This is a genomic window from Streptomyces sp. NPDC058240, assembly GCF_042882135.1.
GTDB lineage: Bacteria > Actinomycetota > Actinomycetes > Streptomycetales > Streptomycetaceae > Streptomyces.
Genome location: NZ_JBHVWT010000046.1, coordinates 1 through 43,178 on the forward strand (window position 1 = coordinate 1; position 43,178 = coordinate 43,178).

29 protein-coding genes and 13 pseudogenes are annotated in these 43,178 nt (G+C 65.7%); 20 read left to right on the plus strand and 22 right to left on the minus strand.

The features are described 5' to 3' along the window. Nucleotides 1-182: 182 nt before the first annotated feature. Nucleotides 183-1,416, minus strand: a pseudogene (locus ACFVX4_RS35280) (IS3 family transposase). Nucleotides 1,417-1,880: 464 nt separating this feature from the next. On the opposite strand from ACFVX4_RS35280, the pseudogene ACFVX4_RS35285 reads away from it, so the two are divergent. Further along, nucleotides 1,881-2,966 (plus strand): annotated as a pseudogene (locus ACFVX4_RS35285) (IS5 family transposase); the annotation flags it as partial. A gap of 42 nt (nucleotides 2,967-3,008) precedes the next feature. On the opposite strand, the gene uppS reads toward ACFVX4_RS35285, so the two are convergent. After that, the gene (uppS, locus tag ACFVX4_RS35290; protein ID WP_389985602.1) at nucleotides 3,009-3,785 is read right to left on the minus strand and encodes a polyprenyl diphosphate synthase; all 777 of its coding nucleotides are present in this window, start codon (nucleotides 3,783-3,785) and stop codon (nucleotides 3,009-3,011) included. A 230-nt stretch (nucleotides 3,786-4,015) separates the two neighbouring features. On the opposite strand from uppS, the gene ACFVX4_RS35295 reads away from it, so the two are divergent. Continuing rightward, nucleotides 4,016-5,053, plus strand: a complete 1,038-nt coding sequence (locus ACFVX4_RS35295) for a methyltransferase domain-containing protein (protein ID WP_389985605.1) — start codon at nucleotides 4,016-4,018, stop codon at nucleotides 5,051-5,053. A gap of 165 nt (nucleotides 5,054-5,218) precedes the next feature. Here the strand turns inward: ACFVX4_RS35295 and ACFVX4_RS35300 are convergent, their stop codons facing one another. After that, nucleotides 5,219-5,368 (minus strand): hypothetical protein, encoded by a 150-nt coding sequence (locus tag ACFVX4_RS35300; protein ID WP_389985607.1) that lies wholly within the window; start codon nucleotides 5,366-5,368, stop codon nucleotides 5,219-5,221. Further along, nucleotides 5,365-5,661 (minus strand): hypothetical protein, encoded by a 297-nt coding sequence (locus ACFVX4_RS35305; RefSeq protein ID WP_389985610.1) that lies wholly within the window; start codon nucleotides 5,659-5,661, stop codon nucleotides 5,365-5,367. The genes ACFVX4_RS35300 and ACFVX4_RS35305 overlap by 4 nt, the downstream gene beginning before the upstream one ends. Nucleotides 5,662-6,050: 389 nt before the next feature. Here ACFVX4_RS35305 and ACFVX4_RS35310 point away from each other — a divergent pair. Both ACFVX4_RS35310 and ACFVX4_RS35315 read left to right on the plus strand, forming a co-directional pair. Continuing rightward, nucleotides 6,051-6,278: pseudogene (locus tag ACFVX4_RS35310) on the plus strand (transposase); the annotation flags it as partial. 99 nt (nucleotides 6,279-6,377) lie between these two features. Beyond that, a complete protein-coding gene (locus ACFVX4_RS35315) occupies nucleotides 6,378-6,782 on the plus strand; it encodes a hypothetical protein (protein ID WP_389985613.1) in 405 nt (134 codons plus the stop codon). 9 nt (nucleotides 6,783-6,791) lie between these two features. On the opposite strand, the gene istB is transcribed toward ACFVX4_RS35315, so the two are convergent. The 10 genes and pseudogenes from istB to ACFVX4_RS35365 all read right to left on the minus strand — a co-directional run bounded on the left by istB (nucleotide 6,792) and on the right by ACFVX4_RS35365 (nucleotide 15,259). Next, a complete protein-coding gene (gene istB / locus ACFVX4_RS35320) occupies nucleotides 6,792-7,562 on the minus strand; it encodes an IS21-like element helper ATPase IstB (RefSeq protein WP_389985616.1) in 771 nt (256 codons plus the stop codon). Beyond that, entirely contained in the window at nucleotides 7,559-8,974 is a 1,416-nt protein-coding gene (istA, locus tag ACFVX4_RS35325; protein ID WP_389985619.1) for an IS21 family transposase, read from the minus strand. Before istA ends, istB begins: the two co-directional genes overlap by 4 nt. 114 nt (nucleotides 8,975-9,088) lie before the next feature. Next, nucleotides 9,089-9,436 (minus strand): annotated as a pseudogene (locus ACFVX4_RS35330) (IS21 family transposase); the annotation flags it as partial. Between the two features lie 43 nt (nucleotides 9,437-9,479). Beyond that, nucleotides 9,480-9,878 (minus strand): hypothetical protein, encoded by a 399-nt coding sequence (locus tag ACFVX4_RS35335; protein WP_389985622.1) that lies wholly within the window; start codon nucleotides 9,876-9,878, stop codon nucleotides 9,480-9,482. Nucleotides 9,879-9,997: 119 nt separating this feature from the next. After that, nucleotides 9,998-10,165 carry a hypothetical protein gene (locus tag ACFVX4_RS35340; protein WP_389985625.1) on the minus strand — a complete coding sequence of 56 codons (168 nt, stop codon included), beginning with the start codon at nucleotides 10,163-10,165 and terminating at the stop codon, nucleotides 9,998-10,000. A gap of 329 nt (nucleotides 10,166-10,494) precedes the next feature. Then, nucleotides 10,495-11,199 (minus strand): hypothetical protein, encoded by a 705-nt coding sequence (locus ACFVX4_RS35345; RefSeq protein WP_389985628.1) that lies wholly within the window; start codon nucleotides 11,197-11,199, stop codon nucleotides 10,495-10,497. Beyond that, nucleotides 11,196-11,627 (minus strand): hypothetical protein, encoded by a 432-nt coding sequence (locus ACFVX4_RS35350; RefSeq protein WP_389985631.1) that lies wholly within the window; start codon nucleotides 11,625-11,627, stop codon nucleotides 11,196-11,198. The genes ACFVX4_RS35345 and ACFVX4_RS35350 overlap by 4 nt, the downstream gene beginning before the upstream one ends. Further along, nucleotides 11,627-14,110, minus strand: a complete 2,484-nt coding sequence (locus tag ACFVX4_RS35355) for a glycoside hydrolase domain-containing protein (protein ID WP_389985634.1) — start codon at nucleotides 14,108-14,110, stop codon at nucleotides 11,627-11,629. The genes ACFVX4_RS35350 and ACFVX4_RS35355 overlap by 1 nt, the downstream gene beginning before the upstream one ends. Before the next feature lie 43 nt (nucleotides 14,111-14,153). Next, nucleotides 14,154-14,474: a hypothetical protein gene (locus ACFVX4_RS35360; protein WP_389985637.1), complete on the minus strand. Its 321-nt coding sequence runs from the start codon at nucleotides 14,472-14,474 to the stop codon at nucleotides 14,154-14,156. A 224-nt stretch (nucleotides 14,475-14,698) separates the two neighbouring features. After that, a complete protein-coding gene (locus ACFVX4_RS35365) occupies nucleotides 14,699-15,259 on the minus strand; it encodes a hypothetical protein (protein ID WP_389985640.1) in 561 nt (186 codons plus the stop codon). A gap of 668 nt (nucleotides 15,260-15,927) precedes the next feature. Here ACFVX4_RS35365 and ACFVX4_RS35370 point away from each other — a divergent pair. After that, nucleotides 15,928-16,420: pseudogene (locus ACFVX4_RS35370) on the plus strand (IS5 family transposase); the annotation flags it as partial. Nucleotides 16,421-16,520: 100 nt separating this feature from the next. Continuing rightward, a complete protein-coding gene (locus ACFVX4_RS35375; RefSeq protein ID WP_389985643.1) occupies nucleotides 16,521-16,778 on the plus strand; it encodes a hypothetical protein in 258 nt (85 codons plus the stop codon). 111 nt (nucleotides 16,779-16,889) lie between these two features. Here ACFVX4_RS35375 and ACFVX4_RS35380 read toward each other — a convergent pair whose 3' ends face one another. Next, complete coding sequence (locus tag ACFVX4_RS35380; RefSeq protein WP_389985645.1) at nucleotides 16,890-17,711, minus strand: IS5 family transposase; 822 nt, start codon at nucleotides 17,709-17,711, stop codon at nucleotides 16,890-16,892. 340 nt (nucleotides 17,712-18,051) lie between these two features. Between ACFVX4_RS35380 and ACFVX4_RS35385 the strand changes: the two are divergent. Then, a pseudogene (locus ACFVX4_RS35385) lies at nucleotides 18,052-18,549 on the plus strand (transposase family protein); the annotation flags it as partial. A gap of 84 nt (nucleotides 18,550-18,633) precedes the next feature. Here ACFVX4_RS35385 and ltrA read toward each other — a convergent pair. Then, a complete protein-coding gene (gene ltrA, locus ACFVX4_RS35390) occupies nucleotides 18,634-19,893 on the minus strand; it encodes a group II intron reverse transcriptase/maturase (RefSeq protein WP_389985648.1) in 1,260 nt (419 codons plus the stop codon). Between the two features lie 580 nt (nucleotides 19,894-20,473). Between ltrA and ACFVX4_RS35395 the strand changes: the two are divergent. From ACFVX4_RS35395 to ACFVX4_RS35420, 6 genes and pseudogenes are all read left to right on the plus strand, one after another. Beyond that, nucleotides 20,474-20,905, plus strand: a pseudogene (locus tag ACFVX4_RS35395) (transposase family protein); the annotation flags it as partial. A gap of 112 nt (nucleotides 20,906-21,017) precedes the next feature. Beyond that, nucleotides 21,018-21,869, plus strand: a pseudogene (locus ACFVX4_RS35400) (ISAzo13 family transposase); the annotation flags it as partial. After that, nucleotides 21,866-22,735 (plus strand): annotated as a pseudogene (locus tag ACFVX4_RS35405) (transposase); the annotation flags it as partial. The pseudogenes ACFVX4_RS35400 and ACFVX4_RS35405, both read left to right, overlap by 4 nt. Nucleotides 22,736-22,886: 151 nt before the next feature. Further along, nucleotides 22,887-23,090 (plus strand): annotated as a pseudogene (locus ACFVX4_RS35410) (hypothetical protein); the annotation flags it as partial. A 60-nt stretch (nucleotides 23,091-23,150) separates the two neighbouring features. Beyond that, nucleotides 23,151-23,888 (plus strand): class I SAM-dependent methyltransferase, encoded by a 738-nt coding sequence (locus tag ACFVX4_RS35415; RefSeq protein WP_389985651.1) that lies wholly within the window; start codon nucleotides 23,151-23,153, stop codon nucleotides 23,886-23,888. A gap of 148 nt (nucleotides 23,889-24,036) precedes the next feature. Next, nucleotides 24,037-25,158 (plus strand): IS630 family transposase, encoded by a 1,122-nt coding sequence (locus ACFVX4_RS35420; RefSeq protein ID WP_389985654.1) that lies wholly within the window; start codon nucleotides 24,037-24,039, stop codon nucleotides 25,156-25,158. A gap of 32 nt (nucleotides 25,159-25,190) precedes the next feature. On the opposite strand, the gene ACFVX4_RS35425 is transcribed toward ACFVX4_RS35420, so the two are convergent. After that, a complete protein-coding gene (locus ACFVX4_RS35425; protein WP_385706036.1) occupies nucleotides 25,191-25,952 on the minus strand; it encodes a class I SAM-dependent methyltransferase in 762 nt (253 codons plus the stop codon). A gap of 323 nt (nucleotides 25,953-26,275) precedes the next feature. Next, nucleotides 26,276-26,449, minus strand: a pseudogene (locus tag ACFVX4_RS35430) (transporter); the annotation flags it as partial. Nucleotides 26,450-26,921: 472 nt separating this feature from the next. Here ACFVX4_RS35430 and ACFVX4_RS35435 point away from each other — a divergent pair. The 5 genes from ACFVX4_RS35435 (at nucleotide 26,922) to ACFVX4_RS35455 (ending at nucleotide 37,471) form a co-directional block, all read left to right on the plus strand. Further along, a complete protein-coding gene (locus ACFVX4_RS35435) occupies nucleotides 26,922-28,310 on the plus strand; it encodes a DUF2397 family protein (protein WP_389985657.1) in 1,389 nt (462 codons plus the stop codon). Continuing rightward, nucleotides 28,310-29,647, plus strand: a complete 1,338-nt coding sequence (locus tag ACFVX4_RS35440) for a DUF2398 family protein (RefSeq protein ID WP_389985660.1) — start codon at nucleotides 28,310-28,312, stop codon at nucleotides 29,645-29,647. Before ACFVX4_RS35435 ends, ACFVX4_RS35440 begins: the two co-directional genes overlap by 1 nt. Then, on the plus strand, nucleotides 29,640-35,030 hold the full coding sequence (locus tag ACFVX4_RS35445) for an SbcC/MukB-like Walker B domain-containing protein (protein WP_389985663.1): 5,391 nt from the start codon (nucleotides 29,640-29,642) through the stop codon (nucleotides 35,028-35,030). The genes ACFVX4_RS35440 and ACFVX4_RS35445 overlap by 8 nt, the downstream gene beginning before the upstream one ends. Further along, nucleotides 35,030-36,349, plus strand: a complete 1,320-nt coding sequence (locus tag ACFVX4_RS35450) for a TIGR02679 domain-containing protein (protein ID WP_389985666.1) — start codon at nucleotides 35,030-35,032, stop codon at nucleotides 36,347-36,349. The genes ACFVX4_RS35445 and ACFVX4_RS35450 overlap by 1 nt, the downstream gene beginning before the upstream one ends. Nucleotides 36,350-36,631: 282 nt before the next feature. Then, nucleotides 36,632-37,471, plus strand: a complete 840-nt coding sequence (locus ACFVX4_RS35455) for a hypothetical protein (protein WP_389985668.1) — start codon at nucleotides 36,632-36,634, stop codon at nucleotides 37,469-37,471. Here the strand turns inward: ACFVX4_RS35455 and ACFVX4_RS35460 are convergent. The 3 genes and pseudogenes from ACFVX4_RS35460 to ACFVX4_RS35470 all read right to left on the minus strand — a co-directional run bounded on the left by ACFVX4_RS35460 (nucleotide 37,459) and on the right by ACFVX4_RS35470 (nucleotide 38,575). Next, entirely contained in the window at nucleotides 37,459-37,722 is a 264-nt protein-coding gene (locus ACFVX4_RS35460; protein ID WP_389985671.1) for a hypothetical protein, read from the minus strand. The two genes, ACFVX4_RS35455 and ACFVX4_RS35460, sit on opposite strands and share 13 nt — an antisense overlap. Before the next feature lie 23 nt (nucleotides 37,723-37,745). Beyond that, a pseudogene (locus tag ACFVX4_RS35465) lies at nucleotides 37,746-38,111 on the minus strand (transposase); the annotation flags it as partial. A gap of 227 nt (nucleotides 38,112-38,338) precedes the next feature. Further along, nucleotides 38,339-38,575 carry a hypothetical protein gene (locus tag ACFVX4_RS35470; protein ID WP_389985674.1) on the minus strand — a complete coding sequence of 79 codons (237 nt, stop codon included), beginning with the start codon at nucleotides 38,573-38,575 and terminating at the stop codon, nucleotides 38,339-38,341. A 1,352-nt stretch (nucleotides 38,576-39,927) separates the two neighbouring features. On the opposite strand from ACFVX4_RS35470, the gene ACFVX4_RS35475 reads away from it, so the two are divergent. Both ACFVX4_RS35475 and ACFVX4_RS35480 read left to right on the plus strand, forming a co-directional pair. Next, entirely contained in the window at nucleotides 39,928-40,758 is an 831-nt protein-coding gene (locus ACFVX4_RS35475; protein ID WP_389985677.1) for an HNH endonuclease, read from the plus strand. Between the two features lie 74 nt (nucleotides 40,759-40,832). Beyond that, nucleotides 40,833-41,003, plus strand: a complete 171-nt coding sequence (locus ACFVX4_RS35480; RefSeq protein ID WP_389985680.1) for a hypothetical protein — start codon at nucleotides 40,833-40,835, stop codon at nucleotides 41,001-41,003. 1,462 nt (nucleotides 41,004-42,465) lie between these two features. Here the strand turns inward: ACFVX4_RS35480 and ACFVX4_RS35485 are convergent. Continuing rightward, a pseudogene (locus ACFVX4_RS35485) lies at nucleotides 42,466-43,178 on the minus strand (hypothetical protein); the annotation flags it as partial.

Below are 43,178 nucleotides of genomic sequence, written 5' to 3' on the forward strand. Positions count from 1 at the left end.
CTCAACGCCTTCGACATCACCTTCGACGGCCGGCTCTCCGCAGCACGCCAGTAACTCCAACAACCTGAGTTACACCGCTCGTTTGACAGACCCGAAAAGCCCAGTTCAGAGCCCCTTTTATGGCTCGCGGTACAGCGTACTGGCGCCCAGAGTGTCAAGCCCCGGGTTTGGTGGAGAGTGGGTTAGCTGGTTTTCAGGGTGAGTTCGGGGTTGGTCCGTTGGGTGTGGCGGGCTTCGAATTCGGCGGGTGGGACGTGGCCGAGCTCGCCGTGGAGGCGTCTTCGGTTGAACCAGTCGACGTACTCGGCGACGGCGATCTCGACATCGTTGATGCCGGTCCAAGGGCCTTTGTTGCGGATCAGCTCGGCCTTGAAGAGGCTGTTGAACGCCTCGGCGAGGGCATTGTCGTAGGAGTCGCCCTTGGATCCGACCGAGGCGACTGCGTCGGCCTCGTCCAGGCGCTCGGTGTAGCGGATGGCACGGTATGGACTCCGCGGTCGGAGTGATGGATCAGCCCGGCCAGGTCGGTGCCCTCTCGTCGGCGGCGCCAGACGGCCATATCCAGGGCGTCCAGAACGAGTTCGGTGTAGAGGCTGGTGGCGACCTGCCAGCCGACGACGGTGCGGGAGAACACGTCGATGACAAAGGCGGCGTAGACCCAGCCGGAGAAGGTGCGGATATAGGTGATGTCCGCGACCCACAGCTGGTTCGGTGCGGTGGCGGTGAACTCCCGGTTGACCAGGTCTTTCGGGCGGGCGGTCTCGGGTGCCGGCCGGGTGGTGCGCGGGCCTTTCGCTCTGCTGACGCCGCGCAGTGCGGCCTCGCGCATCAGGCGTTCCACCGTGCAGCGGGCCACCTGCCGGCCGGCTCTGCGCAGGGCGGCGTGGATCTTCCGGGCGCCGTAGACGCCGTAGTTCGCCGCGTGGATCACGCGGATCTCCTCGGTGAGATGCGCGTCGCGCAGGCTGCGGGCGGAGGGCGAGCGGGTGGCGGCGGCGTAGTAGGTGCTCGGCGCGATCTCGGCGTCCGTCCCCTTCAGGGCGTCGCAGATCGGCTGGACGCCGAACTCCTCCTTGTGCCGGTCGACGTAGGCGACCCTCAGCGCAGTGGACGGTCCAGCTCCGCCGCGAAGAAAGCCGAGGCGGACTTCAGGATCGCGTTCGCCCGACGCAGTTCCTTCACCTCCCGCTCGAGCTCGGCGATCTGGGCGGTCTCCGCACTGGTGGGCCCCTCGCGCAGGCCAGCGTCGGTCTCGGCGCGCTTGACCCAGGTCCGCAGGGCCTCGGGGTGGATGTCGAGCTGTTCGGCGATGCGCTTCACCGCGCCCGCCCGGCCGGCGGGGTCCTTGCGGGCCTCGACGGCCAGCCGTGTCGCACGCTCACGCACTTCGTCGGAGTATTTCCGGGGTGCAGCCATGACGGGGATCCTTCCGGGTCTTCGGTGTCTCCATCAAACCCGGGGCGATTCAGTCATCCGCAGACCGGCAGAGTCGTCTGGTAATGGAACGACGGTTCGGAGTTCCCGGTCGGGTGATCCGGCGGTGGCTGCCGCATGAAGACAGGGCCTCCTGCGCAACGTGGAAGTTGTCGACACCCACGAGGCAAAGGGAGACCCTGTTGCCGCAGTTGTACGCCGTCGGGCCTGCTGAGAACAACTCGCTGCCCCTACCGTGCGATTGCCTCGCACACCGGTACGGAAACGCGGCCGATCACCGTGCCCGTATCCCGTCCTACCCGTCGGACATGACCGACACGGAGTGGGCCGAGGTACGTGACCTGCTGCCGGTGCCGGCCTGGATGGGCCACAGGGGCGGCCGTCCGGAGGGGTACTGCCACCGGGAGATACTCGATGCGATCCGCTAAGCCGTCGACAACGGCGGCAAGTGGGCGGCCCTGCCCGTGCACTACCCGCCCTACAAGCGGGTCCACGCGTTCTTCACCCGCTGGCGCGATCATGGTCTGATCGCCGAGTTCCACGACAGGCTCAGGGACCGGGTTCGTGTCGGCGAGGGCCGTGATCCGCGGCCGACCGCCGCGGTCATCGACTCGCAGGCGGTCAAGGCCGCGGCCACCGTCCATTCTCCGACCAGGGGTTTCGACGGCGGGAAACTGATCAACGGGCGCCGCCGGCACCTCACCGTGGACACGCTCGGCCTGGTCCTGATAGTCGCGGTCACACCGGCGAACGCGGGCGAACGTGTCACAGCGGCCACCATGCTGCCCCGCCTCACGGAGCGTTACCACCGGATCCGCAGGCTCTGGGCCGACTCCGGCTACACCGGTGACCTCGTCTCCTGGGCGAAGAGGGATCTCGACGTGAGCGTGGACATCGTCAGACGCACCGATGACCTGTCCGGTTTCCAGGTCGTGCCCCGCAGATGGGTGGTCGAGAGGACGTTTTCCTGGCTGATGCGGTCCCGGCGTCTGGTCCGTGACTACGAGAGGCGCCCCGACAGCAGCAAGGCCAGGATCCTGTGGTCCATGAGCAAGCGTCTCGCCCGCCGCCGCACGCGCGAGAACACCACCGGAGCCATTACCACACGGCGTTCCAACACCAGCCTCGCCCTCGCGAGTTCCTTCTCGAGCTGGTCCACCCGCTCCCGAGCGGCATCCCGGCGCTTCTCCAGCAACCCCAGCGGCGACGGCATCACGACCTCCATCCGGCCTCGACGAAACAGACCTCCACACCCTGCCGCAGGCCACCAGAAACCATGCCCGACCAGCAGAAAGTCAGAGACGACGTTCGGATTGCGGATGACTTCTCACTCCACCGCACACGGCCTCTGCGGACACAAGGCCACCGTTCTGACCCGCCTTGGCGAGCAAAGCATGAGCCTGCTGATGCTGATGCTGATGGAGAAGTCGCGGCACACGAAACCAGAGAACGTCCGCTGCTACTTCAAGCCGTCCCCGGAGGCGATTGCCGAGCTCACGAGCCTGCTTGCTACAGGCGACAGCAGCAGGTGAACGTCAACTCCCGGTCGGCCCGGGTGAGGCTGCGTGCCTTTCTCACGCGCCATAGCGGCGCTGCCGGGCCGAGTAACTGCGCAGGGCGCGCAGGAAGTCGATCTCCCGGAAGGCGGGCCAGTAGGCCTCACAGAAGTACAGCTCCGAGTAGGCGCTCTGCCACAGGAGGAAGTTCGACATGCGCTGTTCCCCGCTGGTGCGGATGACGAGATCTGGGTCAGGTTGTCCCGCCGTGTAGAGGTGACGAGTGATGTCGTCCATCGTTAGGCGTGCTGCGAGGTCTTCGAGGGTGGTTCCGGCTGCTGCCTGTTCGTGTAGCAGTTCGCGCATGGCATCGATGACTTCCTGCCTTCCGCCGTAGCCGATGGCGAGGGTCACTTGTGATCCAGTGGCACAGCCGCGGGTCGCCTCCACCGCTTCTTTGAGAGCGTGGGCCGTGGAGTCAGGCAGGGCGTCGAGGGTTCCTGCGATGCGCACCTGCCAACGGGCGTCAGGGCGAGCGAGATGAGCTGCCACCACCTGCTCGATCACCTGCATGAGAAAGGACACCTCGGTGTCGCCGCGGCGCTGCAGGTTCTCCGTGGAGCAGACGAAGACCGTCACATGCTTGATGCCGGCCGCCTCGCACCAGGACAACACGTTCTCGACGTGCTCGGCACCGTACCGATGGCCGAGGCTCGGGTTGGCCATGCCCATCTGACGGGCCCACCGGCGGTTTCCATCCATGATCAGGCCGATGTGTTCAGGCAGCGGCCCCGCCGCGGTCTGCCGGCGCAGCCGACGGGCGTACAGGGCGTAGAAGAGACTGGCGGGGCGCATGGTGAGGCCTTTCGTATGGTGTCCAGGGCAGGGGCGGGAGTTCTTGGCGCGCTGCAGGGGCTGGCTTGTCACCGTGTCTGCCCTCGCCCCGAGGGGCCGGGCCGGGGACTCGTGTAGCCGCTGTCGCCGACGTCCGCCGTTCATCGCTACGGCATACTACGCGGCGCGTACTACGTGCTGTGTAGCACTATGGGGACGCATCCCGGAGGCCGTCCACAGCTGGAGAAGCCATGCGTACCAACGACGCCCAGATGCTTGTGCTGTGTGCACTGACCGACGGGCCGCTGCACGGGTACGCGATCAACGCGGCCATCGAGCGGGTCTCCGGGCATCGTCTGGGGCCCGGGAGCCTCTATGGAGCGTTGGCCCGTCTGGAGGCGAAGCAGTTGGTGAAGTCCCTGGAGGGAAAGGGCCGCCAACGCCCGGTCTGCCTCACGCCCGCTGGGCGGGAGTTGCTTGAGCGGGAGGCGCACTCCATGGCCCGCCTGTCCGGGCGCATATTCGAGAGCGCTGTTCCTGATGAGATCAGCTTCCTCGACCGACTGGCAGCGACGGACCTGGCTCGTTCCTACAAGAGCGTCATGCTCGACGCACTGGATGCACAGCCCGGCCAGACCGCACTTGATCTGGGTTGCGGACCAGGCACAGATCTCAGCGCCCTCGCCAAGGCGGTCAGCCCGTCCGGCAGGGTGATCGGCGTCGACTCTCGCCGGGAGATGGTCGCTCAAGCACGCAGGCGTACAGAAGATCTGCCTTCGGTCGAAGTACAGTTGGGCGACATTCACACGCTTCCGCTTGAGGACGGCAGCATCGACCGTGCCCGGACCGATCGCATGCTTCAGCACGCGGCGGACCCAGCCCAGGCACTTGTAGAGGCCCGACGTGTGCTGCGCCCAGGCGGCAGACTCGTCATGGGCGAACCAGACTGGGATTCGCTGACCATCGACTACCCTGACATCGAAGTCGCGCGTGCTTATACCCGCTACGTGACGGACAACGTCGTGCGCAATGGAGTCATCGGCCGTCAACTGGCCCGGCTTGCACTGGATGCGGGACTCGCGGTGCTGGCCGTCGTCCCGGTCACATCAGTCTTCCGTGACGTCCAGGCTGCAGACCAGGTCCTCGGCCTTCAGCGCAACACAGACCGCGCCGTGTCCGCGGGCGCCCTGCCCGCACGGGCATCGCAGAGGTGGCTCGACCATCTCGCCACGGGGCCGTTCTTCGCCGCAGTGACGCTGTACGTCGTCGCGGCGGAAGCCACTTCGTAGTCGTGGATGCTGGCCGCCTCTGCTGCGGACTGGCCATTCCCGCACTGGGCGTGGTCGTGCTGCCCATCTGCACCGGTGTTCGTAGGCGGGGCAGGCACCTGCGGGCATACCCACGGTCCGGTCCCCAGAAAGTTCTGGAAACCGGACTGGTCCCACGTCCCACCATCACATGTCGTCGGTCGCGCGCACGGCCGAGACGGCGCCGCGACCGGTGCCGTCGCGGCCACCTGGGCAGACAAGGCCGACGGCCTTACAGGCGTCCTGGATCGAGGTCTCGAATAGGTAGTAGGTCGACAGCAGCTTGCCGTGGCTCATGAACAGGTAGCGGATCTCCTCACCGGTGCGCTCGTCGGTGAAGGGTCGCTCGGGGCGTGTCTGCGCAGGTCAATGAGCTTTTGCAGGGCTTCGGCGGCGTCCTCGTGCAGCGGGACGACCCGCTCTCTGTAGGTCTTGGGGCCGGAGAGCCGCAGTCGTGGGGTGTCGTCGGGGTAGCGGTCGAGGCAGTCGACCGGGAGGCGCTGACTCTCGGTGCGACGGGCCCTGGACCAGCGGGCCACCAGCAGGGCGGCGCGTTGGAACGGGCAGGCGCTCGCGTCGATGACCGGCATCAGCTTATCGAGTTCATGGTCGGGGATGAAGAGGCACTTTCTGAGGAGATTTGGGTGCGCCCCCGGCGCCGATGAGGGTGTAGCCAGGCACGTCTGGGTACTGCCAGATCGCGGTGTCCCGGAAGAACTGGGAGAGCCCAGAGATCCGCTGGATCCGGGAAATCAAGCCGAGCGGTTTGCCGGTCCTCCCCGTCAGCGCCTCGGCGATGTGGCCGATCCATCCGAGGCAGTGATCTCGTGTGACGTCAGCGAAGGTGGTCATCTTAGCCTCGCGCTTTCATGAAGCGGGCTGTCCGACGGGTGGTCAGGAAAGCGAAAAGTGCCTCTGACCAGCAAGAATGAGGATTGTCGAGGTCCTTGTTCCTGCCACCGTCGGAGGCACTTCCCAGGTGAAGAAGCGTATCGGGTCCTATCCGCGCGTCCGCATTGAGGGCGGCGGTCATGCGGTGGTGTCCCAGGCTGGGGCCGTGCTGCTGGTCGAGACAGTTCGCAAGGCCGGGTTGGACCAGGCGATATCGACGGCGCTGACGCCGTGGCGACGTCCGCGGGCGGTGCACGATCCGGGCAAGGTCCTGCTGGACGTGGCCCTCGCGGTCGCGCTCGGTGGGGACTGCCTGGTGTCGGCGTACTCGCGTATGTGCAGAGGTAGGTACGGATGAACGTGCAGAGCAAGTAGCCGCCGACTGGCCCTCATTGCCGTGCGAGATGATGGGGCGGTGGATCTTCGATACTTCAATCAGACCGGCTGGACCGCCATCTTCAATGGCACCGAAACTGAGATCGGCCGCATGGTGCGGGTGGAGGCATGGGACCCGGCGACCGGGACGGCCCTTGTCGTCGACCCCGAGCGGGGCGCCATGCGTCCGGTCACGGACTACGAGGACTTCTCCCACCTTGAGAAGGCCGACCAGGTCGTAGCCGCAGTGCCCGGTGGCGGGTGGCGGGCCCACTGGAAAGACGAGGGCCCGGGGGAAGCCCCGCTGACGGAACAGGTGCTCGCTTGGCTGATCACCTCGCAGGGCCGGGCAACGGCCATCACGATGGACGCTCACGGGCATGTTGACGATGCCGACAGCGCCGACGCTTTCATCCCGCCGGGCGAGGAACTGGGGCAGGACTGAGCCCCCGGATCAGGCGACTTCAGTCTCGCGCTCGATGGCCTTGAGTCGGTTCTTCAGCCGGTAGCTGGGGCCGTTGATGGCGACGACTTCGCAGTGGTGCAGGAGGCGGTCGAGGATGGCGGTGGCGAGGACTTCGTCGCCGAAGACCTGGCCCCATTCGCTGAAGGTCTTGTTCGAGGTGAGGATGATGGAGCCCTTTTCGTAGCGCTTGGAGATGACCTGGAAGACCAGGTTCGCCTCGGCGCGTTCGAGGGGCTGGTAGCCGACTTCATCGACCACGAGAACGCTCGGCCGCAGGTAGGAGCCCAGTTTGCTGGTCAGACGCCCTGCCGCCTCGGCTGCTTTGAGGTTGCGGACCATGTCGTCGAGGCTGGTGAAGTAGATCGAGTATCCGGCCCGGCAGGCCGCGACCGCCAATGCGATCGCAATGTGGGTCTTGCCGACTCCGGGTGGCCCGAGCAGGGCAGCGTTGGCCTTCGCTTCGACGAAGGACAGCGTGGCCAGGTCTTTGACCTTGCGCGGGTCGAGCTCGGGCTGGAACGAGAAGTCGTACTCATCCAGCGTTTTGTGGTGCGGCAGCCGGGAGAGCCGCAGGCCCTGGCGGAAGCGGCGGTCGTCGCGAACGGCGAGTTCCTCGGAGAGGACCAGGTCGAGGAAGTCGAGGTAGCCCATCTTGGCCTCGTCCGCCCGCCGGGTGTACTCGTTGATGGTTTCCGCCAGGTGGGGCAGGCCGAGCTTGGTCGCCGTGGTGCGGATGCGGTTGCCGGTCAGCTCGCTCAAGACGATTCCTTCGTCGCTCGGTTGGTGGTGAAGGGGCGGGTCCCGGTCAGTTCGTCATAGACCGACAACGGTCGGCGGCCGACCTCGATGCGGGTCGCCGCAGCCCGGTTGAGGAGGGCTTGCAGCGGTCCGGTCTCCTCGCCCAGCGGGCGTTCGTGACGCGGCCGGGGCAAGACGTCGCCGGTGGTGGTCCGGCGCCCTTTGCCGGTGGGCAGGCCGTCCCAGTGCTGTTCCTCGACGACGCGGACCCCGCGTCCCACTGCCCGCGGGTGCGTGGCCAACAGCGTCTCACCGCTGGAGTCGGCGACGGTGGAGTGCAGCATGACCTGTGACTTCGTGACCCTGATCTCCACCAGCTGACGGGGGCGGACCTTGCGGGCCGGGACCGAGTAGAGGTTCCCGCCGAAGGCGACCAGGCAGTCCTTGCCGACCGGCCGCAGATGGCGCTCGGCGACCAAAAACGGCGTTGGCGGCAGCGGCTTGAGAGCTGCATGGTCCCGGGCAGCACGATGTCCGATCACCTCGCGGTGCGTCTTGTGGATCTGAGCCCGCCGCTGCGGCACCCAGGCGGCAAACGCGGCATCCATTTCCTCGACGGAGGAGAAGGCCCGGCCGGAGAGAACGTGGTCGCGGACGATCAGCACTTGGCGTTCGACGCGGCCCTTGCCTTGGGGCCGATAGGCGGCCAGCACATCGATGTCGAAGTCGTAGTGGCCGGCGAATCCGACCGCCTCCGGATGCAGTGGAACCGCCTCACCGGGGGCGACGTGACGGCGCACGACCGTTTTGGTGCGGTCGTAGACGATCGTCATCGGCACCCCGTTGAAGTGCGCGAATGCCCGGCGGTGGCAGTCGAAGAACGTCTGCAGGTCCAGGCTGGTGGTGAAGCAGCAGAACGGATCACGCGAGTACGACAGCACCATGTGGAAGGAGTAGACCTTCGGAATTCCCAGGTGGGCGAGGACCTTGCCCTCATCGCCCCAGTCCACCTGAGCCTGAGCACCCGGGATCACCTCGAACCTGCGGTGCATCCCCGCCAGCTCCCGTGGCGTGATGCCCAGTTCCTCCGCGATCCTCGGGCGGGCCTCCTGCACGTAGAGCTTGACCCGCTGGTAGTTCCCGGTGAATCCGTACTCCGTGGCCAGCCGCTCATGAATCACCGCGGCCTTCATCAGGATCTCCGCCCGCAGCATCGCGTCGATCAGCGGAGCGACCTCGTCGACCACCCGCTTGCGCGGCTGACCACTCGCCGTCCGGCGCGGCGGCGCAGACGAGTCAGCCGAGAGGTACTTGCTGACCGTTCGCCAGTTCAACCCGGTCTCCTTGGCGACTTCCGACAGACTCATCGCCCCGGACTCCACCAGGCCGCGGAAACGCCGGAGCTCCAGCCAACGCTGCGGGTCCAAGACCATGGCCCACCCCTCTCTGCAACCTTGGACAACAGGCAGCAGCGTGCCGGGGGCCGGCACTCAGCGCATCAAGAACTCTGTACGTTCATCCGTACGCGGCTATGCGCGTTCACGTGTACGCCGACACCTGCGGTTCCCGGCCCGGTAGGACTCCTTCGCCGCGGCGACGGCCCGGCGCGTGGTGCGGTCGGTGCCGGTGAAGCCCATCGCCGCGATCTTCTTGTGAACAGCGTCGGCGCCGACCCTACCGCGGGAACGTTCGACCAGTTCCTCGACCTTCGGCAGGAAGTCGTCGATCAGCTTCGACCGCACCGCCCGCTCGGTCGGGTCGACCCCCTGCCCGCGCAGCTGCACGTATCGGCGCACGGTGTGGTGGTCGCAACCGGCCAGCTCGGCCGCCTTCCGGTAACTCCCGGTGAGGTCGTAGGCCTCAAGAATCTCCATGATCTCCTCATCGCTCTTCACCCCGCCCACTGTGCGTTATGGGCTGGGTGGGTCTGCGGGGAGATCAGCTGTCCGCCACCGGGGAGATTTCATGTCCACCAGCGGGGAGGCCAACTGACCGCCAGCGGGGAGTCTGCCGTGTCCCCTGACAGGGGTCGGTCGCGGCTTCGCGCAGCCAGCGGGCCACGGTTTCCGGCTGGTGGAAGGTGAAGAGCTCCCGGGGGCGCGGCTCGGGGTCGTCCCCGTTCCGGAACACCACCCGGACGCCGTCGGTGGCGTATGTGTAGGGCACCCGCCGCTCCGCGGACGCCGTAGACGGGGTGCCGACTTCACGGGTCCGGGCCATCGCCGCGCGCAGGTCCTCGCTGCGGGACCGCACCTCGACGGTGCCCACCGGCTGGCCGTCGACGCGAAGGACGTAGTCCGGTCCTGCCGTCCGGTCCGGTTGCGACGTGCACCGCACGGCGACCCCCCGTACTGGTGGTTCGTGCGGCGTCTCCGAATCACCTCGTACGGTCCATCCCGCCTCGGTCAGCAGGTCCGCGACGTGCCACTCCGCTTCCAGGAGGGCCGAACCTGCTTTCAGGGACGCGCGAGGGACCGTTTCGGGCGGTCGTGCGCGTCGGCCTCAGCACCCGCGCCGTACAGCAGTAGGAGGGGCTCCAGCGGCAGCAGAAAGCCGAAGTTCGCGGAAGCGGCGGCCAACTCCGCCAGGGCTTCCTCGATAGCCACCTGGTGCACTCGGCCCACGTTCCCTTCACTCCTCGTCAGCGTCGCCGGCGACCGTGGCACGGCGTCGAACAAGCACCCCAAATCTGTCGCCTCAGGTCGGGCCTTGGGCGCGACCTGAGGCGACAGAGGTTCCCCCGAGATGCGGAAGATGGCGACAGGGAGTCAGATTGTTCTCATGAGAGGAACATCGACAAATGGCAGTTTCCTGCCCGCTCCTGGGCGCCAACAGGACCAAAGCCCACTCCTGGACCAGGTTCCAGAAGCCACCCCAAATACGGTGTAGCACAGGCGCGAGTGTTGGCTGCGGCTTCCGGCCCCCACCACACAGGACTTGCTATCAGTTGTGTTCAGCGTGTGTTCCTCGCCTTTCGAGAGCGGGAGATCCGGGAGCTGGTGAAAGCGTCGATGCTGCCCGCGCCCTTTCCAGGTTGGCTGTTCCAGCTACTGATGCGGTCAGCCAGCGCTTCAAGGCGCCGATCGCCTGGTGGGGTAGCAATGTGGAAGTGGGACTGCTTGAGCGGGTCGAGCTCCCCGCCCCACGCTACGACCTCGCCCACGTCTGCGAGGATGTCCTCTACCACCGTCACCGCCAGCTCGCTCATGCCATTGGCGGCCGTACCGCCCAGCGGGTAGAGCATCGGTTGAATCGCCACGGCTGTACCAGAGAGGTAGTTCGACTCGAATGCCGCTCCCACCTCGCGGTCGGTGGTGTGTCCGGTCAACTCTTCGGGCCGGAGCATGTCGATCTCGTAGGCGTAGCGGCGCACCACGTAGAGCAGCACGGTCGCGGCCGGACCCTCCGCGAGCTTCACGGTGAGCCTTTGTGTGCCCTGGACCCGGTGCTCGGTGGCCTCGGCCAGGATGGCCCAGCCGTTCGCGGAAGTCCGTCCGGACCATTCTTTGTCTTCCGGTAGCTCTATCTGCCTGGCCTTCGGAAGTGGCTTCGGTCGGGCCGCCGCCCGCGCGGGGCTCACGGCGGTAGCGAGAGCAAAACCGGCAGCGGTAGCCGCGCCCGCTCCGAGCAGACTCCTACGGCTGGTTATACCGCTCACGAGGAGACCAACTCCTTTCTGTGGAGGATCGCAGAAGCGATCCGGAAGAGGGCAAGAAAAAGAGCGCTGATGGCGAGGACAGCGAGAATGAGGATCGCTGGGTTCACCCATGTCGGCACGAGACTGACATGCTCGTTGCACGCGTCGGACAACGGGAAGTACGACGTGCCATCCGCACCTGTACGGTCCCGCCACGCCTGGTCGTAGGTGGTGTGGAGGGTGAGCTCACAGGTTTCCTGAACGTCCAGACCACCCGAGAAGACGCCGAAGCCCCACACCATGACCGCGAGACTCCCGGAGATCAGAGCGGCACCGAGGAGTGCGACAGGCTGCTTGTGCCACGGTGGAGGCCGCTTCGCGCCACGGCGCAGCATCAGCAGCCCCGCCGGGATAGCCAGGACAAGACCTGTGAAGACGAGGTTGAACATCAGGACTCGGCGCCGACTCTTGCGACGATTGCGTCGGTGAACCCCTGACAGAAGTTCTGCAGCTTGTCGAATCCGCCGATTTCGTTCGACACCGCTATTGGGCTCTTCGCGCCCGCGGCTACGATCAGCACGCCGCGCGCGGTATCGAACTTCGGGTGCTGAACCGTCAGATCGTTGTACGCCTGGTCCTTGCAGTCTGCTGCGGTGGAAAAACGCTTGTTGAAATACTGCGTGAACCGGGTGAGATGGCCGCCACCATTGCCGTAATGCTCCCGCACGATCTGGTTGATCGGGGTTCCGGCAGCGCATGCGCGGGCGATCAGGTAGCCATCGGCATCCTCAATCAGGTCGGTGAATCCGAAGGAAGAAGGCACACCCGGTTTGGCGAGTTTCGCGTCGCAGTACGCCTTGCCGGACGCGTACTTTTCCTCGTCATTACACCAGTTGGCGTAGAAAGTCATCCAGTCGCCGCCCCATCCAGCAATGTCCCCGCTGTTCACGGACTTGGGGTTCGTGGGCTGGGTGATGATCAGGTGCCCGTTAGCGGTGGCCATCAGGTGCTCGGCGCCGAGCTCGTAGCCGGAGTTGGGGTCGGTAAACGCTTTCTTCACCGTGTGGCCCTTGCTCTTGGCATAGGCAACCCAGTCCTTATCGTAGGAACCGATCAAGATTTCCCAGTCAAAGCCGCCGTACTTTGCGTGGCGAGCGAACTCCATCACCAACTGGGACGGGCTGCTACTGGTGGAGTGAGAAGCAATATAGTCCTGAGCGGTGCCATATAGCTGGTCAATGTAGACCATGAAGTCCGCCGCAGGCGACGCAGCGGCGGTCAGGGAGGACACGCCGGGATCGCTGTCCGGGCGCCACACGTCGTGGTCCAGGTCGATCTTCCCTCCCTCTCCACCGATCTCAATGCCGCTGATTTCCTTGATCTGGTTCAACGACCAGTTCGCTGGCAGGGGGAAGCCGAGGTTCCCGGAGAAGCCCCAAGACATACCGGAGACGAACGAGTACCGGGCGTAGGTCTTCTCGGTGGCGTTGATGCACACATTCCGCGACCCATATACGCCGTGGATGTACTTCTTGCCCCGGTCCGCGAGGCCGGCTACCACGCCGTTGAAGTACTTCACGATGTAGGGGTTCATCTGGTCCTGGGTGGCGTCGTAGTCCACCGCGAAGTAGATGACCGATCCACGCGGAATAGCGAACTTGGTCGCCTGCTCATGCGCTATCAGAGCGTGCTGGAAACCGGTGGTGTAGTTGTACTCAGTCACGTCCCGGCCGTGAACCTGCATGATCGGGAAGAACCTCAGGCCAGCAGCGAGAATGGTATCGAGCTCGCCGGGCTTGATTTCCTTCTCAAAGTTGGGGTCCGGGCTGTACAGGTACCGGCCGACGATCTCGCAGCCGTTGTTCTTGAGCCACTTGGCTCGGTCGGCGTTGATGACGAACCGAGTGTCAGCGCCGGTCACCGCACGGTCGGGGTTGCCCATGGACACGAGGAGTTGGCACCAGGTGTCGTAGTCACCCTTGCCGGTCTTTTGAGGGAGATACGAGAACTCCTGGAACAGCTTCACGTAGTTGGTGATGTCCGAACTGAAGGTGGAGGTAAAGGAGGTACGCTTCCCTTCACCGACAGGCACCGGTTCGTTGAACACGCACGCGGCGGTGAACAGGTTCACCATGATGCCGGTCGCACCCTCGGCGAGCGTGTGGTTCTTCAAGGCGGCTTGGGTGCCGGGCCCGAATTGGCCGTTCGGAGAGGCGATGCCCATCTCGTACTGGAGGGCGATCACCAAAGACTTCTGTACATCGCGCGAGTACAGGCCATCGCACGGGCCGATGTAGTAGGCCGACTTCTCCCAGTAACGGCCGTTGAGCCATTGCTGAATCCCACGGATCTTCTCCGTGCCGCCGGCAATCACGACATAGGCGTCCATGGTGAGCAGGGCCTTGAACACCTTGGCCTGCATCGATCTGTTCCAAGCGTCCTGGCCAGTTTGCCAGATGCCCATGTTCTGCTTCATCGATTCAAGCGCGTCGGCGTTGAAGGTGTCCCCGGATTCACCCCAGTAGCCCTTGCAGAACAGGCCATAGCGGATGATGTCGCGAATGTTCTTGTTCTGGTCCGCGTCCGAGATGCTCTTGTACGCCTCAAGCTTGCTCATGGTCGTCTCCCCGAATGAGGCGACCACGGGACTGATTCCCAGCTCGTGCTGCAGACCCATGATAAACGAGTACATGGTCGACCAGCCGGTCTGCCCATTCTCTGGGCACTTCACGTACCCTGACACCCCGGCATAGGTCGCATTGACCCACTTCTGGCCCTCAAGGACCTTCGCATCAGCCACGAACACCCACCCCCTCTTAAACGTTATTCGAACGTATATTCGCATGCCATCACGGTCGGCACAGATGAGTAGCCCGACAATCCAGCGATCGTAATTGCTGTAACCCACACCGAGCGGAACGAAGTTGGTCACACCGGACTACTGTGGCTGAACATCGGATTCCTGATTCGGACCCTTACGATTCCACCTGTTCGAACGCCACAATCTGTGCCATAGGATCGGTTGGCACCGGGGCTCCGCCTTTGTCGATAAGGAGCCCTGCTTCCCGTGCCGAATCCCCCGGCTGAATGCTCGGGAATTCACGCTTCATCGTCACGGCATATCCGCTCGGTCCCGTCACGCGAACCGTGATGGAAAAGAACATCGACCTTCGCGATGGATTGGGGATGCGGATTGCGGTATAGGTGCCGAGTTTGTTCGGAGTCAACAGGACCTCGATGTCACCGAACTTGTAGGTCTTTGTGTCTCCTTCCTTCTTCGGTGCGGCCGCAGGCATTGTGGCTACAGGCCCAGGAGCATCGGGCGAGGATTCGGCGTCGGTCGGCGTCTGTTCAGCCCTCGACTCTGCGGTGGGGCTGACTGACTCGACGGGAGGCGCGGTGACGTCCAGGGCCGTCGGCGAATCGATGCCCCCCTGCGTCCCGCTACATCCCGAGAGAGCCAGAGCCCCCACCGCGACAACGGCGACGGCTACTGGAAGACGGCGTGTTCGGGTCATGGTTAGTTACAGGCCCCGATGGTCTGGGTGTTGTCCACAACCACCTTGCCGCTCGAGTCCTTCATGTAGGAGTAGACCGTTCCGCAGTACCCGCGCTTCTGGTAGAGCGGACCGGCGTAGGAGCTATAGGTGCCGAAGTCCTGGACCGTAGGATCCGCGGTGTAATTGGAACTCAGGCGCACGCCGATGGACCGGCTAGCGCCGGTGTCATTGAAGAAGAGGGCACAGATCGGCTTGTCGTAGTACCCGGAGCCTGATGAAGTACCGTTGGTCCAGGTGTAAGTACTTCCGTAGGCACCGTAGCGCCAAGCACCGGTAGAGATGGTGTAGCCGGAGCCACACGCATTGGCGGCGGCGGCTGCGGAGACGGGGTCGGCCTCGATGAGACGTCTCGTCTCTGCCGATGCCTCTCTATCCACTTTGATGCCCTTGATTTCTACGGTCGCGATAGGCGCGTTCCCCTTGGGGGCGGGACGCTCAGCTGCCGATGCAGTCGGCACGGCCGTCATGAGGCCCAACATCACGGTGGTAGCAATTCCCACACTTATCGCGGCAGTCTTCATTCGGGGTCCTTTCGTGGCATGAACATGCCAGTTCTAGTAAATGCGGGCACGTCGGCCCGTTAATCAAGGAGGGAACACAATGCAAATAGATGCGCTACAGCAGTCCCTGAATTAGGGGAATTCCCCGAGCATCACAACACGCTAGTCGATATGTCGAGAACTGGAACCAATTCGCACACCCGTCTCCCCTCGCGCATTGATTGCCGCGTCCGCAAGAAGGCCCCAAGCGGGAACCGCAACTCGCGACTACTGGAGCATAGATCAACCACACAGGACGCGACATGAGGGCCTGACTTGCGGAAATCCCCGATGGAGACTGGCGCGTCACTGCATGTCACCGAAGACGTCTAGCTTGTGACGGATTGCCGAGATTCTCAGCAATCGACCCCTCTAAGCAGGCAGGCGATTCTCGGCCGCTCGCTCGCGCGCCTGCATCATCCGCAGGGCAGCATTGTGGGCCCGACTCCCCACGGATCCCAGAACTTTGGGTGCAATTTACAGCCATTGACGGAATCGCGAGATTCAGCCAAATTGCTCAGGGAGATGAGGTGTAAGTTTCAATCGCGAATATCACGGAGGGTGACCCTCTCGGAATGTGAAGTCACTCACACGACTGAGGTCGAGCCCTGAGACCGTGTCCTATGTGGTGATCGCTCGTTGGGCTGTTCATGGGGCGGGATACGTGGAGTTGGATTTTTCCGGACGGGCTGTGGGAGATCGCGAAGCCGTTGATTCCGCTGTCGAGGGTGCGGCCTCAGGGTGGCGGGACGCAGGACGCGCCTGATGAGACCCTGTTCGCCGCGATCATCTACGTGCTGGCGAGCGGGTGTGCCTGGCGGGCCCTGCCGCCGTTCTTCGGGATCTCGAAGTCAACTGCCTATCGGCGCTTCGTGATCTGGTCCAGGGCCGGTGTCTGGGGCTGGCTGCACGAGGCGGTGCTCGACCGCATCGACGAGTGCGGCCTGCTCGATGTGACCCGAGTGGTCCTGCGACTCCGCGCACATACGGGCCAAAAGGGGCGAACTCACGGGCCCGAGCCCCGTGGACCGGGGTAAACCGGGTTCCGAAATGCATGTCCTGTCTGTCCTGTCGGACGCGAACGGACTGCCCCTGGTCGTCGGCATCTCCGCCGCCAACACTCACGACAGCCAAGGTCTGAGAAGTCATCCGCAATCCGAACGTCGTCTCTGACTTTCTGCTGGTCGGGCATGGTTTCTGGTGGCCTGCGGCAGGGTGTGGAGGTCTGTTTCGTCGAGGCCGGATGGAGGTCGTGATGCCGTCGCCGCTGGGGTTGCTGGAGAAGCGCCGGGATGCCGCTCGGGAGCGGGTGGACCAGCTCGAGAAGGAACTCGCGAGGGCGAGGCTGGTGTTGGAACGCCGTGTGGTGGCGATCGAGGAACTCATCGAAGCCCTGGCTCCGGAAGGGAACGCTTCGGCGGGGCCGGCGGAGTCGAACGGGGCTGAGACGGTGGCGGTGCCGGCGGCGGGGAGGGATCCGGCCTGTGAGTACGGGAGTTGACGGTCGCGGTGGGCTGGGATCCGGTGCCGTCGAGGAAGGAGAACCTGCGGTCGAAGGCGAAACGGCTCGCGGAACGGGGCTGGGTGGTGGCCGACGTGACGGGCAGCCGGTTCATGCCGCGGCCACGGCCCACCGTGGAGTAATGGCTCCGGTGGTGTTCTCGCGCGTGCGGCGGCGGGCGAGACGCTTGCTCATGGACCACAGGATCCTGGCCTCGCTGCTGTCGGGGCGCCTCTCGTAGTCACGGACCAGACGCCGGGACCGCATCAGCCAGGAAAACGTCCTCTCGACCACCCATCTGCGGGGCACGACCTGGAAACCGGACAGGTCATCGGTGCGTCTGACGATGTCCACTCTCACGTCGAGATCCCTCTTCGCCCAGGAGACGAGGTCACCGGTGTAGCCGGAGTCGGCCCAGAGCCTGCGGATCCGGTGGGAACGCTCCGTGAGGCGGGGCAGCATGGTGGCCGCTGTGACACGTTCGCCCGCGTTCGCCGGTGTGACCGCGACTATCAGGACCAGGCCGAGCGTGTCCACGGTGAGGTGCCGGCGGCGCCCGTTGATCAGTTTCCCGCCGTCGAAACCCCTGGTCGGAGAATGGACGGTGGCCGCGGCCTTCACCGCCTGCGAGTCGATGACCGCGGCGGTCGGCCGCGGATCACGGCCCTCGCCGACACGAACCCGGTCCCTGAGCCTGTCGTGGAACTCGGCGATCAGACCATGATCGCGCCAGCGGGTGAAGAACGCGTGGACCCGCTTGTAGGGCGGGTAGTGCACGGGCAGGGCCGCCCACTTGCCGCCGTTGTCGACGGCGTAGCGGATCGCATCGAGTATCTCCCGGTGGCAGTACCCCTCCGGACGGCCGCCCCTGTGGCCCATCCAGGCCGGCACCGGCAGCAGGTCACGTACCTCGGCCCACTCCGTGTCGGTCATGTCCGACGGGTAGGACGGGATACGGGCACGGTGATCGGCCGCGTTTCCGTACCGGTGTGCGAGGCAATCGCACGGTAGGGGCAGCGAGTTGTTCTCAGCAGGCCCGACGGCGTACAACTGCGGCAACAGGGTCTCCCTTTGCCTCGTGGGTGTCGACAACTTCCACGTTGCGCAGGAGGCCCTGTCTTCATGCGGCAGCCACCGCCGGATCACCCGACCGGGAACTCCGAACCGTCGTTCCATTACCAGACGACTCTGCCGGTTTGCGGATGACTTCTAACGAGTAGGTGCGTGATAGCGGGTGAAGCGCGTCCGCGCTGATGGATGGCATGATCCATCTGTGACGATCAAGGTCAACCGGGCGGTCCTCGCGCATCGGCTCTTCACCGGGATCTCCCGGCGTCATCTGAGCTGTCTGGCACAGGAGTTGGCCCAGCCGTGGCAGGCCACAGTCGAAGGTCGCCGTCATGAAGTACGAGGCGGGGCGAGAAAGCGCGCCGCGGGTGCGGGCGCTCGGCACCAGTTGGTCTTCGTCGACCGACTGGTGGCCACGCTCATCCACCTGCGGCACGACTTGCCGCACTCGGTGCTGGGGCTGCTGTTCGGTGTCGACCGTTCCACCATCACCCGAGCCGTCGGCGAGATCCGCACCCTCTTGGCCGAGCGGGGCTGCGCGGTCCCCGGCCGGCCCAGCCTGCGTCTGAAGACACTGGCGGACGTATTCGCCTACGCCCAGGCCGAGGGCATCGAGCTCCGCCTGGACGCCACCGAGATCCAGGTGCGCCGGCCCCCGGCCAGCCGCGGCGGACGCCGTGCGTTCGTCTCGGGCAAGAGTCGAGTAGCCGAGGGAAATCTCACCTCTCGGCTCTCACAGAACCGTGCGTAACAGTCGCCCGTTACACGGCTCTTGTCGTTCTGGTCATCAGACCGGTACGGCGTCCACAGACAGGCGCCAGTGCGCGAACATGCGGGGGTATCGCCGAGCGATCTCCTGCATCTTCGAGTACGCCCTCTGCTGGGCCGCGAGCCGCTTGTACTTGTTGCGGATCCAACGCACCAAGTAGGTGTTGACGCGCGCCAGGAAGGGGTTCAGCTCCCAGGGCCGGAACCGGCCGTAGTAGTTGATCCAGCCCCCGATCACAGGATTCACCCTGCGCGCGAGCTCGTTGAAGGTCAGATCGGCACGTCGGTGCAGTCGCCAGGACCGCACCTCCCTGCCGATCCTTGTCAGGGCCTCCCTGCTGATCCCCGGCTCGAGCGACAGGAACTGCTGGCCGTGTCGATTCCGGTTCTTCCGGGCGCGGAACGTGTATCCGAGGAAGGTGAACGCCGTGTGCTCGAAGGAGCGCCGGCGGCTGCCGTCCTTGCAGTAGACGATCCGGGTCTTGTCCGGGTGCAGACGCAACCCGACTTCGACCATCCTGTCCGTGAGCGCGGCCAGCACTTCGCGGGCCTGGCGCTCGGTGACGCAGTGCAGCACCGCGTCGTCCGCGTAGCGCTCGAACCAGACGGACGGAAACTCCCGCTCCATCCACATGTCGAACGCGTAGTGCAGGAACAGGTTCGCCAAAACGGGAGAGACCGGCGCCCCTTGAGGCGTTCCGCACCCCCGCTCCACCAGGGAGCCGTCGGGCATGACGAGCGGGGCGGCGAGCCATCTCCGCACGTACAGGTTCACCCAAACGGCATCGGTGTGCGCGGCCACCGCTTTGACCAGCAGGTCCCAGGGCACGCTGTCGAAGAACTTGGCAATGTCGAACTCAACCACCCAGTCCCGCCGCCAGCTACGCTCCCTGCATTTTCCTACCGCATCCAAGGCAGACCGTCCGGGCCGATATCCGTAGCTGTCCGGATGGAAAATGGGCTCCACCCTTCGCATCAGATGCCGAGCCACGACGGTCTGAGCCACCCGGTCGGCAACAGCGGGAATACCGAGCATTCTCGTGCCACCACCATGCGGCTTCGGAATGGCCACCGCTCGCACCGGAGGCGGAAAGTACGAGCCCGAGGACATACGGTTCCAAACCTTGTACAAGTTTCCCTTAAGGTCCTTCTCGAAGTCGTCGATGCTCTGCCCATCCACTCCAGGCGCACCTCTATTGGCCTTGACTTCCTCCCACGCCTCCTTGACTTCCCACTTTGAGATTTCAAACGGCTTTGTCGATGATTTCCACTGGCTCATCGCACTCCTCCCAGACGCTGTCCGGTTGATGTGATCAACTCAGTCACGAACGACCCGGCCCCTTCGCTCCACCCCCATTACAGAGGCTTCATCACTACTACGAGCCGGTCCGCCAGCAGGCACCGCGCCGGTACTCGACCCCTCGCGGTGTCTTCCGCTTGGGGCACTCCCTCTCGTCGCCGCTGTGCGGCGGCGGTGTCGGACCTGCCTTCTCCTGTTCCATGTGGAAGCCGCAGACCGGGCTCACGTCGCCTTCATGCCGGACACCACCTGGCCAATAGACGGGCACCCGCCAAGCTCATCCCGAAGTCGCTTCTACACCCCGGTTTTGATGTCGTCTGTTGTTCTTTCGACACGTCAGCAGCGATTCACTTGCGTTCGTCTTCCCGATCCCCACCTGACGCCTCTTACGACGCCTTTTCCTCATCGCTCACCACGACAGTCATTAGCTAACGCAGCATGAGGCGGTTTGAAGCCTCCCCCCGCAGGGCGACTTCGAAGGGCCAAGACCTTCATCTCCCACACAGCACCATGATTGGAAGCTGTCCTACAACCAACTCCTATTCACGCTCAGGACACACAGAAACAGAACACCATGAAGGCCACTGTCATTGCCGACCACCGAGGTCGCACATTATGGGCCAATGCCCTGCGACATGGACGGATGCATGATGCGACCGCAGCACGCAATGAGGGCATAGCCGTTTGCTTCCAGCACTTCCCCGACGTGGAGGTCCTCCTGGACGACGGCTACCTCGGCCTCAGACGTGACCACCCGGGCCAGGCGATCACACCACCCAGGAAGCCGAACAAGAGCGCACTGCCCGACGTCCACGAACGCTGGGAACGCGACCGACACGGGCACTCATCCGACCGCATCACCGTCGAGCACGCCCTCGCCGACCACAAACGATGGAGACAACTCATCCGCTGGACCCACCGTCGAGACCGGCTGCCCGACACCTACCGCGCCATCGCCGGCCTCGTCTCCGACCGCACCGCCACCACCTGAACGATCACCCGGGACCAGGCCACCACAGCCTCACTCGCTATCACGCACCAACTCGTAAGGGCCCGTAAAGAATCAACACGTTGCTTCACGGCCTCCCTATCGTTGGTGTGGTATGCGCATACCGAGCGAGGTTCGTGAGCAACTTGCCCTGAGATTCGGAGTTTTGTTCCCTCACCTGAATGAGCGGCAGCAGCGGCTGGCGCTGGCCGCCGAGGCCCGGTTGCTGGGGCACGGCGGGGTCCGGGCCGTCGCGCGTGCCGCAGGGGTGAGCGAGACGACGGTGCGGAAGGGCGTCTTTGAGTTGGAGGGCGGTGAGGACCCACTGCCCGATGGCCGGGTCCGCCGGGACGGCGGCGGTCGCAAGAGCGCCGAGAAGCTTGACCGGCTGCTCGTTCCGGCGTTGCTGGCGCTGGTCGAGCCGGATGAGCGGGGCGATCCGATGTCGCCGCTGCGGTGGACGACCAAGTCGCTGCGGTCTCTGGCAGGGGAGCTGACGCGGCAGGGCCATGCCGCGTCAGCGCCGACCGTGGGCAGGCTGCTGCGGGAGAACGGCTTCAGTCTGCAGGCCAATGCCAAGACCCTTGAGGGCGCTCAGCACCCCGACCGGGACGCGCAGTTCCGCTACATCAACGACCAGGTCAAGGACCATCAGGCGGAGGGCGAGCCGGTGGTCAGTGTGGACACGAAGAAGAAGGAAGTCGTCGGGGAGTTCAAGAATGCGGGACGTCAGTGGCGGCCGGCCGGTGAACCCGTGCGGGTTGACGTCCATGACTTCCCCGGCGATGCACTGGGCAAGGCCCTGCCTTATGGCATCTACGATCTGGCGGCGGACACCGGCTGGGTGAATGTCGGTACGGATCACGACACCGCAGCCTTCGCGGTCGAATCGATCCGCCGTTGGTGGAACGGGCAAGGACGCCTCGACTACCCGCAGGCCAGACGTCTGCTGATCACTGCCGATGCTTCCTCGCGAACACCGGCGAGGCCGTGTCCGGCCGGCTGCGGCCCGGCAACTCCGGAGCCAACACCGCTACCGACCATATTGCGGTGCTGGACGACGCCCTCGCCCAGATCCCCGACGCTCACCGGCACGGCAACGCGATCCTGGTCCGCGCCGACAGCGCCGGATCCGCGAAAGCCTTCCTCACCCACATCCGAACCTTGCGCGAGCACGGCCTGGACCTGCGTTTCTCGGTCGGGCACGCGGTCACCGAGCCGGTCCGCCACGCGATCCGGACCCTGCCTGAGCAGGTCTGGCACCCCGCCCTGGACCAGAACGGGACACTTCGCGACGGCGCCGAGGTCGCAGAGCTGACCGGCATGGTCGACCTTGCCGGCTACCCGGACGGCACCCGCATCATCGTGCGCCGAGAGCGACCACACCCCGGAGCCCAACTGTCCCTGTTCGATCAGGACGAGGGCCTGTGGCATCAAGTGTTCCTCACCGACACCCCGTACTCCGGTGGCGGTTCCGCCCAGTTCCTGGAGGCCCGTCACCGCGGGCATGCCACGGTCGAGGACCATATCCGCTGCGGCAAGACCACCGGCTTCGGCCGCTTCCCCTCCCGCGACTTCACCATCAGCGCCGTCTGGCTCGAACTCAGCCTCGCGGCGGTCGATCTGCTGGCCTGGATGCGCGTCCTACTGCTGGACGGCGAACTCGCGGCTGCCGAGCCGAAAAAACTCCGCTACCGACTCCTGCACGTCGCCGCCCGCCTCACCCGCGGCGGCCGCCGCCTCCGCCTGCGGATCTCGGCGACCTGGCCCTGGAGACACGAACTGGTCACGGCCTTCCACCGCCTCGCCGCACTGCCTCGACCAGTTGGCTGAGCGGCCATCCCCCGCCCGCCCACAACCCGAAGGACATCGGAGAACCCCGACCACCGTGCCGGGGCCCCCGCCATGCCCAGGCAAACAAAATCGCCTCGATCGCCCCAGTTGGTGATCAGCAACGCCGCATCAACCCAAACCGAAACGGCGAGGCACGATGCCCAAGGGCGAGATCGGCATCAACCCGGCCTACCCCAACCTCGAGTACCGCGTCTGGCGCGCCGAGCAAGACGCTTCCGGCCACCTTCCGCCAGCCGAGGAGCTCTCGCTGACCATCGCCCCTCGGCTGGTGGACATCAAGTACACCCTCATGCGCAACAACCAGTGGACTGCCCCCGCGCCCACCGTCGCCTGATGCACCGCTGCCATCAGCGGCCCACCCCATCCCGAGTAACCTCACACGCAGGAGACCGTGATGAGTCCTTCCGACATGCCCTCCGTCGACCTCCTCGGCGAGCAGATCGACGCCGTTCTCGCCAACCCCGCCACTACCCACGGCCTCGCCCGCACTCTCCGGGCTGCCGCCAAGGAGATCGAACTCCACCGCTACCACCACGCCAGCCGAAGCGCCTGGCCCAGTGGCTGCATCGACGACAAGCCCGCCAAGGTACAGATCGGCGGCGGAGCTCATCGCATCGACGGCTTCTTCAACATCGACGCCGTTCCGCCGGCCGACCTCCTCTGGGACATCCGCGAAGGCATCCCCCTCCAGGACAACAGCGTCGCCGAGATCTTCTCCGAGCACTTCCTGGAACACATCGACTACCCGCGCTCCGCCAAGCACTACGTCCGAGAGACGTACCGGGTCCTCGAACCGGATGGCCGGATCATCACCGGCGTCCCTGACGCCGCCTTGGCCCTGAGCCAGTATCCCGGCCCGCTGGACAGCTCCGACGAAATGATCGAGCGCTGGTATGCCAAGCGCGACTGCCTAGGCGACATCAACACCCGCCTCGACCTCGTCAACCTCGTCTTCCGGGACCAGGACGACAACCCCAAGTACACCCCGCACCTGTGGGCCTACGACCACGAGAAGCTCGTACGACTCTTCACCGAGGCCGGCTTCACTACCGTCGAGGCCTGGACGTTCGACCCCGCCATGGCCAACCCGAAGCGCCAGTGGGGCAGCGTCTACGTCATCGCGACGAAGTAGCGCCTCCACGCAACAGCCGGTGCAGACGCGGGACCTTCGGCTGCCACCCCGCACTAGTGCTGTGACCGTAAACGATCACCGGGGTGGTGCTCGTGGTCCTCGGGCCGGTTGGATGTAACGACACGTCCGATCGGCGCGGGGAGGCGCGATGGCAGGGCCGGTCAGGGTCCGCAGGCTGACCGAGCAGGAGGGGCAGAAGCTGCAGCGGATCGTGCGCCGCGGCAGCACCAGCACGGTGCGGTTCAGGCGGGCGATGATGCTGCTGGCCTCGGCGGGCGGGAACAGCGTCCCGGTGATCGCCAAGCTCGTGCAGGCCGACGAGGACACCGTCCGCGATGTGATCCACAAGTTCAACGAGATCGGCCTGGCCTGCCTGGACCCTCGGTGGGCGGGAGGCCGTCCCCGCCTGCTCAGCGATGACGACGAGGAGTTCGTCATCCAGGCGGCCACCACCCGCCCCACCAAGCTCGGCAAGCCCTTCACCCGCTGGTCAATCCGCAAGCTCGCCGACCACCTGCGGCGCAACACCGCCCGTCCGATACGGATCGGGCGCGAAGCCCTGCGCTGCCTGCTCATACGCCGTGGCGTGACGTTCCAGCGGACCAAGACGTGGAAGGAGTCCACCGACCCCAACTTCGGCGCCAAGCTGGACCGGATCGAGTACGCGATCCACGAGCGCCCGGACCGTACCTTCGCCTTCGACGAGTTCGGACCGCTCGGCATCCGCCCGACCGCCGGGACCTGCTGGGCCAGGAAGGGCCGTCCCAACCGGCTGCCGGCCACCTACCACCGCACCCATGGAACCACCTACTTCCACGGCTGTTACTCGGTCGGCGACGACACCCTGTGGGGCGTCAACCGGCGCCGCAAAGGCATCGTCCCGACCTGGGCCGCGCTGAAGTCGATCCGCGCGGCCCGACCGGACGGTGGCCCGATCTACGTGATCCTGGACAACCTTTCCGCCCACAAGAACGGGCGGATCCGCCGCTGGGCGGCGAAGAACAAGGTCGAGCTGTGCTTCACGCCGACGAACGCATCGTGGGCGAACCCGATCGAGGCGCATTTCGGGCCACTGCGACAGTTCACCCTCGCCAACTCCCACCATCCCAACCACAACGTCCAAACACGGGAGTTGCACCGCTACCTGCGCTGGCGCAACCACAACGCCCGGCACCCCGACGTCCTGGCCGCTCAACGGCGTGAACGCGCCCGCGTCCGCAGTGAGAAAGGCATCCGATTCGGCGGCCGCCCCGTCGCCGGAGCCGCCTGACCGCCCGTGCGAGGCCCAGGAAACTGGGCAGGTCACGGACGAGTGGCCACCAGCAGATCAACCACGTAGGTCTCTTCCAACGCCTCGCCGGGGAACATCTCCCGCAGCCGCCTGCGCTCCTTGGAGAGAAAGGCATGCTTGTCGTCCTCGGCAAGGACAAGGAACGCCGAACGACTGCCGATGTTGCCAAGGTGCACGTCGAGGGAGACCACACGGCTCCACCGCACCTGGCGGCGCGCGACTCGGAGCCCTGACAGGCCCGCGAGCCGGATGGCGTCGCTGTCGTCGGGACGCGCCCGAGAAGTCGGCTTCACTCCGCAGTGGTGCGCGATCCGCTGGTGCTGCTCTCGGATCCAGGGCACGTCGAAGGCCGTGGTGTTCCACCAGATCGCGAGCCCACCGCCCGGACGCAGGACCCGTAGCGCCTCCGGGACCGAGCGAGTGGTGTCGGTCCACTGCCAGGACTGCGCGTAGGTGACGAGGTCGTGGGAGGCGTCCGCGAGAGGGAGGGCGTTGCCGTCACCTCTCACAATCGGCACACCCGGAAGCAAAGTGTGGAACTGTGCAGCCATGGCGTCGCCCGGCTCAACGCCGATTACGTGAGCTCCGCGCTCACGCAGCAGAGCGGTGGCGATTCCGGTGCCCGCGCCGATATCGGCGGCGCGGGCACCGGCAAGGGGACGGCTCGTGAACTGTTCGATGAAGTCGAAGAGCGCGGGTGGATACGAAGGCCGGCTGGCCGCGTACTGGTCAGCGGCCGCGTTGAACGAATGGGCGCGTGAGCTGGCGGTCATCCCCACATCATCGCCCCCGCCCCGCTGACCGGCCGCCCCGGTGATCGTTTCCGGTCACAGCACTAGCCAGCCCAACACACGCCACGAGAACTCTCCGACGCTGAGCCATTCGCCCAGCGGGCCATGTCGCTCAGCGCATCGCGTGGCCATGGGGCCATGGGGCCAGCGCGAACATAGCCCGGGATCGCCGGTTAGCCAAACCGGCGATCCCTCGCATCCTTGTTAGTCCACCGCCACTACCTGCCCATACATCGAGAGGCACCAACCAGACGACCACGATCCAAACGCGAAGCGCTACTCACAGCTGAGGCGCCGCCGACCGTTCACGCCGCTGCGTAGCTCGCACAGAACAGATCCTGGGCACGCTCCACGTCCCTCGGGGTGCATAGCTGCACCTCCAGGTCGCCCGTGCCGTGGTGGCCGAGCCCCGTCACGTCCCGGGTGAAGCCGGGAACGAGATCGACCTCCTTCGGGTCGGCCTTGAGATAGACGAGGAGCGCATTGTCGGCTCAAATTCACCCACCACTCCTTGCGCACACAGGGTGGATTTGCGCCACTTCCACGGAGATTCCCACCATCCGCCAAACAAGTGATCGAGTGGCGAGCCTGGCTTTTCGGCCGGGATTATCACAACTCACGGCCACCGGAAATCGTCCACCCTTTCGAATTCTTGATGGATTGTCAGTGCCACCTCCTATGGTGGTCAACACCTTCGAGTGGCGGCGAATTCGCAAGCAGCGCACGGAGGCGAGAGATCGGCATCTCTGGGAATTCGTCAGAACGGATGGCTCCCAGAAATCGAGCCGAGCGGGACTCGCGGATCAACAGAAAGGGGAGAAAGTGGCGGAGGACTGGTGGAGGCGGCTTGAGCCCGACCTGTGGGAGCCCCTGACGGAGCGGGCGCCTGCGGTTCGTGAACTTCTTGCCGCGGTCCTGGGGGCTCTGTTGCTTGCGAGTACACGGACACCGATGTCGACCCTTGCCGACGTACGCAACCTCCTTGCGGAGGTGGGCTACCACGACCCGATCAGCAACGAAGATCTCGATGGCGCGCTGAAGTCCCTCATCGACTCCGGTCATGTCGAGCCGTTCGAGGACTACACGGCGGCGGTCTCCAGCTACGCCGATGCCAAACGGAGGCGGGACGCGTGGGCGCTGACCAAGCAGGCCCGGATCATGGTTGCCGCCGTACGCGATGTCATCGACAGCCTGGATCGTTCCCTTCAGCTCCCCCCGCGGCTCCTGGATGCCGTGGAGGCGACTGTGCGCCGGACACTCTCTCACTTTCACCAGGATGCGGATCTGCTGGCCACCGATCTGGAGCAGGTCAAAGCGCACTTGGAACAACTCCAGGAGGCGAGTGGCGACTTCTACGGTGCCGTAGCAACCCTTGTTCAGCACGACGTGACTGATGATGCCGTGTTCACCACCAGCCGCGAACGCATTCTCCTGGCTTTGCGTCACTTCGCCTACCAGACACAGCGCGCCCTGGACCGTGTCCGTGCCGCTCTGGCCGAACTCAAGGCTGTCGGCGCGAGCTCGATCGTCGAGCGTGCACTGCCCGGAGCGGGTGTCCTGGATGCGCGCGCCCAGCACTCCTGGCTAACGGAGAAGCGGCAACAACTGGACGGTCTTGACGCCTGGTTCGCGCCTCGCGGATCGATCGAGCGGCTGATCGAGGCGTCAGCGGGCGCGATCCACACGCTGCTCGGGGCCATCGAGCGCCGCTTCTACGCCAATTCCCGGGGCAGTGATCTGGGAGCGGATTTCCGCCAGCTCGCTCGCATGATCCACGCGCAGCCGGCCGAGGATGCGGCGTACCAGGTCTTTGCCGCAGGCTTCGGCATCTGGACAGCGCATCACCCTCGGCGTCCGGAGTTCGAGGACATCGCGCCGGGATTCAGCGCGTCTGAAGGGGCCATGTACACCGCCCAGGCCGTACTGCGCACGAGCGAACGTGGCGCCCGGTCTGCGGGCCGGCCGCCGAAAATTCCGGACCTGGCCGAGAAGCGGGCACATGCCGAGTTCGTGTCGCAAGTAGATCTGGAGCGGCGGTCAGCGCTCGCACAAGATCTCGTCACTCCTGGGAGGGTTCCCTTGACCCACTTCTCCGGCCTGGATGCCGACCACACGTCGGTCTTTGTCACCTTGCTGGAGGAGGCGCTCGACGCCTTCGACCACGGTGCGGGCTGCGGAACGGCGGAGACCGTGGGGGCTCGTCTGCACTTGTGGTTGGGTGAGTTCGGGCGGATGGTCACGGTAGAGCTGGAGGAAGGCCACCTAAGCTCACCGGACCTGCGTGTCGAGATCGTCGCTCTGGGCGCGGTCTCAGCGGCCGGATCGACGGAGGTTGCGTGATGTCCGGCGCCGACGATCTGCCCGATGCCTACACGGACGATGAAATGGCGGAGCATGCGAATCCGGAGGTTCGTTCCGTCATCGCGTCCTTCCTGCGCAGTCAGTTCCTGACCGTGGAATCCGACCCGGATCTCTTCCGTCTCGCGGTCCACCACAAGGATGAGGTGCGGGCGTGGTTCGCTGGCACGCTCGGATGGCCGTTTGAGGCGTACCCCGCCGACGGCATGTGCCGCCTGTACAAGCGACGGTGGGATCCTCCCGCGGACCGACCTCCGCGTGTCAACCTGCCGGGGGCGACCAGGGGCCGCACGGCGTCGCCTTTCGTGATCACTCTGATGTGCCTGGTGTGTGAACAGCTGTGGCGTCACCCCGAGACCAGCTTCAACGACCTGCAGCGTGCGCTCGTCCAGACCTGCGTCACGGAGTCCGAGTCGGGTCGCCTGCCGCGCTTCCAGCCCGTGACCCAGGCTGGCGAGGGGCGGGCACGGGCCAACGCGCATCGGCTCGCACTGGTGGATGCGCTGCGCCTTCTCGAGGGATGGCACGTCATTGCTGTCGATCAGCCGCTGGACGTCGCGGAACAAGACCATCGCGCCGATCTCGTCGTCATAGCTCGCCGGGACCGTCTCGCCGCTCTTCCCGCCACCTTGTCCCCATCCCTGATGGACATCGACCTTGACCGTCCACAAACGCATGTGCCAGCGCTGTGCGGGGACCAGGCTGAGCTTCCCGACCATGCCTCCGCGCGCCAGCAGGACCTGAGACGACGGCACACCGCCCTGCGCGTCGTCCTCGACGACCCGGGTGTGGCACCGCATTCCGGATCTGGTCCGGGCCGCTACCTGGCGTCGACCGGCGGGCAACGCCAGGCCGTCGATGCCGCCGCGGCCGCCGGCCTGGTCTGCAACGTTCGAAGGGACTGGTGGATCGTCTCCGATCCGGACGGGACGACGACCGACGTCACCTTCCCGCTGGCGCGCAAGATCGAGGAGCAGGCTGCGCTCGTCCTGCTGCAGACCCTCAGCAGCACCGGTAGCGAGCCATCAGTGTCCGAACTGTCCCTCGCGGAAGCCACCGCACGCATCCAGAAGCACCTCGACGAACACCCCCAGTGGGCGGCAAGCCATCGCTCTCGCGGACCGCAGCGCATGGCCAAGAACGCCGTCCGTCGGCTGGTCGAGGCCGGGGTCTTGGTGAAAACCGAACAAGCAGACACCCGATGGGCCGTCACTCCAGCCGCGCAGATGTGGCAAGTGCGTGTCACCGACCTGACCGAAGTGCCCTCACCCACCCCAGACGGAACGTCCGACCTGGCCGAAGGACCCTCAGATGAATAGCCCGACCCGTACCGACCACGACCTCTCGGCCTTCGCGAGCCGCCTCTCGCAACCCGGCTCACCGAATCCCATCGACCCCCATCCGGGAGTGCGGGGACGGTGGCAGCCGACACGGTGTGGCGTCGTCAACTCCTGGAAGTGGGCCAACGAGCAGTTCTTCTACGGTGGCGGATGGCTCGCGATGGTCGGCAGCAACGGCTCCGGCAAATCCCTGACGGGAGCGACCTTCTGCCCCACCTTGATCGACGGTGACGTCAGTCAGCGGAGCCTGTCCGCCGCCGGGCTGTCCGCCGGCACGCTGTACAGCACGCACACCCTCGGACACGCGGGTCCGCCCAAGGTCGGCGTGTGGTGGCAGGAGTACGGGTTCACCCCCGGTGACGGAGACGACGACAAGGGGACGCGGTGGCTCACCGTCGGCATGTGGCTGCGCAGCCGCGGCGGCACCAACACCACCGTCGACCGCGCCTGGTTCATCGTGCCGGCACGCGTGGGGGTCGGTCTCGTCCTCGAACAAGACAGAAACCCCGTGAGCATCGAGGACCTGGCCCACCAGCTGGCGCAGCACAACGGCCAGTTGTTCACCGCAGAGCAGCTGGCCAAGAACGCCCGCAAACACCTCACGGTGGTTGCCGAGGAGAATTCCTTCGCCGAAGCAATCCGCACCACGATGTACGAGCCGCTCGATGCCGACCAGGTCGACGCCCTGACCACCGTGCTGCGCGCCCTGCGCAGTGTTCAGGCCAACGACAAGGTCAGCCCGACCTATATGCAGTCGACTCTCACTTCGGCGCTTCCGGCGCTCGACGGTGTCAAGATCAAGCGCCTGGCCGAGGCGCTCGCTAAGACCGAGCAGCTCCAGACCCGTCTAGGGAGCGCGAAGAGCGAACATGCCGCGCTGTCGAAAATCGCCACCACATACCGGCGATACGCCTGGGCTGTCGCCGTGAAGACGTCCGCCTATCTCCTCGACCACGACAGTACCGCACAGCAACTCACCCGCAACGAAGCGTCGTTGAAGCGACAGCAGGGCCAGCAGGAAGACCTCCACCGCGGCGCCAGCTCCGCGGCGAAGGAGCTGGGTGAGGTCATCGATCAGCTGACCACAACCGTCGGCATGCTGCAGCTCAAGGTGGACGGGCACCCCGGTGCCAGCTTGGACCGGCTCGGCCAGGAGGCCGGCCGTCGCGAGAGCGACGCAGCCCGGTACGAAGCCGACGCCTCGACAGCCGGAAGTCATGCGGAGGAAACCCGCCGATCCAGTAGCGAAGCCGGCGCGAAGGCCGCGGAGGCATCCCGGCATCTGAGGGACCTCCTGGAGGAACTGCGCGTCCAGGCCCAGGAGGCAAACGCGGAGGCTTACTACGACCGGCTCACGGCAGCGGCGGCGCCCCTCCTTGCCCACCCCTCAGCGCATCCCCCCGAGTCCACTGAGTCGGAGACACGGGCCGCGAAGGAGGTCTTCCAGACCTGGCTCGACCACCGCACCACGACCATCGAGAGGATCAACAAGACACTCGCTGCACTCCTCGCCGCCTGCAAAGTCCGCGACGAAGCCCGCGACGCATACGCCACGTTAAAGCAGCATGCAGACATCAGGGAACAGGAGTCGGACGACCTGGGCGAGCGGGCGGAGGTCGCCGAGGACGCGGCGCGGGCCGAGATCCGGCAGCTCCTCAGCACCTTCCGCCATCTCCCGGCGCCGCCGGAGGAGCTGCTCTCCGCGGCACCGCTGAGCGTCGACGCGCTGCAAGGGTGGGTCAGTGCGAGCCTGCGGCAGGCACTGCTCACCATCGACGTGGAGGGCCGCAGGGCTGAGGTGGCCAGTCTGGAGAAGCTCCTGACGCAGGCCCTGCGCAGCCGGGACAGCGTACGGACCGCGGCTGTGGAATCGGCACGGTCGTGCACTGACTCACTGAGCGATCTCAACGAGCGACTTGTGGGACTCGTCGAGCTGCCGAAGGTCTTCCAGGAATTGAGTGGTTGCGTCGCCCAGGCGGCGCGGCTCTGCACCCCGGAGTGTGATCTTACGGGTCTCGATGTCGCCGGATCTGTGGAGCGCATCACGGCGCTGGCGGGTGCCGCCGAGCAGGAGATCAGAGGCCGCCGCGCTCTGCTTGAGGAAGCTGAGCGCCTCATGCGCGATCAGGGCATCGCGTGCACGAAGGCACAGGAGAGTGACGGTCAGGCAAACGCGGCCGAAGCCGCGGCGAAGCAAGCAGTCCGGGAACTGGCTGCGGCCGAGAAGTCGGCGGAGGAGGCGGCGGTCGCGTGGGTGAATCAAGTCGGCCAGTGGGCTGAACAGCTCCAGGAGCTCGACCGCGCCCGACTGCGGTTGCCCGCCAGTGCCCCCGTCGACAACGCCGAAATCGAGTGCCTTTCGGGCGATGTTGCCGAAGCCCGCGATGCCGCCCTCTCCCGACTCACCACGACGCGAACCAAAGTAGAGGGTGACGCAGCCCGTCTGTCTGGTCTTCTCGACGACCTCAACGACCATATCCGCGAGGCCGAGCAGGAAACGACGGGACCCGACCGGCCCGCATGGCGTCCTGACCGGGAGGGCCGTTCGGGCGCCCCGCTGTGGGCTCTGGTGGACTTCGCCCCCGGCCTGGATGCCGAACGCGCCGACCGGCTGGAGGGCGGCCTGCTCGCCGCCGGTCTGCTCGATGCCTGGGTGTCCGGCGACGGCACATGGGCCGACGGCGACGTCCACCTCCATGCAGGGGCGCCGGCCGATGGCCCCGCGCTCGCAGACCTCCTGGTCCCCGACTGCGAGAACAGCATCCTCAGCGATCGTGTGCAGGCGCTTCTCGCCTCCGTCCCGCTGACGGGCATCGACGCTATGCCGCAGGCTCATCCGACTTCGGCCGTCGGAGCCGACGGAGTGGTCCGCTCTGGTGTGCTGATCGCGTCCGGCCCCGTCGGCTGGAAGTCTCGGTACATCGGGGCAGCGGCCCGGGAACGGGCCCGCCAAGTCCTTCTCTCCACTCTCCGGACCCAGCGTGACATCACGGCAACTCAGCTCCGCGATGCCGAGCAGAAAGTTCAGCGCGCTCAGGAATCGATCGTGCGGGTCAAAGAAGAGAGCCGCTATCCCGATCCAGCGCTCCTGCTGGAAGAACACCGGGTCGCCACACAGCAATCGATCGAGACCCAGCGGCTTCGCGGGCAGGCAGCGACCGCACGCACCACCGCCGAAGAGCAGGTCGAACGTGCCGACCAAGCGGAACTTGCAGCCGCCCAAGCATGCGAGGCGGCCCATGTTCTGCCAGACCTTCAGGACATCCGGGCGGCCATGAACGTCTGCATCGATGTCCCCGGTGTCGTCGAGCGCGTCCTAGGGGCCGGCCGCTCCGCCATCAACACGGCGGCCACCGTGCACGAGGCTGTCCTTCAAGTCGAGACCTACGAAATCCGGCAAGCTGAGGCTGCCATCACTCTCGCCGAGGCCAGGGAGGAAGCTGAAGCTGCGAACGCAGAGTGCTCGGCATTCCCCTCACTTGATGCCGTGCGCGACGCCCAGGCTGCCGCGGGCGCGGCGGAGCGTGATGCCCAGCTGGCCGCTTCCGCTGCTGAGCAGGCCAAGACGGCCCTGGACAAACGCGAGCGCGATGTCACGGAGGCTCGATCCACGTTGAGCGGAATGGCCCGCACCCCGGACGGGCGTATGCTCCCGACCGACCCGAAGGTCGTCGGCGCCTATCAGACCACTGTCACCGCGCTGCGCGGCCGGGTCTCGGACTGGGCCGAGGCCATGGCGCGTACCCGGCTGCTCGCCTCTGACGCAGCCCGGCAACACACGGCCGCCCACAGCGCCGAGGAGCAGGCCCGTGATCTCACCGCCCGGGCCCAACGGGAACGCGCCGAGGCGACAAAGGCCCGACACATGCACGGGGAGGAAAAGCGTCAACACGGCCTTCCCTACCAGCAGCTGGCGACCGATCTCTCTACGAAACGTGAGGAGCTCGACAGCGCGAAGACCCGGCAGGCCGATGAGCTGCAGAGCGCTCACGACGCGGACAGAGAGCTCATCAGGATCACGGAACGGCTCCACACGCACGTGGAAAAGGCCGCAGCCGCACAGGCAGACCGAGATCGGTCCGTGGCAGAGGTCCAGCGGCTGTTCGACCATGACCTCATCAGCGAGCTGGTGACCACAGATCCGCTGTGCCGGCCGAACACCGCCGAAGAGGCGGTGGACACTGCCCGCCGCCTCATCCTGCATCGAGGTCATGCCGCATCGCTCACTCTGGAGAACGCGGAGCGCGAGGAATCAGCCGCGCTCAAGGAGGTCGGAACCCGCATGCAGAAGATCCGTCTCGACCTGAGCCGGCTGAGCCGGGACATCAGTATCGAAGATATCCCCGACACAAACTGGCGCCGCGTCGTGGTAACCGAGCGAAGCCAGGTGGCGGGCGGCCCGTCCAGCGAAGTGGCCAGCACCAAACCGCTGCGGACCGCACTCGGTGATCTGGGACGCTCCATCGCAACGCTCGAATCGGACTTCGACGAGCAGGTCCGAACCGAAGTAAAGGGCGCAATCCTCACCGATCTGCGCAAACACATCCAGGTGCGTATTCAGCTCGCCCGCGAGATCGTTGCAGGCATCACCGCGACGCTCGCCAACGTACGCACCGGCGTAGCCCGAGTCGGCGTCAAACTCAACTGGGTGGAGAACGCGAACGATCCCGTCGCACGAGAGGCTCTGTCCCTCATCCAAGACTTGGACACCGAGGGCGAGTTCGACCGCATGTATAACTTCTTCGTGCAGCAGCTCCTGCAAGAAGAAGGCACCGCGGTCCCCTGGCCCGAGCGGGTCCACAACGTGTTCAACTACCGAAACTGGTTCACGTGGGAAATCTCCCTCACCCACGCCGACTTCGCGGAGCCCGGCAGCACTACGGAAGTGTTCCGGTCGGTGAGCCCGCGCAGGAATCCCCTCGACAAGCTGTCCGCCGGCGAGAAGCGCCTCGCGACCATGCTGCCCCTCCTGGCCGCAGCCCGCGCCTTCTACCAGGCCGACGGCTACGTGGGCCCTCGCATGATCTTCATCGACGAGTTGAACTCCGCACTCGATGAATCGAACCTGCGGAAGCTCCTCGCGCTGCTGCGCTCCTGGGATTTCGACGTCCTGGTCACCCTTCCCTCCATGCAGCCACTCCTGGTGAAGGAGACGGGCACGGTCGGAATCCACAAGATCTTCCACGAGGGGAGTTCACTGCGCTACGCCATCCCCAGCATTTGGAGCGGCCACGGCGCGCCGGCCACGACACGCATCGCGGTAGGCGTTCAGCAGTTTCCCCGCCAGCGGTCGCATCCCGCCTCACCCCCTGGCGACGGGCAGGATTCGCTCTTCGCGCCGGGGGCAGAGGACGCGTCGTGATGCGGAACCGAGGTGATCTCGCCGACCCCGATCTGCGCCCACTGTGGCAGGCCATCAGTGTGCGGCTGGCCCAGGGCGACGATCCGGGTGGCATCCGGACGGTGCGGGTAGAGCTGACCCGTGCCGGCCGGTCCATGATTATTGGCTGGCTCTCGCGGGCCCCCCAGACTTCACGGCGCGCCGTCGCACTGCGTGTGGAGCAGGGCGTCGCGGTGATCCCCGTGCAACGCGTGCTGCAGGCGCTCACGATGACACCGCACGAGCTGCGCGAGATCGTCGAGCAGAACGTCGGGTCCGTTCAGCCGCTGGCTGAGACCCGGCGGCGGGCCACGCAACTGCGAGAGGACATCTGGGCGTACACGGCCACCGTGCTGCCCGACACCCCGCGGCTCACCGCCCGACTGCGAGCTGGGGGTGTCGTCGACGACAGGGCCGACGAGCTGCGCAAGCTCATCGACGCACTGGCCCGCGTCAGAGCCGTGCTGCCCCTTTCGCGGCCCGCCACGCTGGCACGGCTCTCTCACAACTACGCCGGAGACCCGCACTACTTCGACCTCAACGACGCGGGCCAGGGGTCCCGCCTCGTCCTGCTCGCGGCGGACCTGCTGGATGCCCCGCTACCGGACACACCCGCGGCCGAGCGTGCCCTGTTGGCCCGCGTCGGGATCGTCGCCGACAGCCTGTCCCAGACCGTACTGCTGCTGAACGTGGACGCGAGGGGGGACGGCCCGACGGACCGGGCCCTACGTCTGGCGCGTGAGGACCAGCGCCCCGTCCACCTCACGCTTCACGACCTCACCGCGCATCCGCCCACGCTCGCACGAACACAACCGTGGCTGGTCGTAGAGAACCCCTCCGTCATTCACGAGGCCCTGATGCGCGGGATCACGACGCCCATCGTCTGTACCTCGGGCACTCTCACCGCCATCGACCATGCACTTCTCGCCTTGGCCCGCACCTGCGGTGTCCCAATGGAGTACTCCGGCGACATCGACACAGGCGGCCGACACATCGCCGCAGCAATACTACGCCGCTATGAGGTCCCGAGCCGAGAGATGGACGAGGAGACACGTCGCGCCGTAGTCGGCGCAGGGGCGCTCTGCGAGGGGCCGTTTACTGTCCCCGCTCTGCCCGCCCCGGAATCCGCGGCGACTACTACCGGCGCCGCAGGTGGCGCCGGGACCGACGAATCAGGATCAGCCATCTTCCAGGAGCACCCCGTAGTCCTCGACCGGCTTCTGGGCCCGGACCCCGCGGACCCTCTGCCCCTCCCCGGCTCCCCGCCCAACGCCCGCGCATCCGGTGACAGACACCTGTGACTCTTCACGTGACCTGACGCCGGCGTCGCGGGCTGGCCTGGACCACAGAGCTTGAGCTTTCCACAAACGCCACGCCCTATAACCAGGCGAACGAGGAGCTCCCCGGCGGCTTGATCGCCCCACTTCTCTGACGTCCTCGTTCAACCTGCCGCAGCGGTCTGTCGGCCATCCAAGCTGGTCGACGCGCGGATCGTCACCGGTCGAAGTGAGAGCCCGGAGGAAGAAGTAGTGGCAGGTGGGATCTCCCTCGAAATACAACTTCAACTTGGTACGTTCGGTCGTATGACTCTGCGTTCGGTGGATCTGCGCATGGAGCCCGTGGAAGCCGTACTCAACCGTGTGGAGCGGTTCCTGGGGGTGAACCTGGACCAGGAGACGGTGGTGCGTAAGCGCCGGTCTCTGGGCTCGCATACAGATCGCGCTACGTGGGTCCGTATCGAGCGGCGCGGGCTCGACCGGATCGGGGTCCAGGGTGGGGACGGCACCGCGTCCGCTGAGGCCCTATTCGGGATCGCAAAACCAGCCTGGCTCGCCGGCGTCGCATGGCGGGATGAGACAGAGCCGGTGATGTGGCGGGCGGACGAGACGGAGCTGCTGCCGGGGGCACCGGTGGGCAGCGCCGTAGTGGCAGAGGACCCACAGCTGTCGGAGGAGTGGTGGGCCGCACTGAATGCCTCCCTGGATGCCCTCGCCGCGCAGCACACCAACCGGATCGCGACAGCCGATATCGAGACCCTCACACAGGAACTCGTCACGGGAACGATCCAAAGCGTCTTCCCCGGCTTCGATATGCCCGTGGTCGAATGGCGCCCGGCCCACGCGGATTTCAACTGGGCGAATATGACCGCGCCGGTGTTCTGCGTGTTCGACTGGGAGGACTGGGGCATGGCCCCGTGCGGCCTCGACGCGGCAAGTCTGTGGGGCGCATCCCTCGCCGTCCCCGCTCTGGCCGACCGCATCCGCAGCGAGCGGCGTGACGATCTGGAGAGCCGGGACGGCAAGCTGATGACGCTGTTCGTCGCAGCGAAAATCCTCGGCCCTTACGCAGACCCGGACGACCCCCGACTGGGGGCCGCCCGGGAAACGGCAGAGCGAGTCGTGAAGGAACTTCAGACGAGCTGACGGCGGGCCTGGAGGAGCTCCCGGTACTCCCGGACCACCTGGTCGTCGACCTCATACGCCAGGGCGCCGACCAGCTCCCGCAGATGGTCGACGTTGTCCGTACCGACCGCGACCGCGTCGACCCGAGGCAGGCCGTAGGCGGAGCGGAACGCCGCCTGGACCCTCGTGGCCGACGGGGACTTTCGCAGAAAAATCCGCGGATCGAAGCGTTCCCACACCGTCTCGGCCGTACTTCCGCCGAAGGGGCTCATGCCCCACACCTGCGACGGACACCGGACAGGCCTTGGAGATAAAGCAGGGGCAGCACCTCGCTGATCTTGGGGGACTTGCGGCACCACGGCGGCAGGATCACCGAGGAGAACCGCTTGCGCTCGCCCGTGTTCTCGTCGATACGCTTGTCGTTCACCCGTGGCACCTTCACCTCGACCACCCCGGCCGCGGTCGTGACCTTCCGCGGCTGGTGATAGCCGTTGCGTACGACCAGGCGACGCCCGGACTCATCCCGCTGACCTGCCAACTCGGTTATATAGGCGTTGACTTCCGCCTCGAGCGCAGCGGCAAGCATCCGCCTTGCGCCCTCGCGGACGATGTCGTCGATCAGGGAGCCGTTCTCGGTCCAGGGGCATTGCGTGATCGAGATCTGTCTGGGTTCGTCACGTGAGGCCGAGGGTTCGTAGGGGCCGGTGGTAGTCGCGGCCGGTGGTGGCGGAGGGCTGCGGTGATGTTGGTCTGGCCGTCCTGGCGGAAGACGCTGATGGCGAGGTTGCGAAGGGAGGCCATGGCGCGGAGCAGGGTGCCGGTGCGGACCTTGGAGTCGTCCTCGCGGAACGTGCGGTCCCGCACGTGGTACAGGAGGTTCTCGATACCTCAGTGGCCTCTGATCCAGGTGGCGAGCTCGGTGCAGGTGGCGTCGAAGACGCTCAGGCTGGTGATCAGGTAGACGCGCTCGATGGTCAGCCTCCCGGTGCTCAAGCCGATTCGCCACCACACGACTTGGATCGCCTGGCGGGCGTCGGGGTAGTCGAGGTGGCTGAACGCGGCGACCTTGAGCCGGCGGATTTCGTCGCGGTGGTGGCCGCTGTCACGCGCCTGGCTGAGCCCCATCACCCGATGGCGTGGCGACTCGGGGCTGTGGCCTCGCCAATGAGAACCCCATGACCACAGGCCCGCGGGAGCGGACATACGCCGTGGACGTGGCTCGACGGTGTCCGCGGGGCACGCCGAACCATCTTGCGTCGGACGCGTTTTGCGGCGCCAAAAACCGTACCGGATCGCTGACCTGGAGCCCTGTGATGCGCACCTCTACCGTGCAGGCATGCTCACCATGCGCCGGATGCGGCGTTTGCTGGTGTCCAGGCTGGCGGCAGCCCTCGCGGTCGGGGGCGGAGCGAGTCCGGCCCTCGCGAGGCCTCCACACCCCGACGCCACCACGCATACCGAGATCATCCCGCACCAATGATCACGAACCGCAGGCAGGTTGCCAGTTACTGAGACACGCTCCTAGGCAACCACCCGACTCTCCGCATTATCGATGGCCCCTGCACACCAAGCCCGAGCGGAGGCCCACAGGCAGCAGCCGGGGCACCCCGCACCGTTACTCCCCCCGCTTCTCCTGTCCGCACCCATCGCCCCGGCAGCTCTTCGCCCGCTGGCGGGGGCAAGCACCGGGCACGTCCGAGGCCGCCGCCGGGTTTCCGGAGCCGCAGCAGGCCCTCGAGTTGTCGCCATCGGTGCAGGCGGAGGCGGCGTGCTCGGCGAACTGCCAGGCCCCCCTTTGTCAGTACCGTGGGACAGAATCCCACCACAACAGTGGCCACGATGCGGTGCTCAAGGGGAAGGAGAAGTTGATGGGGGACGACATCACCTACCGAGGACCACTGGGGAGCTTAGCGCTGGCTGAAGCCGGGGCAGCGGGTGTCGATCCGGCAGATCTGTACCTCGCAGCAGTCAGCTGGTGGTCGGCAGCTGTCGCTCCTGCAGTGTCGCTCTCGGCCTGGCCGGGCCTCACAACAGTCTGGACCGCACTCGTTCATCGCAACACTCCCGAGGCTGACCCGCTCCTTCCCCTCCTGCAACGTCTCCTCGACGGCATCAGCCCACTCGCGGTGCACGCAGACGTGACAACCGAGAGGCAGTTCGACGCTGCCACTCACGCGACCCAACGAGCAGTCAATGCCGGCAAAGGCACCTCCAGCATGCTCCTGACGGGGTCCCCCTTCACCACAAACCGCGGCAGACCAAACCTCAGCTGGACTCTGCAAGGCCCCCTCCGCCTCGCATGGGAACGCGAACACATGCCGCCCACACGTGGGAAGGCTCGATTTCGGGGACCATCCGAAAGGCTCGCGCCTCCGGATGTCGCTTCACTCTGGACTCCGTCCATCGCCGAGTGGCAGGGATTCCAAGCCACAGACGCCGCCACATACTCTCGCGTCCTGCATTTCTCCACCCGCCCGGTGGACATCCCGCCCATCTCACCGGAATCGGATACCTGGCAGGAAGAACTGGCCTTGGCATACGCGTGGTGCTTCAACACCCGCCCTTTCCTGCGTTTCAGCAAGCAAGCCTTACGTCTTCGCAACGTGATCCGCAGAGTTGATGGCCGATGGGACGAGCTGGCGGACCCGCACGCCGACTTCTTTGTCCGCATCGACGACCATGTCGTCCGCATAGCCGGAACTCTCGCAGCATCCGAACGCACCACGGTAGCCAGCGCGCACGTAGAGGCAGCCTGGAACCTGGCACGTCGCGCTGTCCGAGACACGTCGCACCTCATAGGCATGGACACCGATATGGTGAATGAGATTGTCGACGACCTAGACCGGAAGCTGCTCGACGGGGCTGAACCAGAGGGAGAGCTCGAGCGAGTTAAGTCGAACATGCCCAACCCTTACAGCTACACACGCTGGAAGGAACCTTCCGGTGATAATGCCGTACGGAAACTTAAGCTGTGGTACCAGGGGCGCTGCCAAATGTGCGGCACGGTCCTAGCTCTGCCCTCACCGCGCGACAGGTACAGCGAAGCTGCCCACATTCAGGCACGAGAAGACAACGGCCCGGACGTCATCGAGAACCTCTTGTGCCTCTGCCCGAACTGCCACGTGCTATTCGATGCCGGCGGGCGGGTCCTAACCGACGACCTCACCGTCATCGACACCGTGTCAGGTGACGCGGGCAGGAGACTACATCTTCACAGGTGGCACTTCATCGACCTCCAGTACGTGCGCCACCATCGTGAGCGTTGGCGAAGCTGGCAAGAACCCGCCACCGAAAGCATTTCGTCTTAAACAAGGTCCTGGAACCCGCCAGGCTGACCTCCTTTCCTCGCGTCCGACACAAGGGGCAGAAGGAGCTGCTCAAGTTGATCAGCAGGTTCACGCCGGCCGCCCAGCGGGCTGCGGGCTGCGGCGACACGCACATCCTGATGGGGATCGTCGCCGGGCGCAGCGCTTTCCTCGAAACCTTCATCCTCTTCGGCGTCGACCCTGGACACTATGACGACGCCTTCGGCCCGAGAAACTCGACTTGCTAATCGCTGTCAGGGGGAACGAAAACGTCACCTGGTCCGGCCGCCATCACCGCGCACTCGACGACGTGCCCGTGCCGCCCCGCCCCCAGCAGGACTTGCTGCCGCTGTGGCTTGCCCTTGTGCTCTCCGCGCGAGCAAGCGTGGTCGATCGGCGACGAAGGGCTCGGGCGGGACGCCGGGCCCCGCTTCGGCGTCCCGCCCGCTCTCACACGCCTCTCACCAACTGTGCCGACTCCTCAAGACTCGAATGCCCTGAGCTGGCATTACGCGCCCGCCCTGGACTGAATGGACGCGACAGGACGGTCTCTACGACCTGTGCCAGGTTGGACCGTCACGGCCCAGGGCGGGCAGCCATCTCGCTATCAGTGGCCGGACGCAGTTCCTTCGGAGGGACGGGTACGCACAGGGCAGAGATCTTGGAGCCGAGATCGCCCCTGGGATGCCGGCTGAGCGCCCGCTACAGTCACTCAGCGTGCCTGCGACAGCGCCAAGTTTCATCTCCCGCCGTCCGTCACGGCGGCCCTCCCTGGGGAGAATCTGGGGAGGATCAGCGCTGCTGGGGAGCGTCTGGGGAGAATCGACTACGTAAGACTGCACGCCCCTGAAAGACCCTGAAAGATTCAACTGCGCTGGTCAGAGGCGACTGAAGCTGCATCGCTCCAGGTCAGCGCGACGTGGTAGACAACTTCATGACATACGTGCCGAGATCGTGGGTAGGCGAGGTCGCCTGGATCTGGTAGCGCAGCATGGTGACTAGCCAGCGCAGGTGGGACCGGCGGGCAGCAATCTCCGCTGCTCGGCATGCCAGACGTCATCGGCAACGACGGGATGACTCATGGTTGGAATCCTCTACGGATTAGCCACTCCCGGGCTGGTGTTGACCCTGCAAGTGCAGCGGCGCGGTTCAGACGCTCGGCGTCGTGGATATCGCCGTTGAAGAATCTCAGTTGGGCGAGCCCGTGCAGAGCGTGGCTATTTCCGGCCGCCGCTGCTGCGTGTGCCAGGTCCTCGGCGTGCTGATGGTGACCTCGTCCTTCCCTGTGCCATGACATCCACTCGAGAGCCTTCGGGTGCTTCGCAGCGGCGGCCGCACTGTAGAAACAGGTGGCAGTGGCGTGGTCACGGTGGTCTGATCTTTCGCGCGCGAAGGCCACCAGGGCATCAGTATGGCCGTGACCGGCGATGCGTCGGCACAATCGTTGCGCATCGTCGGATGCTCCGGCTGTAACACGCAACTGAGCAAGCGCGAGGGCGGCGGACGGGCTTCCGTACTCCGTGAGGGCTGTGTGCGCTAGACGCTCTGCCGCGATCCGATCGCCGCGGGCTTCGTGGTACGCAGTGAGCCACTGCGCGGCGACTGGGTCTCCGGTGTCGGCGGCCCATGAGTAGATGCGTGCGGCTGAGTGGTGCATGCCCAGCGTCAGCAGGTGGTGAGCCAGGCTGCGCTGGCCGTTCCGGTTACCGCTCACCTCGTACGCCCGGCGAGCCAGGCGCTCAGCCTCCTTGTAGTGGCCGGCAAGTCCGAGAGCCGCAGAGAGCTCGCCAAGAAGACAGTCTCAGCGCGGGCCAACTCCGGTTCACTGAACGCGGCAGGCATCCGGACCGTGACCGCCAGGTCGGCAAGCTGACCCACCGCACCCATCCCAGTGTTCAGGTGGTCATCGTCCTCGACGGAGCACTCCGTCAGCTTTTCCCAGAAGCTCGGCCACATGGTGCCCAGGACCAAAACAGGTCCGCGCTGTTGGTTCGTCAACAGGTCTTGCAAGCTTGCTGAGACCTCCGCAGCGTAGTCCTTGACCAGCAAGTAAAGGTTTGCCTCGTTCAGCCACAGCACGGTTCGTGGCTGCAGCACATCCTCCTGCAGCGCTTGCAGGAGTGCCGCCGGCCGATCCGGAGCCAGCGGATGCACAATCTTCCAGGTTGGGAGTTCAGCCCGCACTGCTTCCCAGCAGGATCGCGTCTTGCCTGTTGAGGAGCCACCAACCACCATCACCAGTCGGCTCCCGTCGGCCGCCTCAGCTACCTCGCACCGCAGCTCGTTATCGACGCTGGCCGGGCGGGCGATGTAGGGAGGGAGTACCGCTAGGGCCTGTTCTGAGTTCTGATCACAGTCGGGGTGTTCGCCCTTTGTTCGGCTGCTCCGGCTGGTAGTACGGTCGTATGACACGTGGCGATCTG

What these genes read in the sequence shown, in the direction of transcription:
- uppS (WP_389985602.1), bottom strand. Translation starts at nt 3,785, where the DNA reads ATGCGCCCCGCCAGTCTCTTCTACGCCCTGTACGCCCGTCGGCTGCGC.
- ACFVX4_RS35295 (WP_389985605.1), top strand. Translation starts at nt 4,016, where the DNA reads ATGCGTACCAACGACGCCCAGATGCTTGTGCTGTGTGCACTGACCGAC.
- ACFVX4_RS35300 (WP_389985607.1), bottom strand. Translation starts at nt 5,368, where the DNA reads ATGAGCCACGGCAAGCTGCTGTCGACCTACTACCTATTCGAGACCTCG.
- ACFVX4_RS35305 (WP_389985610.1), bottom strand. Translation starts at nt 5,661, where the DNA reads ATGCCGGTCATCGACGCGAGCGCCTGCCCGTTCCAACGCGCCGCCCTG.
- istA (WP_389985619.1), bottom strand. Translation starts at nt 8,974, where the DNA reads ATGGTCTTGGACCCGCAGCGTTGGCTGGAGCTCCGGCGTTTCCGCGGC.
- ACFVX4_RS35350 (WP_389985631.1), bottom strand. Translation starts at nt 11,627, where the DNA reads ATGTTCAACCTCGTCTTCACAGGTCTTGTCCTGGCTATCCCGGCGGGG.
- ACFVX4_RS35360 (WP_389985637.1), bottom strand. Translation starts at nt 14,474, where the DNA reads ATGCCTGCGGCCGCACCGAAGAAGGAAGGAGACACAAAGACCTACAAG.
- ACFVX4_RS35365 (WP_389985640.1), bottom strand. Translation starts at nt 15,259, where the DNA reads ATGAAGACTGCCGCGATAAGTGTGGGAATTGCTACCACCGTGATGTTG.
- ACFVX4_RS35375 (WP_389985643.1), top strand. Translation starts at nt 16,521, where the DNA reads ATGGAGGTCGTGATGCCGTCGCCGCTGGGGTTGCTGGAGAAGCGCCGG.
- ACFVX4_RS35380 (WP_389985645.1), bottom strand. Translation starts at nt 17,711, where the DNA reads ATGACCGACACGGAGTGGGCCGAGGTACGTGACCTGCTGCCGGTGCCG.
- ltrA (WP_389985648.1), bottom strand. Translation starts at nt 19,893, where the DNA reads ATGAGCCAGTGGAAATCATCGACAAAGCCGTTTGAAATCTCAAAGTGG.
- ACFVX4_RS35415 (WP_389985651.1), top strand. Translation starts at nt 23,151, where the DNA reads ATGAGTCCTTCCGACATGCCCTCCGTCGACCTCCTCGGCGAGCAGATC.
- ACFVX4_RS35420 (WP_389985654.1), top strand. Translation starts at nt 24,037, where the DNA reads ATGGCAGGGCCGGTCAGGGTCCGCAGGCTGACCGAGCAGGAGGGGCAG.
- ACFVX4_RS35425 (WP_385706036.1), bottom strand. Translation starts at nt 25,952, where the DNA reads ATGACCGCCAGCTCACGCGCCCATTCGTTCAACGCGGCCGCTGACCAG.
- ACFVX4_RS35435 (WP_389985657.1), top strand. Translation starts at nt 26,922, where the DNA reads ATGTCGACCCTTGCCGACGTACGCAACCTCCTTGCGGAGGTGGGCTAC.
- ACFVX4_RS35440 (WP_389985660.1), top strand. Translation starts at nt 28,310, where the DNA reads ATGTCCGGCGCCGACGATCTGCCCGATGCCTACACGGACGATGAAATG.
- ACFVX4_RS35445 (WP_389985663.1), top strand. Translation starts at nt 29,640, where the DNA reads ATGAATAGCCCGACCCGTACCGACCACGACCTCTCGGCCTTCGCGAGC.
- ACFVX4_RS35450 (WP_389985666.1), top strand. Translation starts at nt 35,030, where the DNA reads ATGCGGAACCGAGGTGATCTCGCCGACCCCGATCTGCGCCCACTGTGG.
- ACFVX4_RS35455 (WP_389985668.1), top strand. Translation starts at nt 36,632, where the DNA reads ATGACTCTGCGTTCGGTGGATCTGCGCATGGAGCCCGTGGAAGCCGTA.
- ACFVX4_RS35460 (WP_389985671.1), bottom strand. Translation starts at nt 37,722, where the DNA reads ATGAGCCCCTTCGGCGGAAGTACGGCCGAGACGGTGTGGGAACGCTTC.
- ACFVX4_RS35470 (WP_389985674.1), bottom strand. Translation starts at nt 38,575, where the DNA reads ATGGGGCTCAGCCAGGCGCGTGACAGCGGCCACCACCGCGACGAAATC.